General features: G+C 68.9%; 51 protein-coding genes and 2 pseudogenes (2 of these 53 cut by a window edge). 29 read left to right on the top strand and 24 right to left on the bottom strand.

Annotation, left to right across the window (positions count from 1 at the left end):
- From L0M17_RS08755 to L0M17_RS08790, 8 genes are all read left to right on the top strand, one after another.
- A protein-coding gene (locus tag L0M17_RS08755) for an ABC transporter substrate-binding protein (protein WP_241053564.1) crosses the window boundary here: on the top strand, nucleotides 1–788 show its 3' portion. Its footprint begins 547 nt before the window's first position; the window shows 788 of its 1,335 coding nt (coding positions 548–1,335); its start codon lies beyond the left edge, outside the window; its stop codon occupies nucleotides 786–788.
- Nucleotides 788–1,705: a carbohydrate ABC transporter permease gene (locus tag L0M17_RS08760; protein WP_241053565.1), complete on the top strand. Its 918-nt coding sequence runs from the start codon at nucleotides 788–790 to the stop codon at nucleotides 1,703–1,705. The genes L0M17_RS08755 and L0M17_RS08760 overlap by 1 nt, the downstream gene beginning before the upstream one ends.
- On the top strand, nucleotides 1,702–2,592 hold the full coding sequence (locus L0M17_RS08765) for a carbohydrate ABC transporter permease (protein WP_241053566.1): 891 nt from the start codon (nucleotides 1,702–1,704) through the stop codon (nucleotides 2,590–2,592). The genes L0M17_RS08760 and L0M17_RS08765 overlap by 4 nt, the downstream gene beginning before the upstream one ends.
- 45 nt (nucleotides 2,593–2,637) lie before the next feature.
- Nucleotides 2,638–4,389, top strand: a complete 1,752-nt coding sequence (locus L0M17_RS08770) for a DUF5605 domain-containing protein (RefSeq protein WP_241053568.1) — start codon at nucleotides 2,638–2,640, stop codon at nucleotides 4,387–4,389.
- A gap of 86 nt (nucleotides 4,390–4,475) precedes the next feature.
- The gene (locus tag L0M17_RS08775; RefSeq protein ID WP_241053570.1) at nucleotides 4,476–5,207 is read left to right on the top strand and encodes a FadR/GntR family transcriptional regulator; all 732 of its coding nucleotides are present in this window, start codon (nucleotides 4,476–4,478) and stop codon (nucleotides 5,205–5,207) included.
- 59 nt (nucleotides 5,208–5,266) lie between these two features.
- Entirely contained in the window at nucleotides 5,267–6,922 is a 1,656-nt protein-coding gene (locus tag L0M17_RS08780; protein WP_241053571.1) for a D-apionate lactonase family protein, read from the top strand.
- 71 nt (nucleotides 6,923–6,993) lie between these two features.
- Nucleotides 6,994–7,749, top strand: a complete 756-nt coding sequence (locus L0M17_RS08785; protein WP_241053572.1) for an SDR family NAD(P)-dependent oxidoreductase — start codon at nucleotides 6,994–6,996, stop codon at nucleotides 7,747–7,749.
- A 106-nt stretch (nucleotides 7,750–7,855) separates the two neighbouring features.
- On the top strand, nucleotides 7,856–8,911 hold the full coding sequence (locus L0M17_RS08790) for a LacI family DNA-binding transcriptional regulator (protein WP_241053573.1): 1,056 nt from the start codon (nucleotides 7,856–7,858) through the stop codon (nucleotides 8,909–8,911).
- 635 nt (nucleotides 8,912–9,546) lie between these two features.
- Here L0M17_RS08790 and L0M17_RS08795 read toward each other — a convergent pair.
- A pseudogene (locus L0M17_RS08795) lies at nucleotides 9,547–9,885 on the bottom strand (sugar phosphate isomerase/epimerase); the annotation flags it as partial.
- A gap of 227 nt (nucleotides 9,886–10,112) precedes the next feature.
- Between L0M17_RS08795 and L0M17_RS08800 the strand changes: the two are divergent.
- A complete protein-coding gene (locus L0M17_RS08800) occupies nucleotides 10,113–10,466 on the top strand; it encodes a hypothetical protein (RefSeq protein WP_241053574.1) in 354 nt (117 codons plus the stop codon).
- A gap of 428 nt (nucleotides 10,467–10,894) precedes the next feature.
- Here L0M17_RS08800 and L0M17_RS08805 read toward each other — a convergent pair whose 3' ends face one another.
- Nucleotides 10,895–11,938, bottom strand: coding sequence for a LacI family DNA-binding transcriptional regulator (locus L0M17_RS08805; RefSeq protein ID WP_241053575.1), 1,044 nt, complete (start codon nucleotides 11,936–11,938; stop codon nucleotides 10,895–10,897).
- 229 nt (nucleotides 11,939–12,167) lie between these two features.
- Here L0M17_RS08805 and L0M17_RS08810 point away from each other — a divergent pair, with 229 nt between their 5' ends.
- The 5 genes and pseudogenes from L0M17_RS08810 to L0M17_RS22900 form a co-directional block, all read left to right on the top strand.
- A complete protein-coding gene (locus tag L0M17_RS08810; protein WP_241053577.1) occupies nucleotides 12,168–13,496 on the top strand; it encodes an ABC transporter substrate-binding protein in 1,329 nt (442 codons plus the stop codon).
- Nucleotides 13,497–13,558: 62 nt separating this feature from the next.
- Complete coding sequence (locus L0M17_RS08815; protein WP_241053579.1) at nucleotides 13,559–14,503, top strand: carbohydrate ABC transporter permease; 945 nt, start codon at nucleotides 13,559–13,561, stop codon at nucleotides 14,501–14,503.
- Entirely contained in the window at nucleotides 14,500–15,327 is an 828-nt protein-coding gene (locus L0M17_RS08820) for a carbohydrate ABC transporter permease (protein WP_241053580.1), read from the top strand. Before L0M17_RS08815 ends, L0M17_RS08820 begins: the two co-directional genes overlap by 4 nt.
- 136 nt (nucleotides 15,328–15,463) lie before the next feature.
- Nucleotides 15,464–17,761, top strand: coding sequence for an alpha-L-rhamnosidase (locus L0M17_RS08825; RefSeq protein WP_241053581.1), 2,298 nt, complete (start codon nucleotides 15,464–15,466; stop codon nucleotides 17,759–17,761).
- A gap of 71 nt (nucleotides 17,762–17,832) precedes the next feature.
- Nucleotides 17,833–18,069, top strand: a pseudogene (locus tag L0M17_RS22900) (aldo/keto reductase); the annotation flags it as partial.
- A 318-nt stretch (nucleotides 18,070–18,387) separates the two neighbouring features.
- Here L0M17_RS22900 and L0M17_RS08830 read toward each other — a convergent pair.
- The gene (locus tag L0M17_RS08830; RefSeq protein WP_241053582.1) at nucleotides 18,388–18,639 is read right to left on the bottom strand and encodes a hypothetical protein; all 252 of its coding nucleotides are present in this window, start codon (nucleotides 18,637–18,639) and stop codon (nucleotides 18,388–18,390) included.
- A gap of 514 nt (nucleotides 18,640–19,153) precedes the next feature.
- Between L0M17_RS08830 and L0M17_RS08840 the strand changes: the two genes are divergently transcribed.
- A complete protein-coding gene (locus L0M17_RS08840; protein ID WP_241053583.1) occupies nucleotides 19,154–19,351 on the top strand; it encodes an SDR family NAD(P)-dependent oxidoreductase in 198 nt (65 codons plus the stop codon).
- A gap of 417 nt (nucleotides 19,352–19,768) precedes the next feature.
- On the opposite strand, the gene L0M17_RS08845 is transcribed toward L0M17_RS08840, so the two are convergent.
- The 6 genes from L0M17_RS08845 to L0M17_RS08870 are packed head-to-tail and all read right to left on the bottom strand — an operon-like array spanning nucleotide 19,769 to nucleotide 25,131.
- Nucleotides 19,769–20,080: a winged helix-turn-helix domain-containing protein gene (locus tag L0M17_RS08845; protein ID WP_241053584.1), complete on the bottom strand. Its 312-nt coding sequence runs from the start codon at nucleotides 20,078–20,080 to the stop codon at nucleotides 19,769–19,771.
- Nucleotides 20,077–21,000, bottom strand: coding sequence for a sugar phosphate isomerase/epimerase family protein (locus L0M17_RS08850; RefSeq protein WP_241053587.1), 924 nt, complete (start codon nucleotides 20,998–21,000; stop codon nucleotides 20,077–20,079). The genes L0M17_RS08845 and L0M17_RS08850 overlap by 4 nt, the downstream gene beginning before the upstream one ends.
- Nucleotides 21,001–21,027: 27 nt before the next feature.
- The gene (locus tag L0M17_RS08855) at nucleotides 21,028–22,203 is read right to left on the bottom strand and encodes a Gfo/Idh/MocA family protein (RefSeq protein WP_241053590.1); all 1,176 of its coding nucleotides are present in this window, start codon (nucleotides 22,201–22,203) and stop codon (nucleotides 21,028–21,030) included.
- Nucleotides 22,204–22,241: 38 nt separating this feature from the next.
- On the bottom strand, nucleotides 22,242–23,012 hold the full coding sequence (locus L0M17_RS08860) for an ATP-binding cassette domain-containing protein (RefSeq protein WP_241053591.1): 771 nt from the start codon (nucleotides 23,010–23,012) through the stop codon (nucleotides 22,242–22,244).
- The gene (locus L0M17_RS08865; RefSeq protein WP_241053592.1) at nucleotides 23,009–24,142 is read right to left on the bottom strand and encodes an ABC transporter permease; all 1,134 of its coding nucleotides are present in this window, start codon (nucleotides 24,140–24,142) and stop codon (nucleotides 23,009–23,011) included. Before L0M17_RS08865 ends, L0M17_RS08860 begins: the two co-directional genes overlap by 4 nt.
- Nucleotides 24,143–24,144: 2 nt before the next feature.
- A complete protein-coding gene (locus L0M17_RS08870) occupies nucleotides 24,145–25,131 on the bottom strand; it encodes a sugar ABC transporter substrate-binding protein (protein ID WP_241053593.1) in 987 nt (328 codons plus the stop codon).
- A gap of 199 nt (nucleotides 25,132–25,330) precedes the next feature.
- Here L0M17_RS08870 and L0M17_RS08875 point away from each other — a divergent pair, with 199 nt between their 5' ends.
- Nucleotides 25,331–26,311 (top strand): LacI family DNA-binding transcriptional regulator, encoded by a 981-nt coding sequence (locus tag L0M17_RS08875; RefSeq protein ID WP_241053594.1) that lies wholly within the window; start codon nucleotides 25,331–25,333, stop codon nucleotides 26,309–26,311.
- 28 nt (nucleotides 26,312–26,339) lie between these two features.
- Here L0M17_RS08875 and L0M17_RS08880 read toward each other — a convergent pair whose 3' ends face one another.
- Nucleotides 26,340–27,782 (bottom strand): sugar porter family MFS transporter, encoded by a 1,443-nt coding sequence (locus L0M17_RS08880; protein ID WP_241053595.1) that lies wholly within the window; start codon nucleotides 27,780–27,782, stop codon nucleotides 26,340–26,342.
- Between the two features lie 613 nt (nucleotides 27,783–28,395).
- Between L0M17_RS08880 and L0M17_RS08885 the strand changes: the two genes are divergently transcribed.
- Nucleotides 28,396–28,707, top strand: a complete 312-nt coding sequence (locus L0M17_RS08885) for a carboxylesterase family protein (protein WP_241053596.1) — start codon at nucleotides 28,396–28,398, stop codon at nucleotides 28,705–28,707.
- A 315-nt stretch (nucleotides 28,708–29,022) separates the two neighbouring features.
- On the opposite strand, the gene L0M17_RS08890 is transcribed toward L0M17_RS08885, so the two are convergent.
- Nucleotides 29,023–30,360 (bottom strand): MFS transporter, encoded by a 1,338-nt coding sequence (locus L0M17_RS08890; RefSeq protein WP_241053598.1) that lies wholly within the window; start codon nucleotides 30,358–30,360, stop codon nucleotides 29,023–29,025.
- 185 nt (nucleotides 30,361–30,545) lie between these two features.
- Between L0M17_RS08890 and L0M17_RS08895 the strand changes: the two genes are divergently transcribed.
- The 4 genes from L0M17_RS08895 to L0M17_RS08910 all read left to right on the top strand — a co-directional run bounded on the left by L0M17_RS08895 (nucleotide 30,546) and on the right by L0M17_RS08910 (nucleotide 33,275).
- The gene (locus L0M17_RS08895; protein ID WP_241053600.1) at nucleotides 30,546–30,986 is read left to right on the top strand and encodes a hypothetical protein; all 441 of its coding nucleotides are present in this window, start codon (nucleotides 30,546–30,548) and stop codon (nucleotides 30,984–30,986) included.
- A 115-nt stretch (nucleotides 30,987–31,101) separates the two neighbouring features.
- Complete coding sequence (locus L0M17_RS08900) at nucleotides 31,102–31,761, top strand: response regulator transcription factor (RefSeq protein ID WP_241053602.1); 660 nt, start codon at nucleotides 31,102–31,104, stop codon at nucleotides 31,759–31,761.
- On the top strand, nucleotides 31,758–32,318 hold the full coding sequence (locus L0M17_RS08905) for a TetR/AcrR family transcriptional regulator (protein ID WP_241053604.1): 561 nt from the start codon (nucleotides 31,758–31,760) through the stop codon (nucleotides 32,316–32,318). The genes L0M17_RS08900 and L0M17_RS08905 overlap by 4 nt, the downstream gene beginning before the upstream one ends.
- 156 nt (nucleotides 32,319–32,474) lie before the next feature.
- The gene (locus L0M17_RS08910; RefSeq protein WP_241053605.1) at nucleotides 32,475–33,275 is read left to right on the top strand and encodes an IclR family transcriptional regulator; all 801 of its coding nucleotides are present in this window, start codon (nucleotides 32,475–32,477) and stop codon (nucleotides 33,273–33,275) included.
- A 2-nt stretch (nucleotides 33,276–33,277) separates the two neighbouring features.
- Here the strand turns inward: L0M17_RS08910 and L0M17_RS08915 are convergent, their stop codons facing one another.
- Genes L0M17_RS08915 through L0M17_RS08925 form a run of 3 tightly spaced genes read right to left on the bottom strand, consistent with a single transcriptional unit; the run spans nucleotide 33,278 to nucleotide 36,287 of the window.
- Complete coding sequence (locus tag L0M17_RS08915) at nucleotides 33,278–34,939, bottom strand: FAD-dependent oxidoreductase (protein ID WP_241053606.1); 1,662 nt, start codon at nucleotides 34,937–34,939, stop codon at nucleotides 33,278–33,280.
- Complete coding sequence (locus tag L0M17_RS08920; protein WP_241053607.1) at nucleotides 34,936–35,994, bottom strand: alcohol dehydrogenase catalytic domain-containing protein; 1,059 nt, start codon at nucleotides 35,992–35,994, stop codon at nucleotides 34,936–34,938. The genes L0M17_RS08915 and L0M17_RS08920 overlap by 4 nt, the downstream gene beginning before the upstream one ends.
- Nucleotides 35,991–36,287: a YciI family protein gene (locus L0M17_RS08925; RefSeq protein WP_241053608.1), complete on the bottom strand. Its 297-nt coding sequence runs from the start codon at nucleotides 36,285–36,287 to the stop codon at nucleotides 35,991–35,993. Before L0M17_RS08925 ends, L0M17_RS08920 begins: the two co-directional genes overlap by 4 nt.
- Nucleotides 36,288–36,432: 145 nt before the next feature.
- On the opposite strand from L0M17_RS08925, the gene L0M17_RS08930 reads away from it, so the two are divergent.
- From L0M17_RS08930 to L0M17_RS08960, 7 genes are all read left to right on the top strand, one after another.
- A complete protein-coding gene (locus L0M17_RS08930; RefSeq protein ID WP_241053609.1) occupies nucleotides 36,433–37,326 on the top strand; it encodes a LysR family transcriptional regulator in 894 nt (297 codons plus the stop codon).
- 133 nt (nucleotides 37,327–37,459) lie between these two features.
- Nucleotides 37,460–38,824, top strand: coding sequence for an MFS transporter (locus L0M17_RS08935; protein ID WP_241053612.1), 1,365 nt, complete (start codon nucleotides 37,460–37,462; stop codon nucleotides 38,822–38,824).
- Nucleotides 38,821–39,717, top strand: a complete 897-nt coding sequence (locus L0M17_RS08940) for a shikimate dehydrogenase (RefSeq protein WP_241053613.1) — start codon at nucleotides 38,821–38,823, stop codon at nucleotides 39,715–39,717. Before L0M17_RS08935 ends, L0M17_RS08940 begins: the two co-directional genes overlap by 4 nt.
- Before the next feature lie 28 nt (nucleotides 39,718–39,745).
- The gene (locus L0M17_RS08945) at nucleotides 39,746–40,837 is read left to right on the top strand and encodes a Gfo/Idh/MocA family protein (protein WP_241053614.1); all 1,092 of its coding nucleotides are present in this window, start codon (nucleotides 39,746–39,748) and stop codon (nucleotides 40,835–40,837) included.
- A gap of 10 nt (nucleotides 40,838–40,847) precedes the next feature.
- Nucleotides 40,848–42,911 (top strand): oxidoreductase, encoded by a 2,064-nt coding sequence (locus L0M17_RS08950; RefSeq protein WP_241053615.1) that lies wholly within the window; start codon nucleotides 40,848–40,850, stop codon nucleotides 42,909–42,911.
- Nucleotides 42,908–43,783, top strand: a complete 876-nt coding sequence (locus L0M17_RS08955) for a sugar phosphate isomerase/epimerase family protein (RefSeq protein ID WP_241053616.1) — start codon at nucleotides 42,908–42,910, stop codon at nucleotides 43,781–43,783. The genes L0M17_RS08950 and L0M17_RS08955 overlap by 4 nt, the downstream gene beginning before the upstream one ends.
- Nucleotides 43,780–45,525: an FAD-dependent oxidoreductase gene (locus L0M17_RS08960; protein ID WP_241053618.1), complete on the top strand. Its 1,746-nt coding sequence runs from the start codon at nucleotides 43,780–43,782 to the stop codon at nucleotides 45,523–45,525. The genes L0M17_RS08955 and L0M17_RS08960 overlap by 4 nt, the downstream gene beginning before the upstream one ends.
- Before the next feature lie 49 nt (nucleotides 45,526–45,574).
- On the opposite strand, the gene L0M17_RS08965 is transcribed toward L0M17_RS08960, so the two are convergent.
- The 6 genes from L0M17_RS08965 to L0M17_RS08990 all read right to left on the bottom strand — a co-directional run bounded on the left by L0M17_RS08965 (nucleotide 45,575) and on the right by L0M17_RS08990 (nucleotide 53,920).
- Nucleotides 45,575–46,747 carry an enolase C-terminal domain-like protein gene (locus L0M17_RS08965; RefSeq protein ID WP_241053620.1) on the bottom strand — a complete coding sequence of 391 codons (1,173 nt, stop codon included), beginning with the start codon at nucleotides 46,745–46,747 and terminating at the stop codon, nucleotides 45,575–45,577.
- Between the two features lie 81 nt (nucleotides 46,748–46,828).
- Nucleotides 46,829–47,671 (bottom strand): IclR family transcriptional regulator, encoded by an 843-nt coding sequence (locus L0M17_RS08970; protein WP_241053622.1) that lies wholly within the window; start codon nucleotides 47,669–47,671, stop codon nucleotides 46,829–46,831.
- A gap of 180 nt (nucleotides 47,672–47,851) precedes the next feature.
- Complete coding sequence (locus L0M17_RS08975; protein ID WP_241053623.1) at nucleotides 47,852–48,820, bottom strand: fumarylacetoacetate hydrolase family protein; 969 nt, start codon at nucleotides 48,818–48,820, stop codon at nucleotides 47,852–47,854.
- A 14-nt stretch (nucleotides 48,821–48,834) separates the two neighbouring features.
- On the bottom strand, nucleotides 48,835–51,600 hold the full coding sequence (locus L0M17_RS08980) for a UxaA family hydrolase (RefSeq protein ID WP_241053624.1): 2,766 nt from the start codon (nucleotides 51,598–51,600) through the stop codon (nucleotides 48,835–48,837).
- Nucleotides 51,597–52,544 (bottom strand): dihydrodipicolinate synthase family protein, encoded by a 948-nt coding sequence (locus tag L0M17_RS08985; RefSeq protein ID WP_241053625.1) that lies wholly within the window; start codon nucleotides 52,542–52,544, stop codon nucleotides 51,597–51,599. The genes L0M17_RS08980 and L0M17_RS08985 overlap by 4 nt, the downstream gene beginning before the upstream one ends.
- The gene (locus L0M17_RS08990; protein ID WP_241053626.1) at nucleotides 52,544–53,920 is read right to left on the bottom strand and encodes an MFS transporter; all 1,377 of its coding nucleotides are present in this window, start codon (nucleotides 53,918–53,920) and stop codon (nucleotides 52,544–52,546) included. Before L0M17_RS08990 ends, L0M17_RS08985 begins: the two co-directional genes overlap by 1 nt.
- Nucleotides 53,921–54,200: 280 nt before the next feature.
- Between L0M17_RS08990 and L0M17_RS08995 the strand changes: the two genes are divergently transcribed.
- Nucleotides 54,201–54,920: a FadR/GntR family transcriptional regulator gene (locus L0M17_RS08995; protein WP_241053627.1), complete on the top strand. Its 720-nt coding sequence runs from the start codon at nucleotides 54,201–54,203 to the stop codon at nucleotides 54,918–54,920.
- Here the strand turns inward: L0M17_RS08995 and L0M17_RS09000 are convergent.
- The 4 genes in view from L0M17_RS09000 to L0M17_RS22255 are tightly spaced (each overlapping or abutting the next) and all read right to left on the bottom strand, a layout consistent with a single transcriptional unit that may run on beyond the window.
- The gene (locus L0M17_RS09000; RefSeq protein ID WP_308196845.1) at nucleotides 54,823–55,191 is read right to left on the bottom strand and encodes an amidohydrolase family protein; all 369 of its coding nucleotides are present in this window, start codon (nucleotides 55,189–55,191) and stop codon (nucleotides 54,823–54,825) included. The genes L0M17_RS08995 and L0M17_RS09000 overlap by 98 nt on opposite strands.
- On the bottom strand, nucleotides 55,107–55,412 hold the full coding sequence (locus L0M17_RS09005; RefSeq protein WP_241056528.1) for a hypothetical protein: 306 nt from the start codon (nucleotides 55,410–55,412) through the stop codon (nucleotides 55,107–55,109). The genes L0M17_RS09000 and L0M17_RS09005 overlap by 85 nt, the downstream gene beginning before the upstream one ends.
- On the bottom strand, nucleotides 55,409–56,416 hold the full coding sequence (locus L0M17_RS09010; RefSeq protein ID WP_241053628.1) for an aldo/keto reductase: 1,008 nt from the start codon (nucleotides 56,414–56,416) through the stop codon (nucleotides 55,409–55,411). The genes L0M17_RS09005 and L0M17_RS09010 overlap by 4 nt, the downstream gene beginning before the upstream one ends.
- Nucleotides 56,416–56,513 carry the 3' portion of a hypothetical protein gene (locus L0M17_RS22255; protein WP_255731819.1) on the bottom strand. Its footprint extends 31 nt past the window's final position, so 98 of the gene's 129 nt are visible here — the last part of the coding sequence; its start codon lies off the right edge, out of view; the stop codon is at nucleotides 56,416–56,418. Before L0M17_RS22255 ends, L0M17_RS09010 begins: the two co-directional genes overlap by 1 nt.

The following is a 56,513-nucleotide window of genomic DNA, read 5'->3' on the forward strand; positions in this document are numbered from 1 at the left end:
AGAAGGCCGGGATCTCCGCTCCGCCGACCACGTACGACGAGCTCCTCGCCGCCAACGACAAGCTGGTGGCCTCGGGCCAGGTCCCGCTCGCCACCGGCGGGAAGTACGGCTGGCACCTCATGCGGCTGTTCGAGTACCTGCTCGAGAAGAACGCCGGCCCCGACCAGCACGACCAGCTCCTGGCCGGCAAGGCCAGCTGGGACGACCCTGTCGTCGTCCAGTCGTTCACGGAGCTCAAGCAGTGGAACGACAAGGGATACCTCCCCAAGGGCGTCATGGCCGTGGACCCCACCCAGGTGGAGAACACCTTCACGACCGGCCAGTACGCCTACACGATCGCGGGTGCCTGGGTGGACAGCGCGGCGGTGCAGAAGGCCAAGGACCCCTCCGCCTACGGCGTGTTCGAACTCCCGACCGGCAAGACCCCGGCCCGCCATTCGGGCTTCGTCGAGGGCTACATGATCAGCGCCTCGTCCCAGAACCAGGACGGGGCGGCGAAGCTGATCGACTTCCTGGCAAAGCCGGCAACGATCAACGCCCTTCAGATCACCAACTCCACGATCACGGCCGCCCAGCCCGACCCGAGCAAGTACCCGCTTTCGGCATCGAACGCCAAGCTTGCCGCGTCGCAGCCGTTCTTCACGATCCAGGACCAGGCCTTCCCGCCGTCTCTTGCGGACCAGTACTTCCAGGTCCAGAGCCAGGTGGTCCAGGGCCAGATGACGCCGGCGGCTGCTGCCAAGCAGATGCAGTCGGTCGTCCCGAACGGGCTGAAGCAGCAGCAGTGATGTCTGCGCTGACGAAACCGGGCACGGCGGCAGTGGCAGCCCGCCGTGCCCGGGTCCTCGAGAACCCCTGGCTGTTCATCCTGCCCGCGCTGGCGGTCTACGCCGCCTTCCTCGTCTGGCCCGCCATCCAGTCCGTCGGGATCAGCTTCACGAACTGGAACGGCATCAGCCCAGTGCGCCACTTCGTTGGCCTGCAGAACTACGTCAAGCTCTCCCAGGACCCCACGGCCCTTACGGCGCTGAAGAACAACGGCATCTGGTCCGGGGTGACGATCGTGGTCCCCATGGTCCTCGGCCTGCTCCTCGCAGTGCTGCTCAACGGGAGCTCGCGCCTCGCCCCGCTGCTTAGAACCGTGTTCTACATGCCTGCAGTCCTGCCGCTGGTCTCGGTCGCGGCGATCTGGGGATGGCTCTACGACCCGAACCAGGGAAGCGTCAACGCCATCCTGAAGCTCATCGGCCTCGGTTCCCTCGCCCAGCCTTGGCTCGGGCAGGACTCGACCGCTCTGTGGGCGGTCATCATCCCAGGCATCTGGGTCCGCACGGGCTTCCCCATGCTGCTGTACTTGGCGGCCCTGCAGGGCATCCCCAAGGAGCTCTACGAGTCGGCCCAGTCGGACGGCGCGAACCGGTGGCAGCGGTTCTGGTACATCACCATGCCGGGACTGCGCGCCAGCCACCTCATCGTCTTCGCCCTCTCGACCATCGAGTCCTTCAAGGTCTTCGATCTGGTCTTCGCGATGACCAACGGCGGCCCGGGCAACTCGACCCAGGTCTTGGGCACGTGGATGTACTTCAACGTCTTCCAGTACCTGCAGGCCGGATACGGCACGGCGATCGCGGTGGTCATCACCCTCGCCGCTTTGGTCTTCGGCATCCCCTACGTCCTTTCGCAGATCAGGAGTGAGAAGCCATGACGACCGACACGACCGTCCTGGCCACTGGCCAGGCACTTGAAGCCCAGCCGCTGCGTCCCAAGCGCCGTGGCCGGGGCAGCCTGGCGGGCACCATCGCCCTCGTCATCGCCGCAATCGTCTGGTTCCTGCCCTTCGTGCTGCTCATCACGACCAGCATCCGCACCGGGTCCGACTTCCTCTCCGGTGGCCCCATCTCGTGGCCCAAGGAGCTCACGTTCCAGAACTTCACCGACGCCTGGAAGGTCGGGAACTTCTCCACCACCTATCGGAACAGCATCATCATCGCTGTGGTGAAGGTGCCCCTGGGCGTGCTGATCTCTGCGATGATGGCCTTCGCCCTGGCCAAGCTGCGGGTCCGGTTCAAGGGAGCGGTGCTGTTCAGCGTCGTCCTCGGCCTCACCATCCCGATCTACATCGCCCTGGTGCCGCTGTTCATCACGATCAAGGACATCGGCCTGATCGACAACCTCTTCGGACTCCTCGGTCCGTACCTCGCCTTCGGCATCCCCTTCGAGGTCCTGGTCCTGCACTCCTTCTTCCGCGGACTCCCCGACGAAGTCCTCGAAGCCGCACGGATGGACGGGGCAGGCGCTTGGAGGATGTTCTTCCAGATCGTCCTGCCGCTGTCGAAGCCGGCGCTGATTACCGTCCTGATCCTCGACGCGGTCTCCACCTGGAACGAACTGCTCATGGCCCTGACCATCCTCAGCTCGGACAGCCGCAAGACGCTGCCGCTGGGCCTGCTGAACTTCACGGGCCAGTTCTCCACAAACTATGGGGGCCTCGCCGCAGCCATCCTGATCGCCGTCGTGCCGATGCTGATCGCCTACGGATTCCTCCAGCGCTACATCGTCTCCGCCCTCACCGCCGGCGCGGTCAAGGGCTGACCTGTCGACCCGCCGCGGCCGACACAACACACCAGAGAGGGCCTTATGCCAACCTTCACGTCCGCAACACCCCTGTTCGAGGTCATGCGCGATCCGGCGGCGCATGCGATCCTCGCCGAGGAAGTCCCGGAGCTGGCGGCCAATCCGCTCCTGCACAGCCTGTACCACTACCCGCTCGGGCTGATCCTTGCCACGGAGGAGCGCCTACGGGGAAACCCGGGGCTCCAGGCCGAGCTGCTGGATAGGGTCGCGAGAGTGGGCGGGACGAGGGCACTCCGCAACAGCGGCTCGCAGAAGCCCGAGCCCCCGAAACCCGACTACGAGCCCGGGTTGGTGCAGCGGGCCGGTGCGAGAAGCCAGCATCCCGGGCAGGTTCCGAGATGGTCGGCGTTCGAGGCCGTGCTCGAGGGCCCCTCGCACGGGAACCCGTTCACCGACGTCGAGCTCACCGCAGTCTTCGCTGGGCCAGGGCAGGAGCTGAAGGTACCGGGCTTCTACGACGGCGACGGAACCTACCGCATCCGGCTCCTGGTCCCAGCCGAGGGCGAGTGGTCCTTCATCACCTCCAGCAACGCCCGCTCCCTCGACGGCATCACCGGCTTCTTCACCGCCGCCCCGGCCGAGTCGAAGGGCCCCGTCCGGGTTGCGGACACCTTCCACTTCGCGTACGAGGACGGGACCCCCTACGTCCCCATTGGCACTACCTGCTATGTGTGGACTCATCAGGGCAAGGCCCTCGAAGAGGCGACCCTCGAGACGCTCAAGGCCGCGCCCTTCAACAAGATGCGCATGTGCGTCTTCCCCAAGTCGTACCTCTTCAATGAGAACGAGCCCGAGCTTTACCCCTACGAGGGCTCGCTCGAAGAGGGCTTCGACCACTTCCGCCCCAACCCCGCGTACTGGAAGCACCTCGAGACCCGCATCGACCAACTCGACGCGCTCGGCATCGAGGCGGACCTGATCCTCTTCCACGCCTACGACCGCTGGGGCTTCTCCACAATGAGCCCGGCCGCGGACGACCTCTACCTCAAGTACGCCGTGGCCCGCCTGGCCTCGCGACGGAACGTCTGGTGGGCCTTGGCCAACGAGTACGACCTCCTGTTCGAGAAGACCACCGAGGACTGGGAGCGGTTCGCCGGCATCGTCACGGGGAACGACCCGAGCGGGCACCTCCTCTCGATCCACAACTGCCGCGAGTTCTACGACCACAGCCGTCCGTGGATCACCCACTGCAGCATCCAGCGCCAGGACGTGTACAAGACGGCTGAGATGACCACCGAATGGCGCACCGCCTACGGCAAGCCGGTCGTGATCGACGAGTGCGCCTACGAGGGCAACATCGACCAGGGCTGGGGCAACATCACCGGCGAGGAGATGACCCGGCGGTTCTGGGAGGGCGCTATCCGCGGCGGCTACGTCGGCCACGGCGAGACCTACATGGACCCGGACGACGTCCTCTGGTGGGCCAAGGGCGGAACCCTGAAGGGGACCAGCCCCGGTCGGATCGGGTTCCTGCGCCGGATCCTCGAGGAGAGCCCGGGCGGCCGCCTCGAGCCGCTCGCGGGCAGCTGGGACGCCCCCAGCGCCGGGATCGAGGGCGAATACGAGATCTTCTACTTCGGCTTCAACCAGCCCACCTACCGCCGGTTCGTCAAATCCCCGGAGAAGGCCTACGAGGTCGACGTCATCGACACCTGGAACATGACCGTCGAGACCCTGCCGGGAACCCACTCGGGCAGGTTCCGCGTCGAACTTCCCGGGCGCCAGTTCATCGCCCTGCGCCTGCGGGCTCTCTAGCCGGCGCCGCGGACGGGTGCGGCAGGACGCCCTCGTCCTGCCGGATGCCCGGGCAACCGGCTAACCTCTTGAGAATGGAGACAAAGATGAGCGCCGCCGTCGACCTCAACCAGGCCCTCGGGTCGATGGAGAGCTCCTCGGTGGCCGCAGAGGTCGCGGAGCGGCTCATGGGAGTCTTCACGAACGGCCAGATCGCCCCCGGCACGAGGCTCCCCTCCGAACGGAGCCTCGCGGCGAGCCTCGGCGTGGGCCGCTCGGCGATCCGCGAGGCCCTCGCAGCCCTGGAGATCCTGGGAATCGTCATCGTCCGGCCCGGCTCGGGCACCTACCTGAGGGGAGGGGCCTCGGAGCTCCTTCCCCGGACCCTGTCTTGGGGGCTGATGCTGGGCGAACCCCGCACGAGGGAGCTCGCCGAGCTGCGCAGCGGACTCGAGGTCCAGGCCGCAGAGCAGGCGGCAGCCCGGATCAGCGACGAGTCGATCGAACGGATGGCCGGCTTCGTCGCGACCATGAACCGCTCGACAGAGGACTTCGAGGCCTTCAAGGAGGCAGACTCGGCGTTCCACCGCGAGATCGCCCTCGCGTCGGGCAATACAGTGCTCGAGGCCATCCTCCAGAGCATCCGCTCGCTCCTGCGGATCTGGATGGACCGGGGACTGCGCGACGAGGAGCGGGCAGCCGAGGCTGCGAGAGAGCATTCTGCGGTCTTCGAGGCGATCAGGTCCCGGGACCCGGAGGCCGCGCGGCGCGTGATGCAGCAGCACATGGCAACGGCAACCGGTCGGCTCCTCTCCGACTTCAACCCTCCCACCGACTAGCACCGCATCGCATGCCGTCCCCTTGGGGGTGGCGCCGAAGCGGGGGACAGGACACTGCTTTGACCGGCACCGCGCCCGAGCGCTCCTCTGCCCGCAACCTCTCCTGGGGACCGTGGGACCTGCAGCTGCGCGGCGACGAGCTTGCCAGCATCTCCTACGCCGGCGTCCCGGTCCTGAGGGGGATACGCGCCGTCGTCCGCAACCACAACTGGCTCACCCTCGCACCCCACGTGACCGAGGTGGACGTCATGGAGTCCGACGACGCCCTCCACCTTGCGCTCGACGTCGACTGGAGCGGCTACGGCGGGAGCTACCGCGGCCGCGTCGAGGTGAGGATCGACGACGACGGCCTCGCCGTCTTCTTCCACGGCACCGCCGTGGAATCCTTCTTGGGCAACCGGATCGGGCTCGTCGTCCTCCACCGGCCGGACGACACCGGGCGTCCCATCGTCGTCGGGCACTCTGACGGAATTCAGACCCCGGCCAGATTCCCCACGGAGATCAGCCCCCACCAGCCGTTCAAGGACATCGCCGCCATGTCCTGGGAACGCGAGGGGACCCGGTTCGAGCTGTCCTTCGCCGGGGACGTCTTCGAGACCGAGGACCAGCGCAACTGGACCGATGCCTCCTTCAAGACCTACAGCACCCCACTAAGCCTGCCCTTCCCGGTCCGGCACGAGGCGGGGAACAGGGTCGAGCAGTCGGTCCGCCTCCGGGCGGTGCACACGGTCGACGTCGGGCCGGCCGCGGCCGGTCGCGTCCCCGAGATCGGCTTCTGGCTCGAAGACCCTGCGGCTGCCGCGCACGAGCAGCTGGCCGGCCCGCTCGTGCTCGAGGTCAGCCCGGCACCCCGGGCGGGGGACGGAACGGTATCTCCCTCCGAGGCACTCAAGGCCGCCGAGCGCGCAGCCCACGGCATCGACCTGCGGCTCGTGGCGGCCACCGCAGCCGAAGCGAACGAGGTGCTGGACAGGCTCCCGCTCGAGAAGGTGGTCCGGCTCGCGGTCTTCGACCCCGCGACCCACCTCACCGACGCCGTCGTGCTCGGTGCCGTCGCCGCCCACGGGCGCCGGATCGGCTACCGCGGTGAGATCCTCGCCGGCGTCCGCAGCCACTTCACCGAGCTCAACCGCAGCACCCACCCCCTGCCCGACAGTGCGGACGGCACGGTCTACGCGATCACATCCCAGATGCACGCCGTCGAGCCGGATTCCGTCATGGACACCATCGGCATCCAGCCGCTCACAGCACGGCGGGCCTGTGAGATCGGCGGCGGCAGGCCGCTGCGCATCGGCCCCATCACGATCTCACCCCGCTTCAACGCCGTGGCCACCCAGCCTCCACGCCCCGACGAACTCCCTGGGCCCAGCCGCCTCGGATCGGAGCCCTTCGGGGCCGCGTGGGCCCTCGGAAGCGTCGCCGCCCTCACCCTCCCAGAAGTCTCCTCACTCAGCTACGGCATCCCCGACGATCCGGACGCGCCGATGGTCCGGGTCCTGGCCCGGCTCGCCGCCCTCTCCGGATCAGTGGTCCTCTCCTCGGCAACGACGCCGTCCGGCCCCACCGTCTACCCCGTCCGATCGGACACCGGGACCACCTGCTTCCTCGCCAACCCGCACCCCTGGCCGATCGACGTCTGCCTCGCAGCCCCAGACGGCCCGACCCGAGAGGCACGCATCCCGGGTTGGGACACCGCCGTCCTCGCTCTCGACTGAACCGGCTCGATCTGACCGGCTCCACAGCCTCACCTCAATTCCACAGCAGGCCATCTGAAAGGACCGCTCCCATGACCGACCGCCTCACAGGGAAGACTGCCCTCGTCACCGGAGCCGCCTCCGGGATCGGGCGCGCCGTCGCCACCCGCTTCGTCTCCGAGGGCGCCACCGTCTACTTCGCCGACCTGAACGACGACGGCGCCGGCGAGGCCGCGCACGCGACCGGCAGCGAGCGTGCGCTGCCCCTGGGCGTCGACATCTCCGACGAGGCCAGCGTCGAGGCGGCCTTCGCCGAGGCCACCGCGCTCGGGCCGCTCGACGTGGTCGTCGCGAACGCCGGCGTTCAACTCTTCGGCCAGGACGCCCGGGTCGGCGACCTTGACCTCGAAGTGTGGGAGAAGACCGTGCGGATCAACCAGCGCGGGACGTTCCTGACCCTCAAGCACGCCGTGCGGGCCATGGGCGGGCGCGGCGGCTCCATCGTCTGCACCGGAAGCCCGACCGCCGTCGTTGCCTGCGGCCAGACCTTCACCGCCTACTCCAGCTCCAAGGCCGGAGTCCACGGGCTCGCCCGCGTCGTTGCCGCCGACTACGCCGCCGAGGGCATACGCGTGAACACCGTCGTCCCGGGGTACACCGAGACCCCGCTCGTGCGCACGATCGCGGAAGACCCCGCCCAGCGTGCCGGCCTCGTCGACGCCACCATGCTCGGCCGTCCTGGAAGAGCCGAGGACGTCGAGGGAATCATGGTCTACCTCGCTAGCGACGACTCCGCCTACGCCACCGGCGGCCTCTTCACCGTCGACGGCGGCCTCACCGCCCTCTAAGCATCCCTCTGCTCGGGCACCCTCCGCTTCGATCCGGACCCAACCGGACGAATCCCCTCAAGCGTGTCGCAGAGATATGCTCGGTCCGAGGCGAAGGAAGCAGGCAATGGACAAGCAAACACCCGCACGACGTCGGCCCAGCATGGCCGACGTCGGGCGTCTTGCACACGTGTCGGCGCAGACGGTTTCCCGGCTCTACACGGGAGGCACAGTATCGTCGGACTCCCGGCGCCGCATCGAGGCGGCCGTCAAAGAACTGGGATACCGGCCCAACAAGCTGCCCCGCAGCCTCCGGGGAGCCCGCACCGAAACCATCGGATTCCTCGCGATGGGACCCCTCAACTACGGCAACGCCGGGATCCTCACCGGCATCAGCCGGACTGCGCGGCTTGAGGACCAGACCCTCATCACCACCCAGTTCGACCTCGATGTCGACGACCCGGCGACGCGGGAGGAGATCTGGCGTGCTCTGGACAGCTTCATGGCGATCCGCGTCGACGGGATCATCGTCGCCACCCCCTACGCTGGCCTCGAAACCGTGATCGAGCACATCGATGGCGCCGTGCCAGTGGTCTCGCTCTCCGAGCGCGACCGTCGGGAGGGGCACTCCGTCCACGCCGACTCCTACGGCGCCGCCAGGCTCGCCGTGCACCATCTCGTGGAACTCGGGCACCGGCGCATCCTTCACCTGGCAGGCCCCGGCAACCGCAACGAGGCAAGCAACCGCGTCAAGGGCTACTACGACGGGCTCGCCGCAGCTGGCCTGGACCCCCTTCCGCTCCTGCACTGTCAGGAATGGGACGCAGACTCGGGCGCCGCCTGCGCCGCAGTCGCAGACACCTCGACCTTCTCAGCTGTCTTCGCCGCCAACGATGAGATAGCGCTGGGCTTCATGAGCGAGATGAGCCGCCGGGGAGTGGTGGCGCCGCGCGATTACTCCATCGTCGGCGTCGACGACATGCCCGAGGCCCGCTATTTCTCCCCGCCCCTCACCAGCGCCGAGCTGGACTTCGAGAAGATGGGAGAACGAGCCCTCCACCTGCTCCTCGACCAGATCCGCGGAACGACGACGACGCCCAGAGGCGTCGTGACCAGCTCGCTGTCTGTGCGGGCATCCACAGCGCCCCACCCGAACGGTCAGCGCGAGGATCGCCAACAGTGACCTCGGGCGCCCGCGCCGGTGGCTACCGCTGCCTCATCTCCCGCTCCTGACAGTCTCCAAGGATGAAACTGTCAACACGTGGCATCAGGAATGCGCTGTACCCCACAGTGGACCATAGGCGTTCGACGCGTCTCGGTAGCTGAGCGGGCGTTCCCCAGACGCATGGGATGACGCCTCGTGGTCAGAATTCCCGGCTACGCACACCGCTCGTCATAGGTGCCGGCTTCGGGAGTGCTGCTCGCTCGGTCGCTTTCGCGGCAGCGGGCGAATCAACTTCGACGCCATGACGAAGGAGTCCGGGTTCGAGCTGGAAACCCTTCCTGTTGTCTCTGAAGCCCGTGCGTTCCCGGTGTGAGGCTCATCGATGATGGAACTGGAGTACTGCCCGCTCAAGCGCTATCCCAACCGCGGTCCCTTTTCCACTGTGGCACCTGCTGGGTTCCGACGGGATCCTGCACTCGAGGGTGTGTTGGACAAAAGGCGGCCGGATCGTCACCAGTCAGCATTCCCGCCGTAGGGGCGCGAGGCGGGCGGCGGTGCCTTCCGTTTACACCCGACTCGGACCCGGTCTATAAGCGCCATCGCTTCCGAAGGGCATGCATTCTGCGGAAGCGACGCGACAACGTAAGCGACCCTTAGGCCTCTGCGAGGACCCCGATCGAGCGTGCAGCCTCGAGCAGGACCTTCGCGGCGACTTCGAGTCCCTCGATGCGCCCGAGGGAGACGTCCTCGTGCTCGATGTTGACCATCTCCGGGTCGACCTCGTAGAGGGCCTGAAGGAACTGGGCCCAGTAGTCGGTGTCGTGGCCGGGGCCGCGGGCCACGAAGTCCCACGTCGAATCCTTGGGTCACTCGTTGGCCCACTCGTCCCGGCCGAGGTTCGTGCGGGGCTCGTCCGGGGAGAGGCGGCGGAAGCGGTTGTCGAGGACGCAGTAGAGGCAGGCGTTCTCGGGGTTGATCCGGACGTCCTTGGCGGTCCTCGCCTCATAGAGCGATCGCTGGCCATTACCGCAACTGCGAACTCAAGGCTGCATTTTTCTGCTCCGCCCTCGGTCTGCCATATCCAGGGGAAGTGCCCTACGCCCGCGACCGGCGAAAGGCTAAAGCGGCTGACTTTTACTGACTCTTTGAAACCGGCCAGAGGAATCGACTAACCCGGATAGCCGAATTGCGCATTTTCATAGATGGAAAGGGGACAACCATGACTATCACCGCAGTTACCGAAGCCGATATGGACGCCGATGCCACAAAATCCTTGTCCATCTGGGGTGAGGGCTTCGCCGCAAGCGGCCAGTCCGAGGGCGCATGGCGGCTCAACGAGGCCCCCGTCCTGGACGCCAGCTGCGACGAGGCCGTCGCCCTCTTTGCCCACGCCAGCTCGGAGTGCCGCCGCGACGGGTCCTTGGACCCCCTGAGGGCTGCCGCCGCTTCCCCAATCTGCAAACTTGCAAATAGGCGAGGCCCTCGAGTCGACCTCGCAATCTTGTCGATCCGCTTGATTCCGCAGATCTGCATCTGCAAGTTCTTGCAAGTAGGTTGGAGTCTCACAGAGTGATCTCAAGCCCCCTCTAGTTGCAAGTCTGAGCATCTATCTGCCGGAAATGGACGGCCTATCTGCAGGTTTTTGGCAGATAGGCCGTCCATATTCTTTATTTGGAAGCGGCAGCCGCCGGGGTACGTGCCTCTGTCAGAGGGGTGACCCCCGCTGACGCGTTTTCGCCTTCTGGGAGATCCGGCGTCATGCGATGGGCTGGACGAGGCCCGCGGCAACCTGACCTTATCTCCGGAAATTTGCGCCACGGTATCGATCTGCCGACAAGTCCAGCCCGCGGCTGACTCGAGACCTCGCATGGAACCGCCGCGAAAGCCTTCGATGGATGCTATTTCCCAGCCTAATAGATTTCGGGGCAATGGGGCGTTGGGGTCCGCCCTACACGCGCAAACCGACCGCTTGGATTTGCACTCCAGATGTAGAGGCTGACGCTACTCTTGGGGTGTCGAGCTGTACTCGGGGGATGGCGCTGTGGTGTGGCGGACCACGAGGCGTGGTGGGATCAGGACATGCTGGGATTCGCGGCGCCCGTCCATTCGGGTCAGGAGCAGTTCGGCAGCCTGGCGGCCCATGGCGACGCCTGACTGGTCGACGGTGGTGAGGCTGATCGGGGGGAGCGCGGAAGCGGGGACGTTGTCGTAGCCGACGATCGAGACGTCGTCGGGCACGCGCAGGCCGGATTCGACGAGCGCCGTGAAGGCGCCGAGGGCGGCGACGTCTGCGCCGCCGTGGAGGGCCGTCGGGCGTTGCTCGCGGGTCGCGATCATGCGACCTGCCGCAAGCCCGCCTTCGGTTCCCCATCTGCCGGGAATGTGGTCGATCCAGCGTTCGAGCCCGTGCCGCTGCATGGCGAGGTCGTAGCCGCGGGCGCGAACGGTCTGCGGCATGGTCGGCTGATCGCCGGGCTCGTGGTGGCCGAGGAATGAGATGCGCTCGTGGCCGAGTGAGACGAGGTGGTCGACGATGAGGCCGCTGCCCTCCACGTCGTCGCTGGCGACCGTGTCGAAGTGCCGGGCAGGGCCGTGCCGGCCAAGGACGACGACGGGGATCGACGCTCCGAGGCGCTCGAGCTCTTCATCGGGGCCGAAGGGAGCGATGAGCAGGAGACCGTCCATGCGACGGTCGACCATGGCCTCGATGAGCCTGCGCTGGGCGTCGAGCCCCTGCCGGGCCTGGCCGATGAGAACCTGGTAGTCGCGCTCTTCGGCGACATCACGGATGCCCTCGACAAGCACCGAGAAGAAGGTGTTGGAGAGGTCGACGAGGAAGACGCCGAGGGTATAGCTCCTGCCCCTCATGCCGCGTGCCACGGCGAGGGGACGATATTCGAGCGCAGTAATGGCGGCTTCGACTCGCTCCTTCATAGCAGGGCTCACCCCGTAGGCACCCCGTAGGACCTTCGAGACGGCCGCCGTCGATACCCCTGCTTGCCGTGCGACGTCGCGGATCGTCGCCCGAGCTTGGATCTTGTCCACGTGCCCCTTTCCGGTGAGGCGTCTGCAAGTGGAAGTCGAGAGCGCATTCTCAAATCGGAGTTCATCCGAGCCCTTGCCCGCCATATGTGATGTGGCTTACAGTATCACGTAGAACGGTCTACGAAGACCGTTCCACAATCTGCTACAGGACGGTCTGCAGGGTTCCGCGCGAAGAAGGCGGACCCTGCTGGATCGGCGATCTGAAACGTTCCACGAATCAGGAGACACGATGACAGGCAAGCTGATCCGGCATTGGGCGCCGGTGGCTGCGGGCACTGTTGCCCTCGGCATCGCCCTTACAGGCTGCACCGGCTTCGGCGGCAGCTCGAGCGGCGGGAGCGGGTCGGGCGGCGCGACGATCTCGTTCCTCGTGAACAACTCGGACACGTCCGTCGCGGCCGCAAAGGAGCTTGCGAAGGAGTTCACCGCGGCGAACCCGGACATCAAGGTCGACGTCCAGACACGGCCTCAGGGCTCGGACGGAGACAACACGATCAAGACCAAGCTGGCCACCGGCGACATGGCAGACGTGTTCGAGTACAACTCGGGCTCGCTGTTCCAGCAGATCAATCCGGGGCAGAACCTCGTCGCCGTGACGGGCCAGTCCTACATGTCCGACGTGTCGGACTCGTTCAAGCCCGTCGTGACTGCGGGCAAGGACGTCTACGGCGTGCCGTTCGGCAGCGGCGTCGCGGGCGCCGTCCTCTACAACAAGAAGGTCTACTCCAAGCTCGGCCTGTCTGTGCCGAAGACGTGGGCCGATTTCGTCTCGAACAGCCAGAAGATCAAGGCTTCCGGTACCGTGCCGATCATCCAGAGCTACAAGGACACCTGGACCTCCCAGCTGTTCGTCCTCGGCGACTTCGCGAACGTGGCAAAGGCCGAGCCGAACTTCGCGGCCGACTACACGGCGAACAAGGCCAAGTACGCGACCGACCCGGCGGCGATCAAGGGCTTCGAGCACCAGGAGGAGGCGGCCAAGGACGCGCTGTTCAACAAGGACTTCGCCTCCACCACCTACAACCAGGCCCTCGACATGCTCGCCAACGGCGACGGCGCCCAGTACCCCATCCTGACCTCGGCCATCGCCGGGATCCAGGCCAACGACCCGGACCAGATCAACGACATCGGCATGTTCCCGCTCCCTGGCGACGACGCATCGAAGAACGCGCTGACGATCTGGTTCCCCTCGGGCGTCTACATCCCGAAGTCCTCCAAGCACGTCGCCGAGGCGGAGAAGTTCCAGGCGTTCCTCGCCAGCAAGGCCGGCTGCGACGCCCAGACCAAGGGCTCCGCGCCGTCCGGTCCGTACCTCGTGAAGGACTGCACGCTCCCGAGCAACACCCCTCCGGCGGTGCAGGACATGCTGCCCTACTTCAACGACACCGCCAAGAATAGCCCGGCGCTCGAGTTCCTCTCGCCGGTGAAGGGCCCGAACCTCGAGCAGATCACGGTCGAGGTCGGCACCCAGCAGGTGAGCGCCCAGAAGGGCGCCTCGCTCTACGACGAGGACGTCAAGAAGCAGGCCCAGCAGCTGAACCTGCCGGGCTGGAGCTGACCGGAGCATGAGCGGACCGGGGGCCGCGCGGCGGCTCCCGGTCCGGTGCAAGGAGAGACACCATGACCGTCAACCAGACAGCGCCCGCACCGTCGCGCCAGCGGCGCAGGGAAGCGAACAGCATCAACCCCGGCATGATCAGCCGCAGGAGGAAGGGGAGCCCGTACCCATACTGGTTCTACCTCCCGGCCGCCGCGATCTACACTGTGCTGTTCCTCGTGCCGACCTTCGCCTCGTTCTTCTTCAGCCTCACCCGATGGACCATCTTCAACGCGACCTTCATCGGCTTCGGGAACTTCGTCCAGTTCTTCCAAGACCCCGGGCTCTCGACCGGTCTGAGGAACACGATCATCTACGCGATCCTGACCTCGGGCCTGAAGGTCGTGCTCGGGATGCTGTTCGGGGTCCTGCTCACCTCGAAGATGATCGCCCGCGGCTTCCTGCGCTCGGTGCTGTTCTTCCCCGTGCTGCTCTCGAGCATCGGCGTGGGGATCATGTTCAGCGTCTTCATGGACCCGGACAAGGGCATCATCAACCAGGTCCTCTCCATCGTGGGGATCCAGGGCCCGTCCTGGCTGGCCGACCCCCACTGGGCCCTGCTCTCCATCGCATTCGTCGACGTCTGGAAGGGCGTGGGCCTGGCGACGGTGATCTACATCGCGGGGATCGTCTCGATCCCGCAGGAGTTCTACGAGGCCGCCAGGGTCGACGGGGCGAGCCCGACCAAGTGCTTCTGGAACATCACCATCCCGCTCGCCCGCCCCGCGACGGCGACCGTGATCATCCTCTCCCTCATCGGCGGCCTGCGCTCGTTCGACCTGATCTGGGCCATGACCCAAGGCGGACCGGGCTTCGCCTCGGACGTCATCGCCTCGGTCATCTATAAGCAGTACGAGGCCGGCTTCTACGGCCTCTCCACCGCGGGCAACGTCGTGCTGTTCGTCATCATCACCGCCATCGTCCTGCCCCTGTCCATCTTCCTGAACCGCAAGGAGGTCGAGCAGTGAAGGCCCTCAAGCGCTACGGCGGGGGAGTCCTCGCCGTCCTCGTCGCCACGGCTCTGTTCGTCGTGCCCTTGGTCTTCATGGTCCTCACCGCCGTCAAGGACCGCCACCAGGCGGCGAAGCTGGACTGGTCCTGGCCGGCCCATTTCGACCTGGTGCAGAACTTCGGGCAGGTGGTCTCCGCCCGGGACTTCATGCTCGTCCAGGCCTTCATCAACAGCACTGTCCTGACCGTGGCCAGCGTGGCGATCCTGGTCGTGCTCGCCGCGATGGTCGCCTGGGTCCTCCAGCGGCGCCGCAGCCGCTGGAACGGGCTTGCGAACTTCCTGATCCTCTCGGGCCTGATCATCCCTCCCGCCGTCGTCCCGACGATCTGGGTGCTCCAGGACCTCGGCCTGTTCAAGACGATGCCCGGTCTCATCCTGGTCGAGGTCGCCTTCGGGATGTCGTTCTGCGTGATGATCTTCCGCGCGTTCATCGCCACCATCCCCCGCGAGCTCGACGAGGCGGCCGTCATCGACGGCTGCGGGCCGGTCCGGCTCTTCTTCAGGGTGATCTTCCCGCTCCTGCGCTCGGTCATCGTCACCGTGATCGTCGTGCAGTCCGTGGCCGTGTTCAACGACTTCCAGAACCCGCTCTACTTCTTCCCCGGCGACCAGAACGCGACAGTGCAGCTGACCCTGTTCAACTTCCAGAGCCAGTTCACCTCGAGCTACAACCTGCTCTTCATGGACATCCTGCTCGTCACGATCCCGCCGCTGGTCATGTACCTGTTCTTCAACCGCCAGATCGTCGCCGGCATGACCGCCGGCGCCGTCAAAGGCTGAGAGCTGCCCGTGCCGGACCAGCCTCCTCAGGCCCAGACCATCGAACGGTTCCGTGCGTCAGGACTGCTGGTGCGGTTCGCCCCACCCGATCCCCGTGCTGAGAACCGACAACCTCCGATCAGAAAGACGAGTCAAAGTGAGCACTTTGCATTCCCGCTTCATTGCCCCTGCTGCCGAGTTCGACGGCGCCCCGCTGCTGCGCGGGGAGTTCCGGCTCGAGGAGGGCCACGGGGAGGTGGAATCGGCGGCCCTGTTCCTCTCAGCCCTCGGGGTGGTGGAGGCGTTCGTGAACGGGGTCCGGGCCTCGGAGGATCTGCTGACCCCAGGATGGTCGAGCTATGAGTGGCGCGTGCGCTATGCGGAGCTGGATGTCACGGATCTTGTTGGCCCGACGACCGTGCTGGGCCTCGCACTGGGCAACGGGTGGTACCGGGGCCGGCTGACGTGGTCTGGAGGGTCGGCGTTCTACGGCAAGGAGCTGGCGGGGTTCGCGGAGCTGAAGGTCCGCTTCGCGGATGGGCACGAGCAGGTGTTCGGCACGGACGGCTCGTGGACGGCGGGCCCGTCGGCGACGACGGCGAACGACCTCTACGACGGGCAGTCCATCGATGCCCGGGCGTACGACGACGCCTGGCTGGCTCCCGGGTTCGCCTCGCCGGAGTGGGCTGGCGTGCACGAGCTCGAGGACGACCTGGCCCGGCTCGAGCCGTACGTCGGCCCGCCGGTGCGGCGGCAGCAGGAGCTGGTGCCTGTGAAGGTGTGGGAGTCGCCGTCGGGGAAGGTGCTGGTGGACTTCGGGCAGAACCTCGTGGGCTGGGTCCGCACCGAGGTGACGGGGCCGGAGGGCTCGGTCGTGGTGCTGCGGCATGCGGAGGTGCTTGAGCATGACGAGCTCGGGACGCGGCCGCTGCGCTCCGCGGAGGCGACGGACCGGTTCACGCTCTCGGGCGGGGCGGACGTGTTCGAGCCGACGTTCACGTTCCACGGGTTCCGGTACGTGGAGGTCGAAGGCTGGCCGGGCGGCCTCGAGGGGCTGAAGGCCGCGGTGTCGGCCGGCAGTGGGCTGACCGCCGTCGTCGTCTCCTCGGACCTGCGGCGGATCGGCCGGTTCGAGACGTCGGAGCCGCTGGTGAACCGGCTGCACGAGAACGCGGTGTGGGGGATGCGGGGGAACTTCGTGGACGTGCCGACGGACTGCCCTCAGCGTGACGAGCGCCTGGGCTGGACCGGCGACATCGCGGCGTTCGCCCCGAGCGCGTGCTTCCTGTTCGACTCGCGGGACTTCCTGCGGGACTGGCTGCGGGATCTGGCCCTCGAGCAGGAGCACCAGGACGGCATGGTCCCGTACGTGGTCCCGGACGTGCTCAAGTACGTCGAGAACCACAAGGAGTTCGGCGCCCCTGACACGACTGCGCTGTGGAGCGATGCCTCGGTGTGGGTCCCCTGGGCGGTGTGGCAGGCGTACGGGGATCGGCGTGTACTCGAAGAGGCCTTCCCCTCGATGACGTCCCACGCGCGCCGTGTGCGCGGGAAGCTCTCCGAGAACGGCCTGTGGGACACCGGGTTCCAGTTCGGCGACTGGCTCGACCCCGACGCCCCACCCCACGCACCGGCAGAGGCGAAGGCGGACACAGGGGTCGTCGCGGCCCTCTGCGCCTACCGCACTGCCGATCTCGTCGCACAGACCGCGGCCGTGCTCGGCGACCCGGAGGCCGAGGCCGAGTTCCGGGAGATGGCCGAGGAGATGCGGGCAGCGTTCACCCGGCACTGCCTCCACGACGGGGTGATCGAGAGCGACTGCACCACCGTGTACGCCCTGGCGATCGTCTTCGGGATCCTCGGCGGGGCCGACCGGGAGTTCGCGGGACGGCGCCTGGCCGAGCTCGTCGAGGCCTCCGGCTACCGGATCTCGACCGGCTTCGCCGGCACCCCGTTCGTCACGGACGCCCTCACGGCCACCGGGCACCTCGATACCGCCTACCGGCTGCTGCTGCAGACCGAGAACCCCTCGTGGCTGTACCCGGTCACGATGGGCGCGACGACGATCTGGGAGCGCTGGGACTCCATGCTCCCCGACGGCACGATCAACCCCGGCGAGATGACCAGCTTCAACCACTACGCCCTCGGCGCGGTCGTCGACTGGCTCCACCGCACCGTCGGCGGCCTCGCACCCCTCGAGCCCGGCTACCGGCGCATCCTCATAGCACCCCAGCCCGGCGGCAGCCTCGAATGGGCCGAGACCAGCCTCGAGACCCCGCACGGCCTCGCCTCGGTCCGGTGGGAGGTCGCCGACGAGAAGCTCCACCTCACGGCCGTCGTCCCCGAGGGCGCTGAGGCGGTCCTGCGTCTGGCCGGAACCGACGACGAGATCCTCGGGGCGGGCAGCCACAAGCGAGAGGCCGCCCGCTCAGTACTCGAGACGAACGCGAACTAGGCAGATGATCCAACGAGGCGGTGCTCAGGGGCAAACACGAACTCGGTGTGACGCACATCGACACCGCAGAGATGTACGGCTGGGGGCAGGGGAGGAACTTCTTGGACGCACTCGCTCCGTTCCGGGGCGAAGTGACCATAGCTACCAAGTTCGGCTTGAGGCCCGAGGGCGTTTCCAACTCGCGGCCAGAGCGCGTACGGGCTGTTGTCAACGCGAGCCTTCGACGGCTGAACGTCGACTCCATTAATCTCCTCGACCAGCAAGCGAAGGATCCCGCTGTGCCGATCGAGGATGTGATCGGCGTAATGCAGGAGTTCGTCACAGCAGGCAAGGGCAAGCATCTCGGCCTCTCCAACACGGATGCCGATTCGCGTCCGCCGCGCCGCCGCGGTGCACCCGATCGCGGCATTCCAGGCCAAGTACTCAGGCGACGAGGCCGATGCCGAGCTCTTCGAGTAGCGGCATGAGCGACTCGGAATCGCGCTCGAACAACGTGGTTCCGGCCCCAGACACGGTTGCGAGGGTGTGTCCGGGGCCGGAGTTGGATGGCCTGAGGGCAGCAAAGATCCGTTTGCCAGTGCGAGTTGCTGTCCCAGACGGGGCATCCGTGAAGGTGGCGGCCAGTGCTAGACCTTTGGCCGTCGCCGCAGCGTGATGCCGTCCGCCTTGTGGAAGATGACACGCCCTCCGGGGTACTCCTGCAGGAGCCAGATCATCGATCCGTCCTGGGTCACGCCGTCTACGGATCCGCCTGCGATAGGGATGTCCCTTTTGCGGCAGACCTCGAGGTACTCCTGCGGGCGGACCTTGGTCCAATCGGTAACGTGCTCGGGGTGTGAGGGGTGGAGCGGTCTCTCGGCTCCGACGTCAGAAGCCATGGTGTTCCTTCCTTCTCAGAATGAATCGTTCCGAGTGGGGCTCAGTCCGCTTCCGGTCCACGTCAGCAGTGAGGGTGGGCATCGCGCCTCCGCCATGCCAGGCCTCCGATGGCTCCGCCTGAGCCCCGAACCTGCCACGGGTCATCGCATGAGGCAGGGGCGCTTGCTGTCGAAGGTCCAGTCGGGGATGAGGTACTGCATCGCGGCCGCGTCGTTTCGCGCGCCGAGCCCTTGGACGAGGTAGAGGTCGTGGGCGGCCTGGAGCCGTTTTTCGTCGATCGTGACGCCACGCTCACTCCGGCCAGACGGAGGAGCATGGATTCACGCGAAGAGCTCCGGGATTTTCTGATGTCCCGCCGGTCGAAACTCAGGCCAGAAGACGTCAACGTCGTCTCCTACGGGCAACGCGCCCGGCGAGTGCCCGGCCTCCGGCGCGACGAGGTCGCTGGCGGAGGGTTTCCTTGATCTCGGAGGACTCCGCCGGGCAGACGCCTGGTCGGACTGAACGAGAGGAGTGACCGGAGGGAACAAGGGCATCGGCTTCGCCACCGTGCGTAGGCTTGCCGAGCAGGGCTTCACCGTCTACCTCGGGGCCCGCGACGAGGCCCCCGGCACGTTGGCAGCCCGGCAGCTGCAGGCTGAGGACCTGGACGTGCGCTGCAAGCGGGGTAGGGAGTGCGAGATGAGACAGGACTGCACAGAACCTCCATAACAGGCAGGGCCTCTCGGGACGATGGACCGCCTCACGCCGCCGGCGGCCGCGCCGGGGCCGCGGTCCTCGACGGTCTAGGCGGTACGGTCGAACGCGGCGTCCAGCTCCGGGTCGACGGTCTGGTTGTTGGGGGCGTGCCGTAGTGGGCCTGGAGGCGTCGGGCGACCCTCGTCGAAGGTAACGGCGGTGCGGAACTCGGGGACGAGTGCCCTCAGCTTGGCCGTGTCGAAGGCGAGGGGTGGGAGTAGTCGCCGAGGAGCCCTGGGTCGAGGCGGGCGATTGTCTCGGAGGCGACGTCGACGAACTGCGGGCTCTTCCCGCCTGCTGCCTTGGCGAGCCACCCGTAGATCTGGTTCTATGGGGAAGCCCCGATGCAGAGGATCCCCTTGGTCGTTCATCGGTCCGCCTGGTTCGGGGTCAGCGGACGAAGGTGCCGCGCTTCCTCGTCCGGCTCAGCAGGCCCATGCGTTCGAGGTAGCCCCACGCGCGCCGGACGGTGGCAATGGAGAGGTGGAGTTCGTGGGCCATCTCGTTGTCGGCGAGCAGCTTGGTCCCGTGGGGGATGGTGCCGGATTCGACGGCCTGTCCGAGGCTCTGGGCGAGCTGGTAGTAGAGGGGTTCGGGGCCGTTGCGCTGGATCGGGAGGAGCTGGGAGAAGGATGGGGCTGCCCCCGCCCGGTCCCCTTCCGAGGACCAGGCGGGGGAGTCGCTGCCGGCGAGGGCGCTCATCGTCCGGCCGGCGCCTCGGCGAAGCACAGGCTGTGGACGCCGCAGCCTCCGAGGTAGGCGCGGGTGCGCTGGGCGATGGGCAGGGGAGCGTCTGGCGGAGCCGGGTACATGTCCTGTTCGACGATCGCGAACACGTCTACGCCGAGCCGTGCGACGGCCTCGAGGAGGGGCGGCAGCTCGGGGACGCCGAGCGGGGGCTCGGTCATCGCCCCGAGGACCACAGCCTCGCTGAAGGGCAGGTTCTCGGCCTGGACCTTGGCCATGACCTCGGGATTGACCTGCTTGAGGTGCAGGTAGCCGATCCGGTCCGGGTGCCGCTCGATGACGGCCAGGTTGTCCCCGCCGCAGTAGGCGACGTGCCCGGTGTCCAGGCACAGGCTTACGAACTCCGGGTCGGTGCTCTCCAGGAGCCGGGTGATGTTCTCCTCGGTGTCGACGTGGCTGTCGGCGTGCGGGTGGTACTGCAGGCGCACCCCGTACTCTTCGAACATCGCCTTGCCGAGCCGGTCAACGCCGGTGGTCTTGGCCCGCCACTGCGCCGGGGTGAGCTCGCCTGGCTCGAGGGCGGCGCCGGTGTAGAGGTCGCGCCACATCTCGGGCAGGACGACGACGTGTTGGCCGCCCAGCGCGGCGGTCAGGGCGGCGACGTCGGTCACCTGGGACCAGACTGCGTCCCACGAGTTCGGCTGGTGGAGCCGCTCGGAGACGCTGCCGGCGGAGAGCCGCAGCCCTCGGGATTCGAGCTCGTCCCGCAGCTGGAGCGGGTTGGTGGGGAGGTAGCCGTAGGGGCCGAGCTCGATCCACTCGTACCCGGCGGCGGCGGCTTCGTCGAGGAACCGGGTACCTGGTACCTGCTTGGGGTCATCGGGGAACCAGACGCCCCATGAGTCGGGTGCGGTGCCGACGCGGATGGAAGCCATGCGTTTCTCCTTCTCTGCGTCGGGGGCTCAGGCCGAGGCGGTCTGCGGCTGGGCGGTCTGGTTCTGGGCGGCGTCGAGGGCGGCGCCGACGACGTCCATCATCCGCACGGCGGTGGCGAAATCGGTGTCCATGGGGCGGTGGTCCCGGACGCAGCGCAGGAACTCCTGGATCTCGGCGACGAAGGCCTCCGCGTACCCGGTGCCGACGCCTGCGCCGGGCATGGCGGCGACGTCCCCGAAGTAGGGGTGCTCGGGGCCGGTGAAGATCCGGCGGGGCCCGTTGTACGCCGTGGCGGCGACCCCGTTCTGGAAGAGGTGGAACTCTCCGGCGCTGATCGAGTCGAAGAGCGCGTGGCCGTTGGAGCCGAAGACCTCGACCCCGAGCGAGTTCGGCGTGCCGGAGGCGATGCGGCTCAGCGAGATCTGGCCGACGGCCCCGCCGTCGAACTCCACGGTGAGGAGGGCGACGTCGTCGTTGGTCACCGGGCCGCGCTCGGCCGTCGTCGCCCCGCCGTGCCCGATTGCCCCGGCCGCGGGCAGCGGCCGCTCGGAGATGACCGTGCGCAGGGTCGAGTTCAGCACGCGGGAGACGTTCCCGGCGACGAACTGGGCGGCGTCGATTGCGTGGGCCCCGATGTCCAGCAGCGCCCCGCCGCCGGAGAGGTCCTGGGAGTAACGCCACGACAGGGCCCCGGCGGGGTCGGCGGCGTAGTCCGCGTTGTACCAAGCGCGCACCGTGTGCACGGTGCCCAGGGCGCCGTCGTGCACGGCTTGGGCGAGCGCGGCCAGGCCCGGCAGGCGGCGGAAGGAGAAGCCGACGCCGGTCACGGCGGGGGACGCCTCGGCCAGGCCGGCGAGCCACTGCGCCTCTTCGCGGGTGCGTCCGATGGGCTTCTCCGCGAAGAGGTGCTTGCCCGAGGCGATGACCTTGGGCAGGATCTGGGCGTGCAGGTGGTTCGGCAGGGCGACGCTCACGGCGTCGATCTTCGGGTCGGCGAGCATCGTGTCGATGTCGCCGGTGGCGTTGGCGAAGCCATAGCGGTGCGCGACGGACTGGGCGAGGCCGAGGTTGGGGTCGGCGATGGTGTGGAGCTGGACGTCGATGTCGGCGAAGTCGCGGGCCATCATCGCGTTGCGGTAGCCGAAGGCGTGGGCCTGTCCGGCCATCCCGGCGCCGATGATGCCGATGCGGATCGTGGTCATGAAGGTCTCTCTCTTCTGCTGTTTCTGAAGGGTCAGGGTTATCGGCCGACGGTGTGGAGTTCGTGCTGGAGGGCCTCGAGCTCGGCTCCGCCGGACATCTGCTGGGCGAGGTCGGCGATGGTGATCTGGTCCTTGGTGTAGTCGCCGATGGTGCGCCCCCGCTGGAGGAGCATGAAGCGGTCGCTTACGGGGTAGGCGTGGTTGGGGTTGTGGGTGATGAAGATGACACCGAGGCCGCGCTCGCGGGCCTGGACGATGTACTTGAGGACGACGCCGGACTGGCGCACCCCGAGCGCGGCGGTGGGCTCGTCGAGGATCAGGACCCGCGCCCCGAAGTACACGGCCCGGGCGATCGCTACGCACTGGCGCTCGCCGCCGGAGAGGGTCCCGACGGGCTGTTCGGCGTCGCGGATCGAGATGCCCATCTTGCCGAGCTCCTCGACCACGATCTCCTTGCTCTGGCGGGGGGTGAGGAATCCCTTGCTGGTGGGCTCGGAGCCGAGGAAGAAGTTGCGCCAGATCGGCATGAGCGGGGCGAGCGCGAGGTCCTGGTAGACGGTGGCGATGCCCCGGTGCAGTGCGTCCCGGGGGGAAGCGAAGCGCGTCTCCTGGCCGTCGACGAGGAACTTGCCCGTGTCGGGGGCGTGGACCCCGGAGAGGGTCTTGATGAAGGTGGACTTGCCGGCGCCGTTGTCGCCCAGGACCGCGGTGACCTCGCCGGCCCTGACCTTGCAGGAGACGTCCTGGAGGGCGCGGACGTGGCCGAAGTTCTTGCTGATGTTGCGGACTTCGAGGATGGGGGTGTTCATGATCCGACCGCCTGGGACTTCTTCTTGAGGTAGAGGTTGATGAAGACCGCGATCAGGAGGATCGCGCCGAGGAAGAACTTGAACAGCTCGCTCGGGAATCCGGCCAGGGGCATGCCCTGCTGGACCATGCCGAAGATGAGGGCGCCGATCGAGGCGCCCAGGGCCGAGCCGGCGCCGCCGGTGAGCAGGCACCCGCCGATCACCGCGGCGATGATGTAGTTGAACTCCTGGCCGGGGCCGGTGGTGACGGTCGCGGAGGCGTAGCGGATGACGGTGAGCTGGCCGACGAGCCACGCGGCGACCGCGGTGCCGATGAACAGGCCGATGCGCACCTTGGCGACGGGGACGCCGACGGCGAGGGCGCCCTGGGCGTTGCCGCCGACGGCGGCGATCCAGTTCCCGACCTTCGTCCGGGTGAGCAGGACGACGCCGACGGCCGTGAGCACGATCCACCAGATCAGCGAGACCTGGAAGCCGCCGACCGAGGAGCCGAAGAGCGCCTTGGCGCTGTCGAAGCCGGTGTACGGGGCGAGCCCGGAGACGGTCACCTGGTGCGTGAGGTTGGTCGTGACGGCGTAGTTCAGGCCCCAGAGCATGAAGAACGTGCCGAGGGTGATGATGAAGCTGGGCAGCTTCGTCCTGTGGACGAGGAAGCCGTTGAAGAACCCGATGGCGACGGCGAACACGAGCGAGGCGGCGATGCCGAACCAGATGTTCGTGTTCAGCTGGGTCGTGACCAGGGCGGTGACGAGGCCGGTGGAGCCGGTCATGACGCCGGCGGAGAGGTCGAACTCTCCCCCGATCATGAGCAGGGCGACGGCGACGGCCATGATGCCCAGGGTCGCGGCCGGGTCGAGGAAGTTCCCGATGCCGGCCTGGCTGGCGAACGCGGGGGCGATCGCGGAGAAGCCGATGAAGATCACGACCGCCGCGGCGGCCGAGCCGAACTCGGCGGACATGAAGATCCGGCGGACCCGGCCGACGCGGACGAGTCGGTCGTCCGTGCCGACGCTTGCGGCTGCGGTGGGCGCAGCGGCCTCGGGGGCCGCTGGTCCCGACGGTGCTCCGGGGCCTGCCGCGGTCTTCTTGACGGGAGGGGTGTCGCTGGGGAGGTTGAGGTGCTGGGCCATGGCTATCGCGTTCCCTTGCTGACGAGGTCGGCGACGGTGGAGACGTTGTCCTTGGTGATGAAGGCCGGTCCGGTCAGGACGGGCAGGCCGCCGCCGACGGTGTTGAGGTTGTCGTGGTGCAGCACGAGGAAGGCGATCGGGAGGTAGCCCTGCAGGTACTGCTGCTGGTCGACGGTGAAGAGGATGTCGCCGGACTTGATCGAGTTCAGGACGTTGCTGTCGATGTCGAACGAGCCGAGCTTGGCCGTGCTGCCGGCGTCCTTCATGCCCGCGAGCGTGGCGGAGGCGACGGCGGGGTTGAGGGCGAGCACCGAGTCGAAGGACTTGTCGCCGAGCAGCTTGGACTTGACGGTCGATTCGATGCCCTGGGGGTTGTTCAGGTCGACCTGGAGCTTCTCGACTTGGCCTCCGAAGGCCTGGGCTGCGCCCTGGCAGCGCTGCTCGAGGCCGATGTTGCCGGCCTCGTGGATGATGCACAGGAGCTTCTTGCCGCCCGCGGCTGCGAGCCTCTGACCGGCGGCCTGGCCAGCCACGGTCTCGGTCTGCCCGACGTGCTCGAGCGCGCCGAGCTTGGCCGAGACGTCGGCGCCGGAGTTGATGCTCACCCAGGGGACGTTCTTCGACGTCACGTCGTGCAGGGCCGAGCTGAGGGCGTCGGGGTTGGCGAGGGAGACGACCATCCCGTCGGGGCTCTTCGCGAGGGCCGCTTCGATCAGCTGTGCCTGCTGGGCGCCCTCGACGTTGCCGGTGACGGTGACGTTCACGCCGTACTGGGCGGCGGCGTCCTCCGCTCCCTTCTTCACCACGTTCCAGAAGGAGCCGTCCGGGTCGCCGTGGATGACCATGGCGAAGGAGAGGTTGCGCTTCGCGCCTGCAGCGGCCTGGTTTCCCCCGGCGTTCTGGGTGGCCTGGCCGCCCGTTCCGCAGGCGCTGAGGGTCAGGGCGATCGCAGCGACGCCTGCGACCGCGAGGGACTTCCAACTCTTCATCGAGTGTTCCTCTTTTCGACTGGGCCATCAAGGTGGGCGATGGGGCCAAAGCGGACGCTCCTCCGAAGAGGTTCTAGAGCGCTTCAGATGTGATGGCGGTTACAATGTAGAGCGCTTTAGAATGGTGTGTCAAGACATTGAGGAGGCCCTCGCCGAAGCCGAGGTCCTCGGTCGCTAGGAGGGCGAGTTGAAGGTCACGATGGCTGACGTGGCGCGGGAGGCCGGCGTCTCGCTGGCGCTGGTCTCGCTCGCGTTCCGGGACGCATACGGGGTGAGCAAGAGCACCCGCGCGCGCATCCTCGCCACCGCGGAAGAGATGGGCTACCAGCCCAACCGTGTCGCGGCCCGGCTCGCGAGCAAGACAGACAGGACGCTGGGCGTCTTCCTCCTCGACCTGCACAACGAGGTCTTCGCGGACATGTTCGACGGGATGCGTGACGGGGCGCGGGAGAACGGCCGGGAGTTCGTCCTCACCGTGGGCTCGGTGAACAGCGGCGAGCTCGAGCGGCACGCGCTCGACTCGCTCGTCCGGGCGAGGGTCGACGTCGCAATCGCGGCCGGACTGCTCCTGCCCGACGCCGAGCTGGCCGGGTACCGGGGACGGCTGCGCCTGGTCAGCGTCGCGCGCGCCGTCCCGGGGTTCGATGCCGTCGTCTCCGACAACGTGCACGGGGCGACCATCGCCGTCGAGCACCTCATCTCGCTCGGGCACCGGCGGATCGTACACCTCGCCTCGCCGCCCACAGACGGCTACCTCGGGCGCCGCCAGGGCTACATCCGTGCGATGGAGAAGGCCGGCCTGGCCCCGCACCTGGTCACCTGCGGCTATTCGCGCACCGAGGCGCTCGAGCTCGCAGGGCCGCTGCTCGACAAGCCGGAGAGGCCGACGGCGATCTTCACCCACAACGACCAGACGGCGCTCGGCGTGCTGGACGCGGTCCACGCCCGCGGGCTCCGCGTTCCCGAGGACCTCTCCGTGGTGGGCTATGACAACACCTCCGCGACGAAGCCGCCCGGCATCGACCTCACGACCGTCGACCTGCACCCGTTCGACCTCGGTCGACGGGCCGAGGACCTCGCTGTGCAGCGTTCGGAGGATCCGTCGGGGGAGCCCGTGGTGGAGACGTTCACGCCCTCGCTCGTGGTCCGCGCCTCGACCGCGGCGCCGCCGGCCCTATGACAGGGCCGGCGGCGGCGAGCCGATGCGCCTACCGCTTCCGCACCACGTAGATCGCGCCGGTCGTGACGTCCTCCTCGACGGACTCGAGGGTCCGCCCCCGGGTCTCGGGGAGCTGTGTGTAGATGAAGACGAGCGCGATGAGGTTGAGCGCGGCGAGGGTGAAGAACGAGCCGGTCAGGCCGAGGCTCGCGACGAGGCTGGGGAAGAAGAGGCCGAGCACCGCGTTGGCCACCCAGAGGCAGAACACGGAGACGCCGATCCCGAGGCCGCGCATGTGCAGCGGGAAGATCTCGGAGAGGATCACCCAGGTGGCCACGTTGAGGAAGGTCTGCATCGCCCCGACGAAGGCCACGACGAGCACGAGGATCACGTAGGGCCGGACCGGATTGCCCGCGGGCAGGAGGAACGAGGCGGTGCCGATCAGGAGGTGGCAGACGGTGATGAGGCCGTATCCGCTCATGAACATCGTGCGGCGGTTGACGCGCTCCATCATGCGCAGCGAGACGATCGAGCCGACGACTCCGATGATGCCCGGGACGACGTTGGCGATGAGGGCGGCGCTGGAGCTGAATCCCGACTCGGTCAGCACAGTCTGGCCATAGTAGACAATGGTGTTGATGCCGGTGAGCTGCTGGAAGACGCCGATGCCGATGCCGACCAGCAGGATGCGCACGAGCCACTTGTTCCTGATGACAGCCCGCCAGCCCGTCGCATGAGCCTCCTTCTCCTCCTCGGCGATGCGGACGATGTCGGCGACCTCGGCCCGCGCCCGCTCGAGCGGGCGGATCGTCCCGAGGACCGCCTCGGCCTCGCTGATCCGGCCCTTGGAGACGAGCCAGCGCGGGGACTCGGGCATGCGCAGCATCCCGAAGAAGAGGAACAGCGCCGGGAGCCCGCACACGGCGAGCATGATCCGCCAGACTTCGGGGAGCTCGCCCCAGACGTTGCCGATGACGGCGTTCATCACGAACGCTGCGAGGGCGCCGACCGCGACCATCACCTCGTTCCTGCCGGCGAGCGAGCCGCGGATCTCGTACGGGGCGAGCTCGGCCAGGAAGACCGGGACCACACCGGAGGCGCCGCCCACGGCCAGTCCGAGGACCACCCGGCCGACCACCATGACGCCGAAGTCGGGGGAGAAGACGCACAGGAGCGTCCCGATGAGGAAGCCGACCGCCAGGATGTTGATCGTGGTGCGGCGCCCCCACGCGTCGGCTAGCCTGCCGCACACCGCGGCGCCGACGGCCGCGCCGAAGAGCAGGGAGCTCGTCACGACGCCTTCCGTGATCGCCGTGAGCCCGAGGTCCCTGCTCATCGGCAGCAGTGCGCCGTTGATCACCCCCGAGTCGTAGCCGAAGAGCAGCCCGCCGAACGTCGCCACCAGGGCGACGACGCCGAGCCTCTTCCGGTGGGGGCCATCGGTCAGGACAGGGAGCGAGGGGGCAGATTGCGAAGCATGGGCCATGGCCATCAGGACTCCTTCGTCGTTGGACAGCTCAAGATGTGACGGCCATAACAATCTAGAGCGCTCTAGGAGAGCATGTCAAGACAAAGGTCTCTGCCCCGCGCTTCGTGCACAAGGGCATGGAGTCGGGGATGAAGCGGTCAGGTCGGCGAAATCGCGGGCTTGGCGGAGGATGGGCAGAGGCATTGCGTGGCCTCGGGATTGCGGCTGCCGTCCTTGGCGAGCCCGTCGAGGAATGCCTGGACGCGCAGAGGCCGCTGCCCGGTGTCGCCGCAGCCCGGTGCCGGGGACGTGGCCGAGGACCGGGTCGTGCGGGGATGGTGCCGGCATGCCTAGCCTGGGTCTGGGGTGAGGCGATCTGGCGGGCGTCGGCGGTGAACACGGGCTTCGTCTTCAGCCTGCGGACCTGGTACAAGGCTCGGCCGGGTCTCCCAGATCTGACCGCTTCCCGTGCTGGAGTACTGGAACCTCACACGTTCCGTGGACCCGGACCACTACGAGCCGATCTCATGAGGCTGACGGAGACTCAAAAGGCCCCGGCGCCGGGGCAGTCCGCTGACGCTGTGACTGTCGCCCGGTGCCGCTGGGCCCGCCTCGCGGACGACGACGGGGGCGCCTCGTGCGCACGAGCGTCGCCCCCGCCGTCGTCGGCACCGTCGAAGACCCCGTCGTTTTCCCGCAGCGGCCCGGCAGCCTCGACTGGCTGCTGGGCCCCGCGGCATCACAGCTGGAGCAGGACGACGACGCGTTCCAGGTGAGCGTGTACGCTCCCACCGATGCGGAGCCCGGCGCGCCCGTCGTCGTGTTCCTGCCCGGAGGCGGCTACGTCTCAGGCGGCGCCTGGTCCGCTGGCACGATGCCTCCCTGCTCGCCCGAGCACGCCGCACACTTCGGCGGGGCCGGCGGGCCGATTCGGCGGGCCGCGCCGTGAAGTGCCCGCTCCTGGCAGAACTCGCGGCGGCCCAAGCAGCCTAGGCCGCATGGACGGCGGCCCTAAGGCTTGCAGGGGATAGGCAATGTCCGGAAGGCTCCGAATGAGCCAGATGCCCCTTCCGGTCTCGCGCGCCGGGCCGGACTGAGCAAGAGCCTTACCCGACGGTGCATGAGGGACCCAGCGCTGAGTACAGGCCGGACCACCGAGGCGCCGGAAACGAATCCGAGCGCGAGGAAGCAGCGGGCGGCCGAATCGCCGTGGCGGCATGACTCGGTCCCCCGGGCTTTTGGCCCGGGGGACCGGCAGGGTGGTTCAGTGGCCGTGCCTTAGCCGGGACGAGCGCCCTCGGCGGCCTTCGGCGTCTGCGGAGGCTTTGGCTACGGGTCGGTCGCCGCTTCGCCTGAGGGTGAGCATGACGAGCCCGGCGGCGAGGAGGCAGATGGCGAGGAAGACCGATGCGGCCAGGAAGCTTCCTCCGGAGGCGTCCTGGAGGAAGCCGCCGACGTAGGGTCCGACGAAGCCGCCGAGGTTGCCGACGGCGTTGATCAGGCCCATCGCGCTTCCGGCGACGACGACGGGCATGGCGCGGGAGGCGGCGGCCCAGAAGGGTCCGTCGTAGGCCAGTGCTCCTGCGACCGCGATGCTGATGAAGACCACGGCGAGGAACGGTATGGAGCTCCCGGTGGCGACGGAGATGACCAGGGCGACGGCGCCGACGGCCATGGAGAGCAGCACGTGGGTGGAGTAGCGTCCGGACCTGTCGGCTGCCTTGGCGTTGTACCAGAGGGCGAACATGGCCAGCACGTACGGGATGGCGGTGACGAAGCCGACCTCGAGGGAGGATCCGGAGGTGATGGTCTTGACGACCTTGGGCAGCCAGATGTTCAGGCCGTAGAACCCGATCTGGATCAGGAAGTAGACCAGGGTCAGGCGCCAGACCGCGCCGTTGGAGAAGACGTGCCTGATGCCCACGTGCTCCCGGTGGGGGGTGCTGGCCTCGTCGGCTGCGAGCGCCTGCTCGATGTAGGCGCGCTCTTCGGGGGTGACCCACTTGGCGTCGCGGGGGCGGTCGGAGATGAAGATCCACCAGATGGGGGCGGCGATCACGAACGGGAAGAGGCCTTCGATGATGAACAGCCAGCGCCAGTCCGAGAACGAGATGATCCAGCCCGAGAGCGGGGCGGTGATGATGGAGGAGATGGCGATGTTCATCATCCAGAAGGCGTAGGCCCGGGCGCGTTCGGCTGCGGGGAACCAGTGGCTGATCAGGACCAGGATGGCGGGCCAGATGCCGGCCTCGGCGACGCCGAGCAGGAAGCGCACGGCGAGGAGTTCGGCGAAGTTCTGGACGAAGCCGGTGGCCACGGCCAGCAGGCCCCAGACCAGGACCATGATCCCGACGAATTTCTTCGCGCTCCAGCGTTCGGCCAGATGGCCTCCCGGGATCTGCAGGGTCAGGTAGCCGATGAAGAAGATCCCTGCGGCAAGGCCCTGCTGCGCAGCGTCGATGCCGAGGTCCTTCTGGAGCCCGTTCAGGGCGAACCCGATGTTGGTCCGGTCCATGAACGAGATGATGTAGACGATGATGGCCACCGGGATCAGGCGCGTCCAGCGCTTTCGCCCAACGGTCTCGCGGACAGCTTCGGCCACGATTCCTCCTATTTCCAATGGATGCACGGTGTTGCCGAGGGCCACGCGGGAGGCGGCACTGCGTCTTCGGGCGGAGGGTCCTTGAGCGGGAATACCCCTTTCGGGGCCATTCAAAACGCCCGTCGAAGGAGACACCTGCTTCAGTTGGTGCGGTTAGGACTCGTTGCCGAGGGAAGGATGAACCCATGAAGCATCTCTTCGTCAGCGTCCGAGTCGGCCCAGACGACCTCGACAGGGGGCTTGCCGGTCTCTCACAGCACGGGATCGAAGCGAGCGGCCGTCGGGGCGATCCGCCCGAGAGCGATGGAGCGACGATCACGGCGGGGGTCCAAGTCCTGGAGGACGAAATGTCCGAGTCTGCACGTCGCGAACTGCTGGCGAGGATGCGTGGGGCACTCGACGATGAGGGTATCGGGATAGCGGGCGCCGAGTTCGGGGAATCAGAGGGCGGTCCCGGAGCCTCGAGGTTCACTGTGACCGGGGTTGTGCCGGACGGAAGGACGGCTGTCTTCTTCGCGAGCGATTGGGGTGAGTTCGACCAGCAGTTCGAGACCGCCTTCGGCCGCCGGAGGACGGACGACGACGCGGTCGAGGTTGAGCCCCTTCGCGCCGAAGACCCGGGCTAGCCGAAGGGAAATTCTGGACTGGCCAAGTCCTCGTGGCCCGCGGGTTCTCCTTCGGCGGGCCTTCTTCACCCTCAGGGGTGAAGAAGGCCAGCCGAAGCCTCTCTAGCATGGGAGGGTGGGTGCGATCAGGGTGGCTTTGGTCAATGACTACGAGGTCGTGGTCCGGGGTCTGGCGGCCATGATGCGCTCCTACGCCCAGGTGCTCCAGGTCGTGGAGCTGGATATGGGCGAGGGCGCCGCCGAGCCGGTGGACATCACCCTCTATGACACGTTCGCCGCGACCCAGGGCGACCGCGAGGAGGTCCGGCGGCTGGCGGCCGACCCGCGCTCGGGCAAGGTCGTCGTCTACTCCTGGAACCTCGACCCCGCCCTGGCCTCCGCGGCGCTGGCCAACGGCGCGGCCGGGTACCTCTCCAAGGGCCTCCCGGCCGGGGAGCTGGCCGCGGCGCTGCAGGGGCTGCACCGCGGCGAGTCGGAAGCCCGGGTCGTCCTGACCGGGTCGTCGAAGGCGGGCGCTGGGGACTGGCCCGGCCGGGAGGAGGGCCTGACCCAGCGGGAGGCCGAGGTCCTGGCCCTGATCACCCAAGGACTGGGCAATGCCGCCATCGCCGAGCGCACCGGGCTCTCGCCCAATTCGGTCAAGACCTTCATCCGCAGCTGCTACCGGCGCATCGGCGTCACCACCCGCTCCAACGCGATCCTATGGGGCATCGAACACGGCTTCCGCCCCGACAGGGGCAGGATCCGTCCGGCTGGCGGGGAGGCGGCCCGGTGAGGGAGGAGATCCTGCGGGCGTGCTTCGGGCTCTTCGCCCGGTGGGGGATCCGGCGTGTCGGGGTGGAGGAGATCGTCGCGGGAGCCGAGGTCTCCAGTGGCGACTTCCACAGCTGGGTCGGCTCCAAGGAGAACGCGGCCGAGGCCTACCTCCAGCACCTCTACCTGCTCTGGGCCGGAGCGTTTGAGGCGGCGGTCGCTGTCCGGGGCGAGGGCCCCGAGGCCCTCCTGGGCCTCTTTGACGCCGTCGAGGCGCTGTGCGGGAACGAGGGCACCGGGCGCGCGTCCCTCGTCCACGTCCTGGCCGAGTTCGGCCCCGACGATCCCCTGGGGCGGGCGGCCATCGGCCTCTCCGCCCTCCTGAGGTCCGAGATCGCCAGGCTCGCCCATGACGCCGGGCTCGCCCGGTCCGGAGAGTTCGCCGCCGACTGCCACCTGCTCCTGGCCGGCTGCATCCTCTCCCGCGCCCACGGCAGCCTCCGTGCGGTCGAGGACGCCCGGGGGATCGCCCAGGCCCTGATCACAGCCCACCTGAAGGCCCAGACCCTGCATCCCTGACGGAACCCCTTCTCGCTGCTCCTGGATTCAGACGAACGGATTACTGTGCTGGCATGAGCAGTCCTCTCCGCGCGGGAAAGTTCACTGCCGTCGCCGACGAGGAAGGCGGACGTCACCTGCCTGACTGTCGGCAGGGACGGGCCTCAGGGTTGAGGGATGGCGCTGATCACGATGGCCAATAGCGCATCGGGCGAGTCGGTGATCGGGCGCGTAGCGAGGATTATGTCTGCCTTCACTCGGGCCCGACCGTTCCTTACGTCCGCTGAGCTCGCCCGTGAGACTGGCCTGTCGACGTCGACGGCGCATCGGCTCGCAAGGGAGCTCGCGGGAGAGGGCTTCCTCGACCGGGACGCAGAGGGACGGTTCGGTGTGGGGGCCCGGCTGTGGGAGCTCTCGGCGCGCTCCAACCCACTTGAGGAGTTCCGGCGGCGCGGGCTGCCTTTTCTGGAGGGAATCCACGCGGCGGTCCGCCAGCAGGTCTCGCTGGCGGTGCCGGACATCGAAGGCGGCACTGTCCTCTATCTGGAACGCCTGGACCAGCACGGCAATGAGACGGTGAACCTGGGCGAAGTCGCCGCCCGGCTCGAGCTGACGTCGACGTCGACCGGGCTGGCGATCCTGGCCCATGAGCAGCAGGATGTCCGTGAGCGGTATCTCGTCGCGGCTTCCACGGACGACGGCGGACGGGGACTCCGTGCGGGTCTCGCCGAGGTGCGTAGGAGGGGCTACGCCAGGCTCGCCGGCGTCCTTGTCGAGGCGAATGCGGGTTACGCGGTGCCGGTCTTCGGTGCGGGGAACCGCGTGATCGGTGCCATCTCGGTGGTCGTGCCGCTTGCCGAGGACCGGCCAGAGCTCGTGCTGCCGGTGCTCGTCTCCGCCGGTCAGGGTCTCTCTCGGACCATGGGCGCCGAGAAGCGCCCGTACGGAGAGAGGGAGTGGCTGCGCGGGCCAGGCTGACTTCATCGGGTCGCTGCCTCGCTGGCGCCGAGTCCGGCCGTCCTCGTGTCCGGGCTCAGGGTCGGCTGTCCCATGATGTGCTCCGCAGCGGCGAAGCCGCGGGTCACAGCGGAACCGAGCGTGGCTCCGCCGCCGGGGTAGGCGTCATGGAAGACGGTGGCCGAGCAGTTGCCGGCCGCGTAGAGGCCGGGCACGGGCTCGCCGGATGGGGTGAGGACCCTGCCGTTCAGGTCGGTCTGGAGTCCGCCTGCGGTGCCGAGGGCTCCTGGCCGGATCCGGACGGCGAAGAAGGGGGCGGCCTCGAGCGGAGCGAGGCATGGGTTGGGCCGAACAGCAGGGTCGCCGAGATGGCGGTCCTGTGCAGCGCTGCCGCGGCCGAACTCGGTGTCGTGCCCGAGGCGCGCGTCGGCATTGAAGCGGCGGACGGTTGCGGCGAGGCCGCGGGCGTCGACCCCGATGCGCTCGGCGAGCTCGCCGATGGTCTCAGCGCGGTGCATCCACGGTGGCCCCGAACCGACCACGGCTCCGCCGACGCTGTACTTCGCGTGGTAGGTCCCGTCGAAGACGAGCCATGCGGGGTCGTTGGCGGGCCTCGACGTGGAAGGGTCGACGTTGGCGAAGACCCGCGTGAGGTCGTGGTAGTTCATCGCCTCGTTGACGAACCGCCGTCCCGCCGAGTTGACCGTGATCGACCCGGGCAGGGTCATCTCGACGTTGCCCATCCGTCCTGTGGAGGCGCCGTCGTACTCGGCTCCTTCGGGCGCGATGACCGGCACGCCCCAGATCGAGGTCGTGTGGGCGAGCATCCCGCCAGCGCGCATCCCGAGGAGCAGTCCGTCGCCGGTGTTCGATGGGGCCCCGATCGGGGTCGTGTCGAACTTGAGGAGCGATGCGGTGAGCGCGGGGTTCCGCTCGAATCCGCCGGTGGCCAGCAGGACGGCGCCCGCGGCGAGTGCGGAGCCGCCGATCCGCACGTCCCAGACACCACCGCTGGGCGGTTCCAGGCCGGTCACGCGGGCGTCGACCGCGATGTGGACGCCTGCCTCGACGGCGCTCGCCACGAGTGCGCCGACGAGGGCTCCGCCCATGGTGCGGGTGCCGGCTTCGGCGCGGGCGGCAAGGAGTTCGGGTGACGGCGCTGCCCCGTGGAGGGCGTCGCGTTCGTTCATGGAGATCAGGGGGAGGTATGTCGGCGGGCGCAGGGCCTCTCGGAGGCCGGGGACGACGGCGGGGTCGAAGGGGTCGTTGTCCAGGCTGCGACCGCCTGCCACGGCGCCGGGCCACTCCATGTGGTAGTCCGGCCGGTCGAGCGGTGTGAGCGAGACGTGGGTCTTGTCGGTCAGGAAGCGGACGGCGTCCCGGGACGTGCTCAGGTACCAAGCGATCTCCGCCGCCGGCATCGCACCGTCGGTCGCGGCCCGCAGGTAGGCGGCGGCTTGGCCGGGGGAGTCCGTGCCGGGCTTCATGAGCGGGTTGTCCGGTGCCCAGATGACGCCGCCGCCGGCTGCGCTCGTGCCGCCCAGGAGGTGTGCCTTCTCGAGCACGACGACGGCCAGGCCGGCGGAGGCGGCGCGGCAGGCGGCGGTGAGGCCCGCCGCACCGCTGCCGACGACGGCGAGGTCGTAGCGCGGTCCGAGGTCCGCGACGGGAGTCAGGAAGCTCATGCCGGGGCTCCTTGGAAGTCGATGGCGACCTTGCCGACGCGCTCGGGCCTGTCGCGGAGGGTCTTGAATGCCGCGTCGAGCTCCTCGAACGCGAAGCGGTGGGTGATGAGGCTGCCGCACTCGTCCTGGTGCCGGGCGAGGAGATCCAGGGCGTCTTCCATGAGGTGCAGCGAGTTGCGGGAGCCGAGGAGATCCAGCTCCTTGACGGGAAGGGTGCGCATGGAGAGGGCGACCTCGCGGTCGCTGATCCCGACGGCGACGACTCGGCCCGCGGGGGCGACAAGGTCGATGGCTGTGGACAGCGAGGCCGGCGCGCCGGTGGCGTCGATGACCAGCGAGGGGCCTTGGCCCTGCGTCCAGTCCTCGAGCCATCGGCGCTGGTCGTCCGATGGGAAGCCGGGCGCGACTGTGAGCGTTCCGGTCGCTCCCAGCGCGGCGGCGAGTCCGAGGCGCTCGGCGTCAGTGTCGAGGACGACGGCGTCGCAGCCCCGGTCCTTGAGGCACAGGAGCGCGAGCAGCCCGATGGGCCCGGCACCGCTGACGACCACCCGTTCGCCGGTCGCCGCCCGCCCCCGCGTGACGGCCTGGAGCGCGATCGACAGGGGCTCCCAGAGCGGGGCGAGGTCGGCGGGCAGGCCGTCGGGGAGGCGGCGCGTGCGCTCGAGGGGGACGAGGAGGTATTCGGCGAGGGCGCCGTCCTCTCCGTAGCAGCCGTAGACGCTCATGTGCGCGCAGGCGTTCGGCCGGTCGATCGAGCACGCGTAGCAGCGCCCGCAGGAGGCGACAGGGGAGACGACGACGTCGTCTCCGACGGCGAGCGCGCCTCCATCGTCGTCGGGGTGCAGGCCGACAATGGTGGCGGAGAATTCGTGCCCCTGGACGATGGGCAGCTCCGTCGCGTAGTCGTCCTCCCAGATGTGCAGGTCTGTCCCGCACAGCGTCACGCAGCGCACGCGCACGACGGCGTGGCCCGGCTCCGGTGCGGGGATGGGCGCTTCGGCGTAGTCGATGGTCTCGGCCGCGATGGTCCGCGCGACGCGCATGCTCCCGCTCACGCCGTGACCGCCGCGAGCCGGTCGGCGCCGAAGAAGACGTTCCACGCTGTGATGTCGCGGCGGGCGATCAGGCCTTCCCGATGGAACGGGTCCCCGTCAAGGACGCCAGCCACCTGCTCGGCGCTCTCACCCGCGAGGACCAGCAGGGCCCGCGCGCCGCCGTCAACGGGTCCGGAGACCAGGAGGCGCCTCTCTTCGTGGAGGCCGGCTAGGAACCGGACGTGTTCGGGGCGATGCTGATCCCGCCGCTCTGAGCTGTCGGTGTACTCGTAAGTGACGGCGAAGTAGGCCATGGAGGGGCTCCTCATCGTGGACGATCGGTTGATCGCTCCAGCCTGTGGCTGTTTCCGCCTGCTCGGGGGAGGGATCCCATTGGATGGGATGGGTGCCCGGTGGTCTCCAGGTGTCGTAGGCGTGGTGGGATGCTTGAATATCCGGATGGAGGTCAGGTGGCTTGAGGCGTTCGTGGCCGTCGCGGAGGAGTTGCACTTCGGGCGCGCGGCGACCCGGCTGCACATGGCGCAGTCGCCCTTGAGCCAGACGGTCCGCAAGCTCGAGAAGGACATCGGGGTCCCGCTGTTCGAGCGCAACACCCGAAGCGTGGCCCTGACGGCGGCGGGCCGTTCGTTGCTCCCGCATGCCTACCGTGCGCTGGAGGAGCTCGAGGTTGCCCGGCAGGCAGCCCACGCCTCTGTCGGCACCGTGTATGGACACCTGACCATCGGGTTCACCGGCGCCATCAACCATCGAACGCTGCCGGTCCTCACGCGGGTGCTGCGCCGCCGCTTCCCGGACATCGCGCTCTCGCTGCAGGGGCGCGTGGTCACCGGCGACGCCGTCGCCCAGCTCCAGCAGGGCACCCTCGACCTCGCGTTCGTCGGCCTACCGCTCGACCCGTCCCCACTCGAATCCCGGCTCATCGCCCGAGAGCCGCTCGGCGCCGTCGTGCCCGTCGACCACCCGCTGGCCAACAGCGTCCGCCTCGATCTCGGCGCCCTCCGCGACGAGGACTTCATCGCGATGCCGGCAGGGCGCGGCTCCGACCTCGAGCGGACGACGACGGCGGCCTGCGTCGCCGCCGGGTTCCGGCCCCGCGTCGTCCAGGAGATCGGCGACCCGTTCATGATCCTCACGCTCGTGGCAGCAGGGGTCGGAGTGAGCCTCGTGAGCGAGGGAATGTCGGAGATCCTGCCCCACGGTGCCGTCTACGTCCCGCTCGCCGACCCCCAGCCGTACCTGCGCCACGGCCTGGCCTGGTCGCCGTCGAACCCCTCGAAGGTGCTCCGGGTCGTGCTCGACGTCGCCTCGGAGGTGCTGCCGACTCCCAGCTAGACCCGGACCTGGCCGATTGTGCGCGAAACGCACAATATGCCAGACCGAATAGGTGTTGGACCTGACACAATCGCCGGGTTGATGCTGGATGAGCCGGTCGGATCGTGACCGGCGTCACCCCGAAGGGAGCATCATGTCAGCGTCGACATCCACCGCCTCCCGCAGGCCGCGGAACAATGCGCGGATTGCGGCCATCTCAGGATTCCTCGGCAGCACGCTCGAATACTACGACTTCTTCATCTTCGGCTCGGCCGCTGCCCTGTTCTTCGGCAGGCTGTTCTTCCCCGACACGGGCGCGGCAGGAACGCTCCTGTCCTTCGCGACGCTCGGCGTGGCCTACATCGCCCGGCCTCTCGGCGCCGTCGTCTGGGGCCATTTCGGGGACCGGCTCGGGCGCAAGAACGTCCTCGTGCTCACGCTCGTGCTCATGGGCGCCTCGACATTCCTGGTCGGCTGCCTCCCGACCTACGCGGTCGCAGGCGGGTTCGCCCCGATCGCCCTCGTGGCGCTGCGCCTCGTCCAGGGGATCTCCGCGGGCGGCGAGTCGCCCGGGTCGAGCTCGCTCACGCTCGAGCACGCCCCCGAGGGCCTGCGCGCGTTCTACACGAGCTTCACGATGAGCGGGATCCAGTTCGGCATCGTCATCTCGAGCCTGGTGTTCATCCCAGTGACGATGCTGCCCCAGGGCCAGCTCCTGAGCTGGGGCTGGCGGGTGCCGTTCCTGGCGAGCGCCCTCGTCACCTTCGTGGCCTACTACCTGCGCCGTCGACTCGAGGAACCTGAGGTGTTCGAGGAGATCAAGGACGACGCGAAGACCGCTGCCGTGCCCCTGTTCGACCTCCTGCGCTACGACTTCCCGAACGTCGTCCGCGTGACCCTCTGCGCGCTCGTGACGATGGTGAACACGGTCTTCACGGTGTTCGCCCTGACCTACGCGACCGAGGTCGTGAAGCTCAGCAAGCCCATGATGCTCGTCGTCATCGCTGTCGCGAACGTCGTCACCGTCCTCACCCAGCCGCTCTTCGCGCGCCTCGCGGACAGGATCGGCCGCAAGCCGGTGTTCATCACCGGGACCGTGGGCAGCGCCGTGCTCGTCTTCGCCTTCTTCGCAGCGCTCTCCACCCAGAGCTGGCCGCTCATCTTCGCCACGGCGATCGCCCTGACCGGGGTCGCCTACGCGATGCCCAACGGCGTCTACCCGGCCTACTTCCCCGAGCTCTTCCCGGCGCGCACCCGGTACTCCGGCATGGCGGTCAGCCTCATGCTCGGCCTGCTCGTGGCCGGCTTCACCCCGGCCATCGGCACCGCGCTCACCGCCGGCAACCCCGCGAACTGGGGTCCGGTGGCCTGGATGACGGTCATCTTCTGCGGCATCGCGGCCGTCTCAGCGCTCACGGCGCGCGAGACGTTCCGCGTGCCAAAGGACGAACTCGGCCTGAAGCGCAGCGTCAGGGGATCGGTCGAGGCCGCGGCTGCGAACACCTCTGCCGCGCTGTGAGCACCGACAGACACGAGCGCGCGCACCTCGTCGGGCTCATCGGTTCCGGTATCGGCGGCTCCCTGAGCCCCCTGCTGCACGAGCACGAGGCCGCCGCCCAGGGCCTGCGCTACGCCTACCGGACGCTTGACCTCGAGGAGCTCGGCCTTCAGCCTGCGGACGCGGGCCAGCTCGCTCGGCAAGCGGTCCGCCTCGGCTTCACCGGCCTGAACGTGACGCACCCGTGCAAGCTCACCGTCCTCGACGGGCTCGACGAGCTCTCCCGGGAGGCGCAGGCGCTCGGCGCGGTCAACACCGTCGTGGTCGAGGGGGATCGGCTGATCGGGCACAACACGGACCATTCCGGGTTCGGAGCCGCGCTGCGCGCTGGCCTTCCTGGACTGGCTGCAGACCCTGCTCGGCTGGGCACTGTCGTCCTCATCGGGGCAGGCGGGGCCGGGGCCGCCGTCGCCCACGCGCTCGTGGCCGCCGGCGCCGGGACGCTCCTCGTGGCCGACGCCGACGCCGCCCGGGCGGAGGCGCTCGCCCAGAGCATGGGCCGACGGGGCGGCGGCGGGACCATCGCGGCGATCCCGGTCGAGGACGTCCCCGATCGCCTCTCGGAGGCGGACGGCATCGTGAACGCGACCCCCGTCGGGATGGTCGGGCACCGGGGCACCCCTTTCGACGTCGGCGCCCTCGCGCCGCGGCACTGGGTCGCCGACGTGATCTACCGACCGCTGGAGACGCAGCTGGTCAAGGCCGCGCGCGCCACCGGGTGCTCCGTGCTCGACGGCGGGTGGATGGCAAGTGCCCAGGCCGCCGACTCGTTCGAGCTCTTCACGGGCCTCGCCCCTGACCGGGCCCGGATGCGCGAGGACTTCCTCGGGCTTGCCGCCTACCACAACAACTGAACCACCGACAGAAACCCGAAAGGCAATGATGACCACCCCCACCTACCGCGCCGGCCGCACCTATCGTGTTGGGATTGTGGGCTGCGGTGCGATCAGCCGGAACCACCTCGAGGCCTTCACCGCCATCCCGGAAGCCCGCGTCGTCGCGGTGTGCGACGTCGATGCGGCCCGGGCCCAAGAGACCGCCGAGCGCTGGGGCATCGAGCACGCCTACGACTCGGCTGCGGAACTGCTGTCCTCTGGGGTCGACATCGTCTCGGTCTGCACACCGCACCCCACCCACGAGCAGGTGGTCCTCGCTGCAGCCGCCGCCGGCGTCCACGTGCTGTGCGAGAAGCCCATCGCTGTCGACCTTGCCTCCGCCGAGCGCATGACGGCCGCCTGCGACGAGGCCGGCGTCAGGCTCGGCGTGCTGTTCCAGCGCCGGTTCTGGCCGGCCGCGCAGCGCCTCCGGGCCGCGATCGAGGACGGCACGCTGGGCCGCCCGATCCTGGGCCACGCGTCGGTGCTGCTGCACCGCGACCCCGGCTACTACAGCGCATGGAGGGGAACGTGGGCGAGCGACGGCGGGGGCGTGCTGATGAGCCAGGCCATCCACCACATCGACCTCCTCCAATGGCTCATGGGCGAGGCCGTCGAAGTCCACGGGCACATCGGCACGTTCAGGCACAGCATCGAAGTCGAGGACACCGCGGCGGCCGTGATCAGGTTCGCCTCCGGGGCCATGGCGACGATCTCGGCCACGACGGCGGCCAGCACGAACCTGGGCGAAACGGTGCGGATCACGGGCGAGACGGGGGCGACCGCGGAGCTGACCGAGTTCCCGGAGGGGACCGACGGACGGATCACGCTCTGGGCCGCCGGCGGATCCATCGACAGCGAGCCGGTCCACCCGGAGGGCCTGGAGCCGAACGTGGACCTCTCGGCCATCAACGGCCAGCTCATCCCGCACCACACCTCCCAGGTCCGCGACTTCGTCGCCGCCCTGACGGAGGGTCGGGAGCCTGCGATTACCGGCCGCGACGCAACGGCGGCCCTGCGGATCGTGCTGGCCGTGTACGAGTCATCGCGCACCGGCCAGCCAGTGCGCCTCGAAGGCCTGCTTGCGAACCAGAAGTAAGGATTCGGCGATGAACCCAGCCACGATGAACCCAGCCACGATGAACCCAGCCAAGAGCCAGCTCACCCTCGGCCGCAACGGCCGCCCGCAGCGCACGCTCCGCAACCGCCTCGTCAGCTCGCCCATGGAGCGCAACTACGGCACCCCCGACGGGCGCATGACAGCCCAGTACGCGGATTACCTCACGACCCGCGCCCGCGCCGGCCTGGCCGTCGTCACGACCGAGGCGACCTACGTCCGCCCCGACGGGAAGGGCCGCACGCACCAGCTCGGCCTGCACGACGACGCCGTCGTCCCAGGCCTTCGGGCGCTCACGGACGCGGTCCACGCAGCGGGCGCCCTGGCCGCCGTCGAGATCAACCACGGCGGCCGCACCGCCCAGTCGGCCGTCACCGGCCTGCCCAACGTCGCGCCCTCGCCCGTGCCGTGCGAAATCGCCGGCGGCGAGATGCCGCGCGAGCTGACCACCGCACAGTGCCACGAGCTCGCCGAGGCCTTCGCCGCGGCCGCCCGCCGCGCCGTCGCCGCGGGCTTCGATGTCATCAGCATCCACGGCGGCCACGGCTACCTCGTGCACCAGTTCATGTCCCCCCGCACCAATCTGCGCACCGACAAGTTCGGCGCGCGCGAGGCCTTCCCGAACCTCGTGATCGACGCCGTGCGCGCCGCCGTCCCGGGGGCGCTCGTGGGGATGCGCCTGTCCATGGTCGAGGGCTGCGAAGGCGGGCTCGACGCCGACCAGACCCTCGACGTCGTCGGCCGCCTGCACCTGGAGGCGCTCGACTTCCTGGACCTCTCCGCCGGCAGCTACGAGGCAGGCGAATGGATCGTGCAGTCGGGGGAGTGGAAGCCGGGGGTCCTGGCCGACTACGCGCGCCCCTACCGCCGATTCGGCCTGCCGCTCGGCCTGGCAGGGCGGCTGAACTCGCCGGAGGCAATCGCACGGGTGCTGGGGGAGGGCGTGTGTGACTTCGTCTCCCTCGGACGCGCCGTCCATGCGGATCCCGGCTTCGTCCGCGGGGTCTTGGACGGCGCAGACTACCGGCCCTGCATCGCCTGCAACGTGTGCATCGACAACCTCGGCCTCGGCCAAGTCACATGCACCGTCAACCCGGCTGTGGGACGTTCGCGGATCCCGATGCCCACACGGACGGTCCGTTCCCGGGTGCTCGCTGTGGGTGCTGGCCCCGCGGGACTCACCGCTGCCCGGGAGCTCGCCCTCGCAGGCGCCCGGGTGATACTGCTCGACGCCGCGCCGGACCTTGGCGGCCAGTTCCGGCTCGCCGCCGGCATGAGGTCGACGCCGGACTTCCACCGGTTCCTCGACTGGTCTCGTTCAGAGCTGAAGAGGCTCGGTGTCGAGCTCCGGCTCGGTGCCGTCGTCGATCTTGGCGACTTCGCCCAGCTTGCACGTGACGAGGACGCGGACGGCATCATCCTCGCCACCGGCGGGACTCTGCCTGGACCGGGCTTCCGGGCGTCGGGGCGGGGAGCGGACGACGGCGTCATGGACGTGCGCAGCTGGCTCGCCGACCGTCCTGGCCTCCAGGGCGGTGAGGGCCTGCCCGAGGCTGTGACCATCTGGGGCGCCGACTCGGTGGCCATGTCCGTCGCGGACACGCTCGCCTCCCTCGGCACCCGGGTGCTGCTCGTCGGGCCAGAACCCGTCCTGGCGCCCGAATCCGGGCGGAGGGCCAAGATCCTCGCCGTCCCGCGCCTCGAAGCTGACCCGAAGGTGACCATCCGTCTGGACTCGCGCATCGTCGAAGCGGACGCGACCCGCGTCCGACTCGTGGGGCCCAACGGCGAGCAATGGCTCGACGCACCCGGCCCGATCCTCGTCTCCCGCAGCGTCGAACCGCTCAGCGCGTCCGTGGACCCCGAGGGCCGAGAGGCCGCGCTCTCGGTCAAGGCCGGAGTGCCGGTCGTGCTCGCGGGGACGATCGTCGAGCAGCTGCCGGCGACGGCATCGAACGCCATCAAGAGCGGCCACGACTCCGCACAGCGTCTTGCCGCCCAGCTCGCGTCATCGGTCCCGGCACCCGATGCCCACCTCGAGGAGGCCCTCGCTTGAACCAGCACCCATCCGCTCCGGCGCGGCCTCTTGGGCTCGCCGCGCTCTCGCTTCTCGAGACGCCCCCGCCCGAGCTCGTCGCCGCCGCAGCCGAGGCTGGCTTCGACTTCGTCGGCCTCCGCGTCCGGTCCGTCACCGACGCCGAACGGCCCTACCACCTCCAGCCCGGATCGCCCCTGCTCGCCGAGACCCTGCACCGCCTCCGGGACACGGGCCTGAGGGTGCGGGACATCGAGTTCCTGCTCCTCGACGGGGCAGGGCCGCAGGGCGCCGGGCAGCGCGAGGCATGGCTGCGGATGCTCGAGGCGGGGCAGGCGCTTGGTGCCCACACCGTGACCGTGGCCGGGGCAGATTCGGACCCGGTGCGCTTCGCCGACAGCCTCGCCCAGATCTCCGAGGACGCACGGGACTTCGGCATCACGCCCACGCTCGAACCGATCTCCTACCAGCGGATCAACTCCCTGCCCTCGGCCGAAGCCGCCGCACGCGCCGCAGGGGTACAGATCGTCGTGGACACCCTGCACTTCAGGCGCTTTGGCGGCACGCTCGCGGAGCTGGCGGCGGTCGCGGACCTGGTGCCCATGCTCCAGCTCTGCGACGGCCCAGCCCAGGGGCCTGCCGACCGCGAGGGGCTCGTGCACGAGTCCCGTGCCGACCGCCTCCCACCCGGGTACGGCGGCTTCCGGCTCGCCGAGATCGTCGACGCCCTGCCCTCGGCGCTCCCGGTGAGCGTCGAAGTGCCCTCGCCCGCCGCCGTCGGACGCCTCGGAGTACCCGGGTGGGCCCGCCGCCTCAAAGCCGCCGCCGACCGAGTCCTCGCCGACGCCGCAGCCCTTCACCAAGACCCCGTCCCGAATGGAGCACCCTCATGAACAACCCCGCCGCGCTCGATGCCGACGTGCTGGTCATCGGCTCCGGCGCCGGAGGACTCTCCGCAGCGGTGACCGCCGCCTATCACGGGCTGCGCGTCGTCGTCGTCGAGAAGGCCGGGGTCTGCGGCGGTGCCACGGCGTGGTCTGGCGGGTGGGCCTGGACGCCGGGCAACCCGCTCGCCAAGGCCGACGGCGTCGACGAGGACCCCGAGCTGTTCCGGACGTATCTTCGGCACCGCCTCGGACGCCGATACCAGCCCGAACGGATCGAGGCGTTCCTCGAGGCTGTCCCGCACATGGTCGGCTTCTTCCAGAACAAGACGCGCCTCCAGTTCACTCCGGGGGCGAAGATCAAGGACATCTACGGCAAGACACCGGGGGCGGGGACAGGGCACCGCTCGGTCGGGCCGAGCCCGATCAACGCGCGGCGGCTCTCTCCGCGGGTCCGGAAGCTCCTGCGCGGGCAGCTCTACGAGACCTCTTTCCTCGGCATGGGGATCGTGGCCGGGCCCGACCTGGCGAAGTTCCTCTCCGCCTCGCAGGGGAACCCTGCGGGCCTGCTGCACGCAGTCCAGCGGGTCACCGCGCACCTTCTTGACCTCGCCGTGCACCGCCGCGGAATGCACCTCGTCAACGGCACTGCGCTCGTCGGGCGGCTCCTGCAGAGCGCCGAGGACCTCGGCGTCGACATCCGGGTGAACACCCCAGCCCTGCGGCTTCTGGCGGACGACGACGGGCGCGTCACCGGGGCCGTCGTCCGCGGGCCGGCGGGGGAGTGCTCCATCAACGCCTCCCGCGGGGTCGTCCTCGCCGCTGGCGGGTTCCCCAGCGACGTCCAGCGCCGTCGTCGCCTGTTCCCCAAGACGCCCACCGGCGCCGAGCACTGGACGCTCGCGCCGTCCACGGCCGACGGTGACGGGATCACCCTCGGCGAGTCGGTCGGCGCCCACTTCCAGACCGACGTCGAATCGCCCGCCGCGTGGTGCCCGGTCTCGCTCGTGCCGTACCGCAGCGGGAGGGTGGGGACGTTCCCGCACATCATGGACCGCGCAAAGCCAGGCTCGATTGGGGTCCGCCGCGACGGGAAGCGGTTCGTGAACGAGGCCAACGGCTACTACGACTACGTGGCTGCCCTCGTTGCGGCGACCCCCGAGGGCGAGCCGGTCGAGTCCTGGCAGATCGCGGACTCGCGCTTCGTGCGCAGGTACCCGCTCGGGATGGCAAAGCCGCTGCCGGTGCCGCTCTTCCCGTACCTGCGCTCGGGCTACCTGACGAAGGGGCGCACGCTCGAGGAGGTCGCGCGGAAGTGCGGGATCGACCCCGAGGGGCTGCGGGAGACCGTCGAGCGGTTCAACCAGAACGCCCGCCGCGGCCTGGACCCGGACTTCGAGCGGGGGGAGACTGAGTTCAACCGGTACGGCGGTGACCCGAAAGTCGGGCCGAACCCCTCCCTCGCGCCGATTGAGAAGGGTCCGTTCTACGCCGTGAAGGTCCTTCCGGGATCGTTCGGGACCTTCGCAGGCCTTGCCGCGGACGGCCGCGCCCACGTCCTGGACGCCGGACGCCGCCCGATCCCGGGGCTCTTCGTCGCAGGGAACGACCAAGCGAATGTCATGGGCGGGTTCTACCCGGCAGGCGGGATCAACCTCGGGCCCGCGCTGACGTTCGGCTACATCGCAGGGCGGGAGCTCTCCGGAGCCACCGCTTATGAGGACGATGGGGCGCTGCCGCCGCAATCGTGACCGAGATGCCATACGAGGGATGGGGACGCACGCTGCGGATCAACGGCTGTCAGGATTCAGGGCTGAACCGGTGGACGGCGGTGGTGTGGGCTCCGAGGTAGTCCCAGTCGTAGGTGACGCCCAGTCCGGGGCCGTCGGGGACGGGGAAGCAGCCGTCGGCTCCGACGGCTTCGAGGCTGTCCGAGTAGTCGCAGGCGTAGACCGGGGGCAGGGGGTTGGGGGCCGCGGGGTTGACGAGGGCGACTTCGTAGTAGTTGGTGTTGCGCATCGCGGACATGCAGTGGCGGTGGGCGGGGCCGGAGGCGTGGATCTCCACGTCCAGGCCGAGGGACTCGCCGAGGTGGGCGATCTTCATCGCCCCGGTGATGCCGAGGTCGTATTCGGGGTCGGAGCGGAGGTAGTCGGTGGCTCCGGAGACGGCGAGGTCCGCTTTGGGTTCGAGGCCCCGGACGTGCTCGCCCACGAGCAGCGGGGTGCTGATCAGCTCGCGGAGCCGGCGATGCGCGTTCGCAGAGACGCCGCTGTCCCGGAAGGGGTCTTCGAGCCAGGCGAAGTTGTTGCGGTCGCAGGCCCGGCCGACGTTGAGGGCGTCCCTGAAGGTCCTGAGGTGGCAGGCGGGGTCGTTCATCAGGGCCATGCGGTCCCCGACGCGTTCGCCGAGCAGGTCGACGGTGGCGATCTCGCGGCTGACGTCCCCGTCGGCCCAGCCGTGCATCTTGAAGGCGCGGTAGCCGAGCTCGTAGCAGGCCTCGGCGAACTCGGCGTAGGCCTCGGGGCCTGAGAGGACCTTCTCGTCGCCGTGGGTAGTGCTGGCGTAGGCGGGCAGGCGCGTCCGCCAGCCGCCGAGGAGTTCCGAGACCGAGGCGCCGTATCGCTTCCCGGCCAGGTCCCAGAGGCAGATGTCCAGGTAGCCGAAGCCCATGTGGTCGTACTGGCGGTGTGCGCGCTTGAAGTCGTCGTAGATGCTCTCGCGCTGCAGGGCGTCCCGGCCGAGGAGGCGGGGGGCGAGGTCGAGGGTCTGGCCGAGTGACATCTGCGTTGCGCCCCACATGCCCACGTACTCGCCGCGGGAGCCGTCCTCGGTTTCGATGACGACGGCGAACTTGCCCAGCCGCTGGCTGCCCCCGGGGTCGGCCACGAGGTCCATCTGCTCCCGGTTGAGGCCTATGTCCGGGGCATCGTAGGCGAATTCGTGGATCTCGACATTGCTGATGGTGCTCACGGAAGGAGCCTCCTTCGTTGGAGTGAAGGTCGGGGAAAGGGACTCCCGCCAGCCTGGGGGAATCGGTCGGGGAGGTTGGCTTCAGGATGCCTTGGGTGCCTTGGACGTCTCCGGCGGCATGGTTCGTGTCCCGGCTGCGGCCCCGGCAGGGGTCGATTCGAGATCCGTAGGAGCGGGGCGCCTTCCGAGGGCGCGCGAAAGGTCCTCGGCACCGTCCTTGGCCAAGGCCTTCCACTCCTCGGGGGAGCGCCGGGCCCAGCGCGCTTCGGGAACGGAGACGGACAGGGCCGCGACGACGGCCCCGGTGTGGTCCCTGACGGGCACGGCCACGCAATTGACCTCCGGGGATGACTCTCCGGCTTCGTAGGCCGCCCCGGTCTGGCGCGCTTCCGCGAGTTGGGCGAGGAGCGCCTCGCGGTCTGTGACGCTCTGGGGCGTCAGGCCGGCCAAGGGGTCGGGGATCCTCTCGTCGAGCTCGTCTGGGTCAAGGGCCGAGAGCAGAGCCTTTCCGATAGCGGTGCAGGTGGCCGGCAGCCTTCCCCCTGCGTGGGAGACCAAACGGACGGGCAGCGGACTGTCGATCTTGACGAGGTAGACAACGTCCGAGCCGTCCAGGACCCCCACGTTGACGGTCTCCTGGCATTGCTCTGCCACCTGTCGGGCGACCTGTCGGCCGACTTGGCGAAGGTCGAGGCGATCCCCGTACGCCTGGCCGAGGACGAACGAGGCGACGCCGAGCGCGTAGGTGCCGTCCGGACGGCGCTTCAGGTACCCGCGTTCGGCCAGTGTGGCCAGGAGCTCGTGCACTGAGGCGCGCGGCAGCCCAGTGAGCCGGGCGACTTCGGCTCCGGTCAGGCGCTCGTGGTCGAGGAACAGTTCGAGGATGTCCAGGCTGCGCAGCACCGCTGGCGTCAGTCTGGGCATGATCGCGCCGTCCTCGTTCGCTGTGCAGCCGTTCGCGGACCCGCCTCGTCGGGTACGCGAGGGCGGGTGGCCGGGGTGCCGGAGACTCTTGGACTCATTCCCTGCTTCCGTCCTTTCCCTTGGAGGGATTATCCACGAGCTTGGCGACGGCCGAATCCCTCGTGACGTTCCGGATGCCCATCAGGCATACGAGGGGGCGTGGTCAGCATGGGCCGCGGGCCGCTCTCCCCGGGCCAATCCCGTGAAGGGGTCCTTGCCGACGAGCACGGTATTCGCAAGGCGCCCGACTCGCTCGATCTCGATCTCGACGAGGTCGCCGTCAGCCAGGGCGAAGTCGAGGTGCGGGACGATGCCGGTCCCGGTTGCGAGGATCACCCCGTCGGGGAAGTCCAGGGGGCGGAAGAGGTACTCCACGAGCTGGGCGAGGGGCCGTGCCAGCTGCGCGGTCGAGGTCTCCTCGGCGAAGACCTCGCGCCCCTGGCGCAGGACGCGCATCCGGATCGTGAGGTTGGAGGGGTCAGGGACGTCGCCTGCGGGCACGAACCCCGCGCTGACCGAGCATCCGCCGGCGAAGACTTTCGCCTGGGGGATGTAGACCGGGTTCTGGCCCTCGATGGACCGGGAGCTCATGTCGTTGCAGACGGCGTAGCCGACGACCTCGCCGAAGGCGTTGCAGACGAGCGCAAGCTCGGGCTCGGGCACGTCGTGGCCGGAGTCCGAACGGATGCCCACGGGCTCTCCGTCTGCGACCAGGCGCCAGGCGGGGGACTTGGCGAACAGCTCGGGCCGCTCGGCGGCGTAGACCTTGTCGTAGACGGTGGCCTCGGCGCTCTCCTCCATGCGACCGTCCTTGCTGCGCTGGTAGGTCACGCCGGAGCACCAGAGCTCGCCCCTGCCGTCCAGCGGCGGAAGCAGCGCCACGTCGCCGGGTGCCGCTGCGGTCTCTGCCGCGGCGTCGATGAGCCGGGCGATCTCCTCGCCCCTGCGAGAGAGGAGGTCCGCGACCGAGCGGATGCCGTTGATCGGGTACACCCGGCCGTCCTCGAGGACTCCGACCAGGGGCTCTGGATCGGTGTCGCCCTGGTAGCGGACGACGTGCCGGCGGGGCCGGGCGATCTCGGCGGGCGCGGGTTCACGGGTGGTAGTCAAGGTTCTCATTCTCCTTACATCGAGGTGCCGAGGAGGCCTCGGGTGATCTGGAAGGCCACGTTGCCAGCGGCGAGGGATTCGGGGGTGTGGTGGCCGGAGAGCGTGGAGGCGAGGACGGCGAGGATCGTGGCGGCCTGCTCGGCGGCCGCGCCGGCGAGTTCTGCGTCGAGGTCGTCCTGAACGTGGGCGATCGTGGACGGGTCGGAACTGACTTGGAGCACCGGTGCGAGCCGGTGGCCGGTGAGGGGAGGCCCCGAGACATGCACGAGGACGGCGTGCGCCCCGCAGGCCACGAGGCCTGTGGCGGTCTCGGCCCAGTCGCGGGTGGGTGCTCGCATGATGTGCCACCCGGGAGCGGCGGGCTGCTGCCCATGGGCGAGCGTGGGCCGCCATTCCTGCGGATCCTCTCCGGTCTGCTCGGCGAGCAGTTCGCGGAATTGCGGCTGGGCGAGCAGCGCACTGCCCGCCGGCAGAATGACGGTGCCGCCGTCGTCGACCACTCGCTGCCCGGCTCGCGCGAGCGCCGCGGCGGTCTCCTCGGCGAGCTCGCCCCGCGCGTCGAGCCCGACGGCGATCCCGGCGAACGCTGCGTCCGCGTCCGGGTCGACCTGGGGCCGGGGGGTGCGGGGGGCGGCGGGCGAGGCAGTCCGGAACCACTCGCGCACGGTCTGGGTGGCGGCCTCGACGCCGCCGCCGAGCTGGATGCTGGCCCAGCCGTACCGGTCGGGGTCGGCGCCGAGCTTTCCGAGCTCGTCGCGGAAGAAGTCGTTGTGCGTCTTCTCGCAGCCGTGTTCGAGCAGGAGGGCCATTGCGACGTTCGGGTGGGTGAGGGAGCCGGTCATGACGCGGGAGAACGTCGAGATGTTGGCCCCGCTGGAGACGCCGCAGCCCTCGGTGTGGGGCAGCGCGACGATCCTGTCCACGGCGCCGCCGGCCCAGTCCTCGGCGGTGGCGCGCTCGGCGATCAGCCGGCTCACCTGCCCTGAGCACAGCGATGTCGGGAGCACCAGGGCCACGCGCTCCGTCGCGGGTCCCGTGTAGCGAGCGGGCGTCGCTGCCGGATTCGGTGCCGCCTGCGGGGTGCCCAGGGGAAGGCCGGGCAGGGGGGCGTCGCGCTCCTCGTCCGGGGCGTCGGGCGCGTCATAGCCGTCCCGGCCGTCGATCCTGATCGAGATCCCGGGCCGGGGTGCGGTCTGCTTCCAATCCCGCCAGATCGAGACCTGGCTGTGCCCGGCGGCCTCGCCCGCTGTGCGCTGGCCCGAGGCGACGTCGAGGGTGAGGTCGAAGACGTCGGAGACGAGTTGCTCCATCGGCGTCCCGTCGAGGTAGGCCCCGGCATTGACGTCCATCTCGTGGGGCATGAGTTCGTGCCGGGCGGTGGTCGTGACGAATTTCAGGGTGGGTACGAAGGGGAAGTTCGTGATCGAGCCGTTCCCAGTGGTGAAGAAGATGAGGTTGCACCCGGAGGCGATCTGGCCCGCGACGGACTCGAGGTCGTTGCCGGGGCTGTCCATGAAGACGTAGCCGGTCGTAGTGCAGGGTTCCGCGTAGCCGATGACCTCGTCGAGGCGGACCTCCCGGGGCAGTTTGCGCGCTGCACCGAGGGACTTGAGCACGATGTTGCTCAGGCCACGGTAGAGGTTCCCGCCCGAGGGGTTGCCCTCGGCGGTATGGCCGTGGAGGGCGACCCGCTGCTTGAATTCGTCCACCTTCTGCAGGAAGCGCCTCGCGACGTCCATGGACCGCACGTTCTCCAGGACATAGGGTTCAGCACCGATGAGCTCATCGGTCTCTGCCAGGACCGCGGTTCCGCCGTGGCGGATGAGTTCGGCGCCGACGAGCCCGGCCAGCGGGTTGGCTGTGATGCCGGAGAAGGCGTCCGAGCCGCCGCATTGCAAGGCGATGGAGAGGCTGGTCAGCGGCTCGTCGCTGCGCTCGGCGCCGCTCACGACGGCGATCCAATCCTCGATCAGTTCGGCCGCCTGATCGAGGTCCCTGCTGAAGCCTCGGGTGCGCTGGAACGTCGCATGCAGGGCCGCCAGCGGGCCGCGGCCGGACTCGCGGTGGTGGGCGAACACGTCGTCGGCCGTGATCGCCGCGCCGGGCTCGTCGACGACGAGCGCTGCCCCCACGTTGGGGTGGCTGAGGCACCCGGCGAGCACGCCGAGCAGGAAGTCCCGATTGTTGGGCGCGGCGTCCTCGCCGCCTTCGGTGTGCGCGAGCGCGACGACGCCGTCGAACGTCTCGCTGGTGCGGCCCTTGAAGCGGGCGGCGAGCGCTTCCGCGAAGCTGGCACTGCGGGAGGTGACGCCGACGACGACGATGTGGTTGCGGGTGCCGACCTTCCCGTCGCCCCGGCGATACCCCTTGAAGGAGCGGGCCTGTTCTCCGGCGGGGAGCGAGACCTGTGCGCCGAGCCGGACCCGGGACTCGTCGAGCTCGTACGGGTCGAGCATCACGTTGGCAGCCGACGGGGTCTCGGGCAGGCCCTGGACGCCGCGGCGGCCGAGGGCCTCCAGGACCGGATCCGTGCAGACGTAGTCGCCGGGGGCGAGGGGGCGCAGGGCGGTGGCGAAGGGGGTGCCCCAGGACAGGATGGGTTCTCCTGCGGCTGCGGGGCGCACCATGAAGCGGTGGCCCTCCATGACCCGGTGCGGCAGGACGGTCTCGCGGCCGTCGCCGAGGTCCAGGGCCGTCCCGGCCTCCAGCACACGGCTTGCGACCGCCGCGTTGTCGCCGGGCTCGGGGAGCACGGCCACGGACAGCAGGGGGAGCCTCATGCGTCTGCCCCCTGCGTGGCCCCGCTGAGGGCGAACACCCCGCGGCTGCGGGCCAGCCGCACGAGGGCGGCCCTGGTGTCCGGGTGCAGCGCAGGCCACGGGGAGCGCATCGCGTCGCTGCCGATGACCCCGCCCTCCTTCAGAAGGACCTTGCACGCCGCCGGCCCGCATTGGCGGTTCTCGAAGTGGATCAGCGGAAGGAGCGCTTCCCAGGCCTCGGAGGCCTGCTCCTCGCGCCCCGCGAGGTAGTCCCGGACGATCCGTCCGAGCTCGTGGGGGACCGATGCGGAGCACATGGTGCCCACAGCGCCCGCGGCGAGGTCGGGGATGAGCGTGATGCCCTCCTCGCCGTCGAACAGGCCGGGGAGCGCGTCCCCGGCCGCGGCCTTGAGCGCCCGGAGCTTCCCGGCCGCTCCTGCGACCTCGATCTTGACGTACTTGACCTCCTCGATCTCGCGGGCCAGTCTGGCCAGGAAGTGCACCGGGAGCGGTGTGGGACTCATCGGGGCGTCCTGGACCATGATCGGCACGCCGACCGCGGCCACGGCCTCGAAGTAGTGCAGCATCTCCTGCTCTCCGGCCCGGATCGTCGCACCGACGAACGGGGGCATGAGCATCACCGCCGACGCGCCCGCGTCCCGCGCGGCCCGCGTCCGTTCGACCGCCACCCGCGTGCTGTAGTGGCTTGTCGTCACGAAGAACGGGATGCGGCCCGCGGCGTGACTGCCCACGAGGTCGAGCACCTGCTGGCGTTCGCCGTCGGTCAGGGAGAACTGTTCCGAGTAGTTCGCGTGCACGCAGATCCCATCGACCTCCGCCTCGATCAGGTGATCGATCACCCGTCGCTGGCCGGCGAGATCGAGTTCCCCCTCGTCGTCGAAGATGGTGGGCATGACCGGAACAGCCCCGCTGATCGGCGCGGACGGAGCAGACTGGGAGATCATCAGACCTCGCTTCCTTGATCGACGGACGTGGATTCGTGCAGGGGGGCGATCTCGGCCGCGTTGTCGGGCACGGGAAGGGCTTCGAACCGCTGGCAGATCACGAGGTAGCACAGCGCACCCAGCACGACGATCCCTCCGGTGACAACCAGGGGCATGACGAAGGCTGCGCTGCCGGCCCCGCTGAAGAGGCCGAAGAAGATCGGGCAGATGATGCCCGCGACGTTCGAGGCGAAGTTCTGCAGGCCGCCGATCGAGCCAACGGTGGCCTCGGTCGGGGCGACGTCAGAGGGCAGGGACCAGATGGACGCGGCCGCGATGGCCAGACACCCCATCGAGACGCTCAGCAGGGCGATGGCGAGTGCCGCGCTGGGCACGACGGCCGCGAGGGCGATCACGGAGGCGAACGCCATCGAGCACACGATCGGGATCTTCCGGCCCTTCGTGGGGCCATACTTCGCAGTCAGGACGTCCGAGAGCCACCCGCCGAACTGCTCGGCGAAGAACGCCACGAGCGGGGGGATCATGCCGACCCAGGCGATGCTGAGCAGGTTCATCCCCCGGGCCTGGACCAGATAGGAGGGGAACCAGGTGACGAAGAAGTAGAACGCGAAGTTCAGGGCGAAGAAGCCCAGCATCATGCCCCAGACCGTCCGGTAGCGCAGCAGCTGCACCCAGCGCACCTTCCGCCCGCTCGTCTGGCCCTCGCCCGAGAGCCGGGCACCGCCGTCGAGGATGTACCGCTTCTCCGCCTCCGACGCCCGGTGGTGCTTCTCCGGGTCGCGGTAGTAGGAGAACCAGCCGATGACCCAGAGCAGGCCCAGGCACCCCGAGAAGACGAACGATGCCTGCCAGCCCCAGTAGTAGATCAGCAGCGAGACGATCGGGAAGGACAGAGCCGTGCCGAGCCTGGACCCTGAGTCGTAGACGGCGGCCGCCCGGGCCCGCTCGCGCAGCGGGAACCATCGGCCCACGACCTTGCCGAACGCAGTGGGCCCCACTGCCTCGCCGATGCCCAGGCCGAGCCGAAACGCGAACAGGGTCCCGAAGCCCGTGGCCAGCGCGTTCACGGCCGTGAAGAAGGACCACCAGATCGTCGCGAACCCTGCGGCGATGCGGGGCCCGACCAGGTCCACCAGGCGGCCGCCGATCAGCTGGCCGGGGGCATAGGTGAAGAAGAACGACGAGAGGAGCAGGCCTGTGGCGGCCTTGCTGATCCCCAGATCGTGCTCCATGAATGGCAGCGCGACGGAGATGTTCGCCCGGTCGACGTAGCTGATCGCCGTGCCCAGGCACAGCAGCGTTGCGATGACCCAGCGGGCGCGCGTGATCGGCCTGCGGTCGACGGCGACCGCGCGGGACGAGGGAAGAGAGGGCATAGCAGACCCCTTCGAGTGAATGAATAGATTCGATATATCGAACGGCTGTCGAGATATCGAAGGTGAGCGTAACGCACGTCACAGGGGTCGTCAATGTTGGTATGTCATCCGATGTTTCGTCGTCAAGATGAGATTTCGGCATTCCCGGGTCCCTACGCGGTCGACGGCTGGACTTGACGGCGAGGCCGATGGCCCTTCGTGCTTCGCCGTCTGCTGCGGCGGGATACGTCGGATCTATTACGATTGACCTGACCTATGGTCGCCAAAAGAGGAGGACCGATTGGCTCTCACCGACGATGCCATCGACAGGATCAAGGGGATGCTCCTGTCAGGAGAGCTCAGGCCTGGTGACAGGCTGCCGCCAGAGAAGGATCTTGCAGAGCGGCTAGGGCTTTCGCGAAGCTCCCTGAGGGAAGCTGTCAAGGCGCTCGAGCTGATCCGTGTCCTCGATGTGCGCCGTGGGGACGGAACCTACGTGACCAGCTTGGAGCCGCAACTGCTCAATGAAGCGGTGGGCTTCATCGTCGAACTCCATCAGGCCAAGGGAGTTCTGGACTTGCTTGAGGTGCGACGGATCCTCGAACCGGCCGCCTCGGCGATAGCCGCACGGCGGATTGGGGCGCACGGCATCGAGGACCTGAAGCAGGCGATGGCCGGCGTCACCGAGGAAACCAGCGTCGAGGAACTCATCAAGCACGATGCGCTGTTCCATCGGATCATCGCCTCCCATGCAGGCAACAGCTATCTGACGAGCCTTCTCGAGGCGCTGTCATCGCAGACGCTGAGGGCCCGGATCTGGCGGGGTCTCACCGAGACCCATGCTGTCGCGCGGACGCTCGCCGAGCATGAGGCCATCGTCGCTGCTCTCGAGGACGGCGATGCGGAGCTCGTTCGAGCGCTGGTCACGGTGCATGTGAGTGGAGTGGAGGCGTGGCTGCGACGCGCGATGGACGATTCTCCGAACGCGGACGTCGACCTCTCGGTCGATAGGGTGCACTGACCCGAGGCCAGCAGTTCTTCAGATGCGGTAGGCAGTCCGTGCCGAGCATGAGGCGGCGTGGTCCGAACGCCTCGAGCGCGACCTCCCATGCAGGCCGCAGTGCCGACGGGGCGTAGGCGGTTGAGCGCCCCGAATCGAAGTTCTCCGTTGCGGCGGGAAGTGGGGGCTTGCCGAGGTGGTCGAGGACTACCGTGAGTTCCGGCAGCGGCTGGGCAAGGTCCACCGTGCGCGAGAGATGGCGAGGCCATGCGACCGGAACGTCGCTATCCACGGTTGCTCCCGTGCGGCACGGAGCATCGACTCGGTGTCGTCCCGGGTGTCATCCGCCTGAACGAGGATCGCAGCGTCGATTCCGGCCGCCGTCAGCTCCGCGCCTGCCTCCTCTGCTCCGAAGCTGCGGCACAGCTCGCCGCGCTCAGGGCGGAGCCGGCCGTATCCTCCACCCTCGAGATTCCACAGGTGGAGGTGGGCATCGATCCTCGACGGCGTCACGCTTGGACCAGCCCGCGCGGTTCGAGCTCGCTCCACAGCTCCTCGGGCACGTGGGTCGCGGCGCGCTCGGCGGTCTGCCGGATCTGCTCAGGACGTGCCGCCCCGACGACCACGGAGCGGATGGCCGGGTGACGCATGCTGAACTGCAGCGCCGCCGTCGGAAGATCCACGCCATACTCCTCACAGCAGGCGGCAAGACGGCGTGCTGCGGCCAGCACCGATGGAGGAGCTGAAGCGTAGTTGTAGTGCGCATCGTCGGGGACCTCGGGGCGTGCGAGGAGGCCCGAGTTGTAGACGCCGACGTTCACGACACCGGTGCCATTCTCGAGGCATGCAGGAAGGAGGTCTGCTGCGGCCGGCTGCTCGAGGAGCGTGTAGCGTCCCGCGAGCATGACGAGGTCCAAGTTGGCGCTTCGCACGCAGCGAGCCAAGGCCTCGACCGAATTGGAGCCGACGCCGATCGCCCCGACGAGTCCCTCATCCCGCAGCCTCTCAAGCGCGGGGAGGCCTTCCTCAATTCCTGAATCGAGGTCGTAGGCGTCCGGATCGTGCAGGTAGGCGATGTCGATGTGGTCCACGCCCAGACGAGCCAGTGATTCTTCGATGCTGCGGCGAACCCCTGCCTCACTCGGATCCCACCGCCGGACCACGTTGGCGGGCACAGCAAAGCCGTCCGGGTCCATCGCCCCCGTCACATAGTCCGGGTTGGGCTCCAATAGCCGGCCTACCTTGGTCGAGAGGACGAACTCTTCCCGGGGCCGTTTGGCCAAGGCAGCCCCAAGCCTGCGCTCCGAAAGGCCCAGTCCGTAGTGGGGCGCTGTGTCGAAGTAGCGGATCCCCGCCTCCCACGCGGCGTCGACCGTTGACGCAGCAACGTCATCCGGAACGCTGCGGTAGAGATTTCCTATGCCCGCCGCGCCGAAGCCGAGCCAGCTCGCGGTGTGTTCGCCGATGGAAAGTCCGCTTGGCGTATTTTCTTGGTCCTTCGCCGAAATCCGCTCCATCAGGCCACCCCTACGCCAGCGCTGACGCCGGACCAGACAGAACCCCGTGGGAAGACGTAGTCGGCCAGTGCCTCCGGCGTGATCTCAGTGCCGGCCC

The organism is Sinomonas terrae (assembly GCF_022539255.1).
GTDB lineage: Bacteria > Actinomycetota > Actinomycetes > Actinomycetales > Micrococcaceae > Sinomonas > Sinomonas terrae.

Coding starts and splice junctions, on each gene's coding strand:
- L0M17_RS08880 (WP_241053595.1), bottom strand. CDS start 27,782: ATGGCCATGGCCCATGCTTCGCAATCTGCCCCCTCGCTCCCTGTCCTG.
- L0M17_RS08985 (WP_241053625.1), bottom strand. CDS start 52,544: ATGATCTCCCAGTCTGCTCCGTCCGCGCCGATCAGCGGGGCTGTTCCG.
- L0M17_RS08845 (WP_241053584.1), bottom strand. CDS start 20,080: ATGAGCGCCCTCGCCGGCAGCGACTCCCCCGCCTGGTCCTCGGAAGGG.
- L0M17_RS08815 (WP_241053579.1), top strand. CDS start 13,559: ATGACCGTCAACCAGACAGCGCCCGCACCGTCGCGCCAGCGGCGCAGG.
- L0M17_RS08770 (WP_241053568.1), top strand. CDS start 2,638: ATGCCAACCTTCACGTCCGCAACACCCCTGTTCGAGGTCATGCGCGAT.
- L0M17_RS08855 (WP_241053590.1), bottom strand. CDS start 22,203: ATGACCACGATCCGCATCGGCATCATCGGCGCCGGGATGGCCGGACAG.
- L0M17_RS08800 (WP_241053574.1), top strand. CDS start 10,113: ATGACTATCACCGCAGTTACCGAAGCCGATATGGACGCCGATGCCACA.
- L0M17_RS08850 (WP_241053587.1), bottom strand. CDS start 21,000: ATGGCTTCCATCCGCGTCGGCACCGCACCCGACTCATGGGGCGTCTGG.
- L0M17_RS08870 (WP_241053593.1), bottom strand. CDS start 25,131: ATGAAGAGTTGGAAGTCCCTCGCGGTCGCAGGCGTCGCTGCGATCGCC.
- L0M17_RS08930 (WP_241053609.1), top strand. CDS start 36,433: ATGGAGGTCAGGTGGCTTGAGGCGTTCGTGGCCGTCGCGGAGGAGTTG.
- L0M17_RS08810 (WP_241053577.1), top strand. CDS start 12,168: ATGACAGGCAAGCTGATCCGGCATTGGGCGCCGGTGGCTGCGGGCACT.
- L0M17_RS08865 (WP_241053592.1), bottom strand. CDS start 24,142: ATGGCCCAGCACCTCAACCTCCCCAGCGACACCCCTCCCGTCAAGAAG.
- L0M17_RS08760 (WP_241053565.1), top strand. CDS start 788: ATGTCTGCGCTGACGAAACCGGGCACGGCGGCAGTGGCAGCCCGCCGT.
- L0M17_RS08960 (WP_241053618.1), top strand. CDS start 43,780: ATGAACAACCCCGCCGCGCTCGATGCCGACGTGCTGGTCATCGGCTCC.
- L0M17_RS08775 (WP_241053570.1), top strand. CDS start 4,476: ATGAGCGCCGCCGTCGACCTCAACCAGGCCCTCGGGTCGATGGAGAGC.
- L0M17_RS08785 (WP_241053572.1), top strand. CDS start 6,994: ATGACCGACCGCCTCACAGGGAAGACTGCCCTCGTCACCGGAGCCGCC.
- L0M17_RS08980 (WP_241053624.1), bottom strand. CDS start 51,600: ATGAGGCTCCCCCTGCTGTCCGTGGCCGTGCTCCCCGAGCCCGGCGAC.
- L0M17_RS08830 (WP_241053582.1), bottom strand. CDS start 18,639: ATGGCTTCTGACGTCGGAGCCGAGAGACCGCTCCACCCCTCACACCCC.
- L0M17_RS08915 (WP_241053606.1), bottom strand. CDS start 34,939: ATGAGCTTCCTGACTCCCGTCGCGGACCTCGGACCGCGCTACGACCTC.
- L0M17_RS08990 (WP_241053626.1), bottom strand. CDS start 53,920: ATGCCCTCTCTTCCCTCGTCCCGCGCGGTCGCCGTCGACCGCAGGCCG.
- L0M17_RS08860 (WP_241053591.1), bottom strand. CDS start 23,012: ATGAACACCCCCATCCTCGAAGTCCGCAACATCAGCAAGAACTTCGGC.
- L0M17_RS08895 (WP_241053600.1), top strand. CDS start 30,546: ATGAAGCATCTCTTCGTCAGCGTCCGAGTCGGCCCAGACGACCTCGAC.
- L0M17_RS08765 (WP_241053566.1), top strand. CDS start 1,702: ATGACGACCGACACGACCGTCCTGGCCACTGGCCAGGCACTTGAAGCC.
- L0M17_RS08910 (WP_241053605.1), top strand. CDS start 32,475: ATGGCGCTGATCACGATGGCCAATAGCGCATCGGGCGAGTCGGTGATC.
- L0M17_RS08970 (WP_241053622.1), bottom strand. CDS start 47,671: ATGCCCAGACTGACGCCAGCGGTGCTGCGCAGCCTGGACATCCTCGAA.
- L0M17_RS08925 (WP_241053608.1), bottom strand. CDS start 36,287: ATGGCCTACTTCGCCGTCACTTACGAGTACACCGACAGCTCAGAGCGG.
- L0M17_RS09010 (WP_241053628.1), bottom strand. CDS start 56,416: ATGGAGCGGATTTCGGCGAAGGACCAAGAAAATACGCCAAGCGGACTT.
- L0M17_RS08945 (WP_241053614.1), top strand. CDS start 39,746: ATGACCACCCCCACCTACCGCGCCGGCCGCACCTATCGTGTTGGGATT.
- L0M17_RS08790 (WP_241053573.1), top strand. CDS start 7,856: ATGGACAAGCAAACACCCGCACGACGTCGGCCCAGCATGGCCGACGTC.
- L0M17_RS08950 (WP_241053615.1), top strand. CDS start 40,848: ATGAACCCAGCCACGATGAACCCAGCCACGATGAACCCAGCCAAGAGC.
- L0M17_RS08875 (WP_241053594.1), top strand. CDS start 25,331: ATGGCTGACGTGGCGCGGGAGGCCGGCGTCTCGCTGGCGCTGGTCTCG.
- L0M17_RS08935 (WP_241053612.1), top strand. CDS start 37,460: ATGTCAGCGTCGACATCCACCGCCTCCCGCAGGCCGCGGAACAATGCG.